At 53.3% G+C, this 52,668-nt stretch carries 50 protein-coding genes, 2 tRNA genes and 1 riboswitch; of the genes, 24 read left to right on the forward strand and 28 right to left on the reverse strand.

The features are described 5' to 3' along the window. The coding region (locus ABF287_RS00340; RefSeq protein WP_347183036.1) for a hypothetical protein at positions 1 to 327 on the forward strand (327 nt) is incomplete at its 5' end. Between the two features lie 177 nt (positions 328 to 504). On the opposite strand, the gene ABF287_RS00345 is transcribed toward ABF287_RS00340, so the two are convergent. Further along, positions 505 to 580 (reverse strand) — tRNA-Lys (locus tag ABF287_RS00345). A 103-nt stretch (positions 581 to 683) separates the two neighbouring features. On the opposite strand from ABF287_RS00345, the gene dapF reads away from it, so the two are divergent. Genes dapF through ABF287_RS00360 form a run of 3 tightly spaced genes read left to right on the forward strand, consistent with a single transcriptional unit; the run spans position 684 to position 3,453 of the window. After that, positions 684 to 1,532 (forward strand): diaminopimelate epimerase, encoded by an 849-nt coding sequence (dapF, locus tag ABF287_RS00350; protein ID WP_347183037.1) that lies wholly within the window; start codon positions 684 to 686, stop codon positions 1,530 to 1,532. Then, complete coding sequence (gene mtaB / locus ABF287_RS00355; protein WP_347183038.1) at positions 1,532 to 2,794, forward strand: tRNA (N(6)-L-threonylcarbamoyladenosine(37)-C(2))-methylthiotransferase MtaB; 1,263 nt, start codon at positions 1,532 to 1,534, stop codon at positions 2,792 to 2,794. Before dapF ends, mtaB begins: the two co-directional genes overlap by 1 nt. Further along, entirely contained in the window at positions 2,791 to 3,453 is a 663-nt protein-coding gene (locus ABF287_RS00360) for a glutathione S-transferase (protein WP_347183039.1), read from the forward strand. Before mtaB ends, ABF287_RS00360 begins: the two co-directional genes overlap by 4 nt. On the opposite strand, the gene ABF287_RS00365 is transcribed toward ABF287_RS00360, so the two are convergent. Further along, entirely contained in the window at positions 3,450 to 4,115 is a 666-nt protein-coding gene (locus ABF287_RS00365; RefSeq protein WP_347183040.1) for an outer membrane beta-barrel protein, read from the reverse strand. The two genes, ABF287_RS00360 and ABF287_RS00365, sit on opposite strands and share 4 nt — an antisense overlap. 255 nt (positions 4,116 to 4,370) lie before the next feature. On the opposite strand from ABF287_RS00365, the gene petA reads away from it, so the two are divergent. The 3 genes from petA to ABF287_RS00380 are packed head-to-tail and all read left to right on the forward strand — an operon-like array spanning position 4,371 to position 7,080. Then, positions 4,371 to 4,934, forward strand: a complete 564-nt coding sequence (petA, locus tag ABF287_RS00370; RefSeq protein WP_347183041.1) for a ubiquinol-cytochrome c reductase iron-sulfur subunit — start codon at positions 4,371 to 4,373, stop codon at positions 4,932 to 4,934. Positions 4,935 to 4,945: 11 nt separating this feature from the next. Continuing rightward, positions 4,946 to 6,271 (forward strand): cytochrome b, encoded by a 1,326-nt coding sequence (gene petB / locus ABF287_RS00375; RefSeq protein WP_347183042.1) that lies wholly within the window; start codon positions 4,946 to 4,948, stop codon positions 6,269 to 6,271. 17 nt (positions 6,272 to 6,288) lie between these two features. Then, positions 6,289 to 7,080 carry a cytochrome c1 gene (locus tag ABF287_RS00380; RefSeq protein ID WP_347183043.1) on the forward strand — a complete coding sequence of 264 codons (792 nt, stop codon included), beginning with the start codon at positions 6,289 to 6,291 and terminating at the stop codon, positions 7,078 to 7,080. Positions 7,081 to 7,133: 53 nt separating this feature from the next. Here ABF287_RS00380 and ABF287_RS00385 read toward each other — a convergent pair whose 3' ends face one another. The 3 genes from ABF287_RS00385 to thiB are packed head-to-tail and all read right to left on the reverse strand — an operon-like array spanning position 7,134 to position 10,316. Beyond that, positions 7,134 to 7,829 (reverse strand): ATP-binding cassette domain-containing protein, encoded by a 696-nt coding sequence (locus ABF287_RS00385; RefSeq protein ID WP_347183044.1) that lies wholly within the window; start codon positions 7,827 to 7,829, stop codon positions 7,134 to 7,136. Then, positions 7,816 to 9,366, reverse strand: a complete 1,551-nt coding sequence (locus ABF287_RS00390) for a thiamine/thiamine pyrophosphate ABC transporter permease ThiP (RefSeq protein WP_347183045.1) — start codon at positions 9,364 to 9,366, stop codon at positions 7,816 to 7,818. The genes ABF287_RS00385 and ABF287_RS00390 overlap by 14 nt, the downstream gene beginning before the upstream one ends. After that, positions 9,342 to 10,316: a thiamine ABC transporter substrate binding subunit gene (gene thiB / locus ABF287_RS00395; protein WP_347183046.1), complete on the reverse strand. Its 975-nt coding sequence runs from the start codon at positions 10,314 to 10,316 to the stop codon at positions 9,342 to 9,344. The genes ABF287_RS00390 and thiB overlap by 25 nt, the downstream gene beginning before the upstream one ends. A gap of 41 nt (positions 10,317 to 10,357) precedes the next feature. Then, positions 10,358 to 10,460, reverse strand: a riboswitch (TPP riboswitch). Positions 10,461 to 10,561: 101 nt separating this feature from the next. On the opposite strand from thiB, the gene aroC reads away from it, so the two are divergent. Next, the gene (aroC, locus tag ABF287_RS00400; RefSeq protein ID WP_347183047.1) at positions 10,562 to 11,665 is read left to right on the forward strand and encodes a chorismate synthase; all 1,104 of its coding nucleotides are present in this window, start codon (positions 10,562 to 10,564) and stop codon (positions 11,663 to 11,665) included. 2 nt (positions 11,666 to 11,667) lie between these two features. On the opposite strand, the gene ABF287_RS00405 is transcribed toward aroC, so the two are convergent. The 3 genes from ABF287_RS00405 to ABF287_RS00415 form a co-directional block, all read right to left on the reverse strand. After that, positions 11,668 to 12,528 carry a DMT family transporter gene (locus tag ABF287_RS00405; RefSeq protein WP_347183048.1) on the reverse strand — a complete coding sequence of 287 codons (861 nt, stop codon included), beginning with the start codon at positions 12,526 to 12,528 and terminating at the stop codon, positions 11,668 to 11,670. A 75-nt stretch (positions 12,529 to 12,603) separates the two neighbouring features. After that, positions 12,604 to 12,891, reverse strand: a complete 288-nt coding sequence (locus ABF287_RS00410; RefSeq protein ID WP_085850233.1) for an HU family DNA-binding protein — start codon at positions 12,889 to 12,891, stop codon at positions 12,604 to 12,606. A gap of 130 nt (positions 12,892 to 13,021) precedes the next feature. Next, the gene (locus ABF287_RS00415) at positions 13,022 to 14,500 is read right to left on the reverse strand and encodes an AMP nucleosidase (RefSeq protein ID WP_347183049.1); all 1,479 of its coding nucleotides are present in this window, start codon (positions 14,498 to 14,500) and stop codon (positions 13,022 to 13,024) included. A gap of 138 nt (positions 14,501 to 14,638) precedes the next feature. Between ABF287_RS00415 and ABF287_RS00420 the strand changes: the two genes are divergently transcribed. Further along, entirely contained in the window at positions 14,639 to 15,499 is an 861-nt protein-coding gene (locus tag ABF287_RS00420; protein WP_347183050.1) for an SDR family oxidoreductase, read from the forward strand. Between the two features lies 1 nt (position 15,500). Here the strand turns inward: ABF287_RS00420 and dxs are convergent, their stop codons facing one another. From dxs to ABF287_RS00445, 5 genes are all read right to left on the reverse strand, one after another. Next, positions 15,501 to 17,429 (reverse strand): 1-deoxy-D-xylulose-5-phosphate synthase, encoded by a 1,929-nt coding sequence (gene dxs / locus ABF287_RS00425; RefSeq protein ID WP_347183051.1) that lies wholly within the window; start codon positions 17,427 to 17,429, stop codon positions 15,501 to 15,503. Positions 17,430 to 17,444: 15 nt separating this feature from the next. Then, complete coding sequence (locus ABF287_RS00430) at positions 17,445 to 18,311, reverse strand: polyprenyl synthetase family protein (protein WP_347183052.1); 867 nt, start codon at positions 18,309 to 18,311, stop codon at positions 17,445 to 17,447. Next, on the reverse strand, positions 18,311 to 18,553 hold the full coding sequence (locus ABF287_RS00435; RefSeq protein ID WP_347183053.1) for an exodeoxyribonuclease VII small subunit: 243 nt from the start codon (positions 18,551 to 18,553) through the stop codon (positions 18,311 to 18,313). Before ABF287_RS00435 ends, ABF287_RS00430 begins: the two co-directional genes overlap by 1 nt. Before the next feature lie 87 nt (positions 18,554 to 18,640). Next, positions 18,641 to 19,336, reverse strand: coding sequence for a response regulator transcription factor (locus ABF287_RS00440; RefSeq protein ID WP_347183054.1), 696 nt, complete (start codon positions 19,334 to 19,336; stop codon positions 18,641 to 18,643). Further along, complete coding sequence (locus ABF287_RS00445; RefSeq protein WP_347183055.1) at positions 19,333 to 19,839, reverse strand: MarR family transcriptional regulator; 507 nt, start codon at positions 19,837 to 19,839, stop codon at positions 19,333 to 19,335. The genes ABF287_RS00440 and ABF287_RS00445 overlap by 4 nt, the downstream gene beginning before the upstream one ends. A 165-nt stretch (positions 19,840 to 20,004) precedes the next feature. On the opposite strand from ABF287_RS00445, the gene ABF287_RS00450 reads away from it, so the two are divergent. Next, a complete protein-coding gene (locus tag ABF287_RS00450; RefSeq protein ID WP_347183056.1) occupies positions 20,005 to 20,874 on the forward strand; it encodes a branched-chain amino acid aminotransferase in 870 nt (289 codons plus the stop codon). Between the two features lie 64 nt (positions 20,875 to 20,938). Next, positions 20,939 to 21,382 (forward strand): hypothetical protein, encoded by a 444-nt coding sequence (locus tag ABF287_RS00455; protein ID WP_347183057.1) that lies wholly within the window; start codon positions 20,939 to 20,941, stop codon positions 21,380 to 21,382. Positions 21,383 to 21,395: 13 nt separating this feature from the next. Here the strand turns inward: ABF287_RS00455 and queG are convergent, their stop codons facing one another. The 5 genes from queG to ABF287_RS00480 all read right to left on the reverse strand — a co-directional run bounded on the left by queG (position 21,396) and on the right by ABF287_RS00480 (position 30,221). After that, complete coding sequence (gene queG / locus ABF287_RS00460; protein WP_347183058.1) at positions 21,396 to 22,430, reverse strand: tRNA epoxyqueuosine(34) reductase QueG; 1,035 nt, start codon at positions 22,428 to 22,430, stop codon at positions 21,396 to 21,398. Between the two features lie 30 nt (positions 22,431 to 22,460). Continuing rightward, positions 22,461 to 23,126, reverse strand: coding sequence for a glutathione S-transferase family protein (locus tag ABF287_RS00465; RefSeq protein WP_347183059.1), 666 nt, complete (start codon positions 23,124 to 23,126; stop codon positions 22,461 to 22,463). 51 nt (positions 23,127 to 23,177) lie between these two features. Next, positions 23,178 to 23,960, reverse strand: a complete 783-nt coding sequence (gene mtgA / locus ABF287_RS00470) for a monofunctional biosynthetic peptidoglycan transglycosylase (protein WP_347183060.1) — start codon at positions 23,958 to 23,960, stop codon at positions 23,178 to 23,180. 121 nt (positions 23,961 to 24,081) lie between these two features. Then, complete coding sequence (gene gltB / locus ABF287_RS00475) at positions 24,082 to 28,617, reverse strand: glutamate synthase large subunit (protein WP_347183061.1); 4,536 nt, start codon at positions 28,615 to 28,617, stop codon at positions 24,082 to 24,084. Positions 28,618 to 28,787: 170 nt separating this feature from the next. Next, positions 28,788 to 30,221, reverse strand: a complete 1,434-nt coding sequence (locus ABF287_RS00480; RefSeq protein WP_347183062.1) for an NAD(P)-dependent oxidoreductase — start codon at positions 30,219 to 30,221, stop codon at positions 28,788 to 28,790. Positions 30,222 to 30,448: 227 nt separating this feature from the next. Here ABF287_RS00480 and ABF287_RS00485 point away from each other — a divergent pair, with 227 nt between their 5' ends. Continuing rightward, positions 30,449 to 31,255, forward strand: a complete 807-nt coding sequence (locus tag ABF287_RS00485; protein ID WP_347183063.1) for an undecaprenyl-diphosphate phosphatase — start codon at positions 30,449 to 30,451, stop codon at positions 31,253 to 31,255. 59 nt (positions 31,256 to 31,314) lie between these two features. Here ABF287_RS00485 and ABF287_RS00490 read toward each other — a convergent pair whose 3' ends face one another. Next, positions 31,315 to 32,301, reverse strand: coding sequence for a complex I NDUFA9 subunit family protein (locus ABF287_RS00490; protein ID WP_347183064.1), 987 nt, complete (start codon positions 32,299 to 32,301; stop codon positions 31,315 to 31,317). 141 nt (positions 32,302 to 32,442) lie between these two features. Here ABF287_RS00490 and ABF287_RS00495 point away from each other — a divergent pair. The 8 genes from ABF287_RS00495 to ABF287_RS00530 all read left to right on the forward strand — a co-directional run bounded on the left by ABF287_RS00495 (position 32,443) and on the right by ABF287_RS00530 (position 37,611). Next, positions 32,443 to 32,529, forward strand: a tRNA-Leu gene (locus ABF287_RS00495). Positions 32,530 to 32,785: 256 nt separating this feature from the next. Continuing rightward, entirely contained in the window at positions 32,786 to 33,397 is a 612-nt protein-coding gene (locus ABF287_RS00500) for a ribonuclease H-like domain-containing protein (RefSeq protein ID WP_347183065.1), read from the forward strand. Between the two features lie 42 nt (positions 33,398 to 33,439). After that, positions 33,440 to 34,402 carry a KpsF/GutQ family sugar-phosphate isomerase gene (locus ABF287_RS00505; RefSeq protein ID WP_347183066.1) on the forward strand — a complete coding sequence of 321 codons (963 nt, stop codon included), beginning with the start codon at positions 33,440 to 33,442 and terminating at the stop codon, positions 34,400 to 34,402. A gap of 9 nt (positions 34,403 to 34,411) precedes the next feature. Then, positions 34,412 to 35,011 carry a hypothetical protein gene (locus ABF287_RS00510; protein WP_347183067.1) on the forward strand — a complete coding sequence of 200 codons (600 nt, stop codon included), beginning with the start codon at positions 34,412 to 34,414 and terminating at the stop codon, positions 35,009 to 35,011. A 28-nt stretch (positions 35,012 to 35,039) separates the two neighbouring features. After that, on the forward strand, positions 35,040 to 35,534 hold the full coding sequence (lptA, locus tag ABF287_RS00515; protein WP_347183084.1) for a lipopolysaccharide transport periplasmic protein LptA: 495 nt from the start codon (positions 35,040 to 35,042) through the stop codon (positions 35,532 to 35,534). Further along, positions 35,534 to 36,271, forward strand: coding sequence for an LPS export ABC transporter ATP-binding protein (gene lptB, locus ABF287_RS00520; protein ID WP_347183068.1), 738 nt, complete (start codon positions 35,534 to 35,536; stop codon positions 36,269 to 36,271). The genes lptA and lptB overlap by 1 nt, the downstream gene beginning before the upstream one ends. 251 nt (positions 36,272 to 36,522) lie before the next feature. Next, on the forward strand, positions 36,523 to 37,098 hold the full coding sequence (raiA, locus tag ABF287_RS00525; protein WP_347183069.1) for a ribosome-associated translation inhibitor RaiA: 576 nt from the start codon (positions 36,523 to 36,525) through the stop codon (positions 37,096 to 37,098). A 48-nt stretch (positions 37,099 to 37,146) separates the two neighbouring features. Continuing rightward, complete coding sequence (locus tag ABF287_RS00530; protein ID WP_347183070.1) at positions 37,147 to 37,611, forward strand: PTS sugar transporter subunit IIA; 465 nt, start codon at positions 37,147 to 37,149, stop codon at positions 37,609 to 37,611. Positions 37,612 to 37,620: 9 nt separating this feature from the next. Here ABF287_RS00530 and ABF287_RS00535 read toward each other — a convergent pair whose 3' ends face one another. From ABF287_RS00535 to cysQ, 8 genes are all read right to left on the reverse strand, one after another. Further along, positions 37,621 to 39,030 (reverse strand): nodulation protein NodH, encoded by a 1,410-nt coding sequence (locus ABF287_RS00535; protein ID WP_347183071.1) that lies wholly within the window; start codon positions 39,028 to 39,030, stop codon positions 37,621 to 37,623. A gap of 1 nt (position 39,031) precedes the next feature. Continuing rightward, complete coding sequence (locus ABF287_RS00540) at positions 39,032 to 40,729, reverse strand: beta-1,6-N-acetylglucosaminyltransferase (RefSeq protein ID WP_347183072.1); 1,698 nt, start codon at positions 40,727 to 40,729, stop codon at positions 39,032 to 39,034. Next, positions 40,726 to 41,736 (reverse strand): glycosyltransferase family 2 protein, encoded by a 1,011-nt coding sequence (locus ABF287_RS00545; RefSeq protein ID WP_347183073.1) that lies wholly within the window; start codon positions 41,734 to 41,736, stop codon positions 40,726 to 40,728. Before ABF287_RS00545 ends, ABF287_RS00540 begins: the two co-directional genes overlap by 4 nt. A gap of 158 nt (positions 41,737 to 41,894) precedes the next feature. Then, on the reverse strand, positions 41,895 to 42,929 hold the full coding sequence (locus ABF287_RS00550) for a glycosyltransferase family 2 protein (RefSeq protein ID WP_347183074.1): 1,035 nt from the start codon (positions 42,927 to 42,929) through the stop codon (positions 41,895 to 41,897). Continuing rightward, a complete protein-coding gene (gene galE / locus ABF287_RS00555; RefSeq protein ID WP_347183075.1) occupies positions 42,926 to 43,912 on the reverse strand; it encodes a UDP-glucose 4-epimerase GalE in 987 nt (328 codons plus the stop codon). The genes ABF287_RS00550 and galE overlap by 4 nt, the downstream gene beginning before the upstream one ends. A 9-nt stretch (positions 43,913 to 43,921) precedes the next feature. Then, positions 43,922 to 44,818 carry a UTP--glucose-1-phosphate uridylyltransferase gene (locus ABF287_RS00560; RefSeq protein WP_347183076.1) on the reverse strand — a complete coding sequence of 299 codons (897 nt, stop codon included), beginning with the start codon at positions 44,816 to 44,818 and terminating at the stop codon, positions 43,922 to 43,924. A gap of 175 nt (positions 44,819 to 44,993) precedes the next feature. Continuing rightward, entirely contained in the window at positions 44,994 to 45,794 is an 801-nt protein-coding gene (locus ABF287_RS00565; protein ID WP_347183077.1) for a manno-octulosonate cytidylyltransferase, read from the reverse strand. Then, positions 45,794 to 46,591, reverse strand: a complete 798-nt coding sequence (gene cysQ / locus ABF287_RS00570) for a 3'(2'),5'-bisphosphate nucleotidase CysQ (protein ID WP_347183078.1) — start codon at positions 46,589 to 46,591, stop codon at positions 45,794 to 45,796. The genes ABF287_RS00565 and cysQ overlap by 1 nt, the downstream gene beginning before the upstream one ends. A 144-nt stretch (positions 46,592 to 46,735) precedes the next feature. On the opposite strand from cysQ, the gene ABF287_RS00575 reads away from it, so the two are divergent. From ABF287_RS00575 to radC, 4 genes are all read left to right on the forward strand, one after another. After that, positions 46,736 to 47,557, forward strand: coding sequence for an ABC transporter permease (locus ABF287_RS00575; protein ID WP_347183079.1), 822 nt, complete (start codon positions 46,736 to 46,738; stop codon positions 47,555 to 47,557). A 294-nt stretch (positions 47,558 to 47,851) separates the two neighbouring features. Then, positions 47,852 to 49,774: a molecular chaperone DnaK gene (gene dnaK / locus ABF287_RS00580; protein WP_347183080.1), complete on the forward strand. Its 1,923-nt coding sequence runs from the start codon at positions 47,852 to 47,854 to the stop codon at positions 49,772 to 49,774. A gap of 72 nt (positions 49,775 to 49,846) precedes the next feature. After that, positions 49,847 to 50,998 (forward strand): molecular chaperone DnaJ, encoded by a 1,152-nt coding sequence (gene dnaJ, locus ABF287_RS00585; protein WP_347183081.1) that lies wholly within the window; start codon positions 49,847 to 49,849, stop codon positions 50,996 to 50,998. An 86-nt stretch (positions 50,999 to 51,084) separates the two neighbouring features. After that, on the forward strand, positions 51,085 to 51,852 hold the full coding sequence (gene radC / locus ABF287_RS00590) for a DNA repair protein RadC (protein ID WP_347183082.1): 768 nt from the start codon (positions 51,085 to 51,087) through the stop codon (positions 51,850 to 51,852). Positions 51,853 to 51,937: 85 nt separating this feature from the next. Here radC and ABF287_RS00595 read toward each other — a convergent pair. Then, positions 51,938 to 52,668, reverse strand: a 731-nt coding sequence (locus ABF287_RS00595; RefSeq protein ID WP_347183083.1) for an SEC-C metal-binding domain-containing protein, incomplete at its 5' end; no start/stop codon positions are given.

The following is a 52,668-nucleotide window of genomic DNA, read 5'->3' on the forward strand; positions in this document are numbered from 1 at the left end:
GCGTTGGCGTATCTCGTGGGCCTTGAAACGCAAGACGCCGTTGAAATGCGGGCTGACCTTTATTTGAAAATGGATATGCCAGAAATGGCCGCGAAAGAGTTCAAGGCCGCGCAACAACCCGATCAGGCAAACACGGCCAATTTCATCGCCGAAAATTGGGCGGATATCGCGAAGGCTGATCCAAACGAATTCACAAATGCAGCTGGTGTGTTGACGCAAGACTCCGACGACTTTGCATCGGATGAAGCCTCTCTATCGACGGCCCAAGCGCTATTGGATCATAGCGCATCCGCGCGGGAAGCCTTCAGCGCATTGCTTACAAACTAAGTTCGATCAAGCCGCTATGTCTTGTGGCGTATTTTTGAGACGCAGGTGTCATGACCGAAGCTTTAACCCAAACAAACTTTGGGCATCCGTTTCATTTTATAAAAGTGAAAATGGCATGTGGGTGTTTCGAACCAGCACCATTTCTTTCGTAACAACAAAGACTGTCGAGAGAAGAAATGGTGAGCCCTGATGGGTTCGAACCATCGACCTACTGATTAAAAGTCAGTTGCTCTACCGGCTGAGCTAAGGGCCCACTTCTTAGTGGTGGGGCGGATTTACAGTCGCACACGGGGAGCGTCAAGCACAAAACTGAGAATATCTTTTAAAAGATGTCATCAAGGTTTATATGCCCTTTTATGAACAGTGATCAAAACACCCTCCGCCCCCATGAAACCAAGGTTTCTTTCCTTAAAATGCATGGGCTTGGCAATGATTTCGTCATTATCGACTCGCGCGGGCGCGAAGCGCAGATCACGCCTGCCTTAGCGAAAGCGATTGGCGATCGTCACCGCGGCGTTGGATTTGATCAACTTGCAGAGATTCGTGATTCAGAGTCTGCCGACATTGATTTGGATTTTTGGAACAGTGACGGGTCGCGCGCGGGCGCGTGTGGCAATGCCACGCGCTGTGTCGGGCGCTTGCTGATTGATGAAACTGGCAAAGATGCTGTCACGATCCGCACGGAGCGTGGCGTTTTGCAGGCCGTGCGCGCCGGCGATGAGGTGTCTGTAAACATGGGGCACCCCATTTTGGACTGGGCAGAGGTTCCGCTCGCACAGAACGTCGACGTTGAACACCTGCCTTTGGCGGGTGATCCGGTGGCTGTGGGTATGGGCAATCCGCATGCGGTGTTTTTTGTGGATGACATAACGTCGGTGGATCTGCCGGTGCAGGGCAAGGCGGTTGAATATGACCCTTTGTTCCCAGAACGCACAAACGTTGAGTTTGCCCAAGTACGCAGCCGCGACGAAATTCGCATGCGGGTTTGGGAACGCGGGGCGGGCATCACGCTTGCTTGTGGTTCGGGTGCTTGTGCGACTTTGGTCGCGGCCTCTTTGCGCGGGCTGACGGATAAGAAAGCGCGTATGGAAGTAGACGGTGGATGGCTGACGCTGGAATGGCGCGACGATGGTGTTTGGATGACTGGGCCGACGTCTTTGGTATTTTCTGCTGAGTTTGATGCATCCTTTTTGGAGCAAATCTAATGGCAGCTAAGGCACCCGTCTTTGCGACCTTGGGCTGTCGCTTGAACGCCTATGAAACCGAAGCGATGAAAGAGCTTGCGGCCAGTGCGGGGGTGCAGGATGCGGTTGTCGTCAACACTTGTGCGGTGACGGCCGAAGCTGTGCGCAAAGCACGCCAAGAGATTCGCAAGTTGCGGCGCGAAAATCCTGAGGCGAAGATCATTGTCACGGGCTGTGCGGCGCAAACCGAACCCGCGACATTTTCTGGCATGGATGAGGTCGATGTGGTGATCGGCAACACCGAAAAAATGCAAGCCGACACTTGGAACGCGATGGGGCCGAATTTCATTGGCGACACTGAACGCGTGCAAGTGGACGACATTATGTCGGTTACCGAAACTGCTGGGCATTTGATTGACGGGTTTGGCACGCGGTCGCGCGCCTATGTGCAGGTGCAAAACGGCTGTGATCATCGCTGTACGTTTTGCATTATTCCTTATGGTCGCGGCAATTCGCGGTCTGTGCCTGCGGGCGTGGTGGTCGATCAGATCAAACGCTTGGTGGACAAGGGCTATAATGAGGTCGTGTTGACGGGTGTCGATCTGACGTCTTGGGGCGCTGATTTGCCCGCTGAGCCGCGTTTGGGCGATTTGGTCATGCGGATTTTGAAGCTGGTGCCGGATTTGCCGCGTTTGCGGATTTCGTCGATTGATTCGATTGAGGCGGATGATGCGCTGATGGAAGCGATCGCGACAGAGATGCGGTTGATGCCGCATTTGCATTTGTCGTTGCAGCACGGGGATGATCTGATTCTCAAACGCATGGCACGCCGCCATTTGCGCGATGATGCGATTAAGTTTTGTGAGGACGCGAAAAAGCTGCGGCCTGACATGACGTATGGCGCAGATATTATTGCAGGGTTTCCGACCGAAACGGATGCGCATTTCGAGAACTCGCTGAAACTTGTGACCGATTGCGATCTGACGTGGTTGCATGTGTTCCCCTATTCCAAGCGCGAGGGCACACCTGCCGCGAAGATTCCGACGCAGGTGAATGGCAACATCATCAAAGAGCGCGCGGCACGTTTGCGCGCGGCGGGGGATGCGCAGGTGCAAAACCATTTGCAGGCGCAAGTCGGACGCACGCATCATATTTTGATGGAAAACGAACACATGGGTCGCACGGAACAATTCACCGAAGTGCATTTCGATGCGCCGCAGGTTGAGGGCAAATTGATCACGGCGAAGATTTTGGGCCTCAAGGGCACGCAGTTGATCGCATGACCGAAGCGTTAGACACACCGATTCTGTATAATTTTCGCCGGTGCCCCTATGCCATGCGCGCTCGTTTGGCGCTTGTGAGTGCGGGATTAACGGTGGAGGTGCGCGAGATTATTTTGCGCGACAAGCCAGATCACATGCTTGAGATTTCCCCCAAAGGCACAGTGCCTGTTTTGTGGTTGGGCGATCGCGTCATTGATGAAAGTCGCGACATCATGGATTGGGCTTTGGCGCAGAACGACCCTGCGGGGTGGTTGGACATGCCTACTGCGGGGAACGATTGGATCGCGCAGATTGAAGGTCCGTTTAAGTCGGCGCTGGATCGCTACAAATATGCGACGCGTTATGACGATGTTGATGCCACCGAAGAACGTGACACTGCGCGCGATATTTTGATGACTGTGGATGCTCAGCTTTGCCATCATGATTGGTTGTTTGGTGACACACCCTGTTTGGCGGATATGGCGACCATCACCTTTGTGCGCCAATACGCGAACGTCGACCGCGCATGGTTCGATGCGCAGCCGTGGTCAGGCGTAAAATCTTGGTTGGAGCGTTTTTTGGCGTCAGATCAGTTTGCCAATATTATGCAAAAGTATCCGCGTTGGCAGGTCGGCGATCCGAGTATCTATTTTCCAGATGCGAATCGCAGTGAGACCTAGAACGAATAGCTGATGCCGACGTTCAACGCGTTGGTAATCACATTGGTCTCGATAGAGCCGCCGTTTTCAAGATCGACCTTATTCATAGAATATGTGCCCTGATACTCGGTAAACGTTGCCCATCTGTCATTCACCTCATAGCGCACACCGGCAAGGGCACGCACCGCAGGACCGGTGACTTGGTACCCAAAGGTATGCGCGCCTTCAGCTGCCTGAATGTCGACATGCGGCATGGCAAAGCCAATCCCAGCACCAACGTAAGGCGTAAATTTATCGCCCCATTTGCCTGGCCAGCGACGCATGGCGTTGACTGTTATGATATTCAAGCCATCGGTAAACTCGAAGCGATCATACCCGTTGTCGATCAGTGTTGTGTCATCGGCATAGACTTTGGCGTGGGTGAACTCACCGCCCCACCCCCAGTTGTCTGAACGCCAGCGAGTCGCGCGAAGCCCATAATATGGTGGCATCGCAGTGCTTTTGCCTTCCCAAGCCGCTGTGAATTCGCCTGACCACGTCGCCTCTGGATCATTGCCCGAGACCACCGAATGCGGCGCTGTTTGATAGCCGCCGTAAAATGACACCTCTGTATCAGCCTGAGCCAAGATTGGGGAAAACGCGAGAGCGGCTGCCAAGAAGGGCGCAGGAAGCAATTTGGGCATGGAATCATCCAATTTATAACAAATGGTTTGAGAATTTAACGAAGAGGATACCGTATTTGGCATCATATTGGCAATTCACCTTTGCATTACAAGGGCGCAAACTGTGCCCCCGCGACAACGCGCCCCACTTGCGACGTAATGCACGCTGGACGCGGCGCTTGTCCGCCGCTAAAAGCGCCTCAGCAGGGCAGCGGGAAACCGTCGCCTTCTTATGCATTGGCCGGATGACCGGCTTGAGACAATGGAGAATTGCTCGTGTCCCACGCAGACGAACACGAAGGCAACCGCCGCGATTTCTTGTACTACGCCACAGCTGGCGCTGGTGCAGTTGCGACCGGTGCCGCAGTATGGCCGCTGGTCAACCAAATGAACCCTTCAGCGGATGTGAAAGCGCTTGCTTCTATCCGCGTCGACATCAGTGACGTTGCCGTTGGCACGCAGCTGACTGTCAAATGGCGCGGCAAGCCCGTGTTTATTCGTCGCCGCACGCAAGACGAAATCGACGCCGCACGCGGCGTGGAAATGTCCGCGTTGATTGATGCAGGCGCAGAGAACGACAACCTTGCTGCTGGCGCAGACGCATCTGATGCGAACCGCGCGCTGGACGAAAACGGCGAATGGTTGGTGATGATTGGCGTATGTACGCACCTTGGCTGTGTGCCACTCGGCGACGGCGCTGGCGACTTTGGCGGCTGGTTCTGCCCATGTCACGGATCTCACTACGATACAGCTGGCCGTATCCGCAAAGGCCCAGCTCCACGCAACCTGCCTGTTCCAGTAGCTGCCTTCGATGGCGACACTGAAATCGTCTTGGGCTGAGGGAGAAACTGATGTCTGGTATTCCGCACGACCACTACGAACCAAAAACTGGTATCGAAAAGTGGGTCAATGGCCGCCTTCCTATTATCGGCCTTGTTCATTCGACGCTCACTGCGCCGACACCTAAAAACCTCAACTGGATGTGGATCTGGGGTATTGTCCTCGCGTTCTGTCTGGTTTTGCAAATTGTCACCGGTATTGTTCTGGTGATGCACTACACGCCGCATGTCGACTTGGCCTTTGCCTCTGTTGAACACATTATGCGCGACGTGAACGGCGGCCATATGCTGCGTTACTTGCACGCAAACGGCGCGTCATTGTTCTTTATCGCTGTGTATCTGCACATTTTCCGCGGTCTCTACTATGGCTCATATAAAGCCCCACGCGAGATCACATGGATCATCGGCATGCTCATCTACCTTTTGATGATGGCAACTGGTTTCTTGGGCTACGTTTTGCCTTGGGGTCAAATGTCCTTCTGGGGTGCGACCGTGATCACCGGCCTGTTCGGCGCGATCCCATTCGTTGGTGAAGCCTTGCAAACATGGCTTTTGGGCGGACCTGCTGTGGACAACGCCACGCTGAACCGCTTCTTCTCATTGCACTACTTGCTGCCATTCGTGATTGCTGGCCTTGTGATTGTTCACATCTGGGCTTTCCACCACACAGGCAACAACAACCCAACTGGTGTTGAAGTACGTCGCGGCTCTGTCAAAGAAGCTAAGAAAGACACATTGCCGTTCTGGCCATACTTCGTGATCAAAGATCTCTTTGCTCTCGGTGTTGTGCTTGTTGTCTTCTTTGCTGTTGTTGGCTTTATGCCAAACTACCTTGGCCACCCTGACAACTACATCCCTGCGAACCCTCTCGCGACACCTGCGCACATTGTTCCTGAATGGTACTACTTGCCGTTCTACGCGATCTTGCGTGCCTTCACGGCTGATGTTTGGGCGGTTCAGTTCGTTTCCTTCATCACCGCGGGCATCGTGGACGCGAAGTTCTTTGGTGTTCTGGCGATGTTTGGTGCGATCTTTGTTATGGCCCTCGCGCCTTGGCTCGACACATCCTCTGTACGTTCCGGCAAATACCGCCCGATGTTCAAATGGTGGTTCTTGCTACTCTGCGTAGACTTCATCGTTTTGATGTGGGTTGGCGCGCGTGACACTGAGTTCCCACATGACTGGATCTCTTTGATCGGCGCGACATACTGGTTCGCCTACTTCTTGGTAATCTTGCCACTGCTTGGCGTATTCGAGAAACCACTCCCAACACCGGCGACCATCGAAGACGACTTCGTTGCTCACTATCCTGGCGCTGCCAAAGACTCGGCAGAGTGAGAAAGGACTTAGGAACTATGTTTAAGAAACTTACTCTCTCCGCAGTGACAGCATTGGCGCTTGGCGCCGGTGCAGCCATGGCAGCCGGTGGCGCTGGCCACGTGCATGATGTCGACTTTTCGTTCGAAGGTCCTTTTGGCAAATTCGATGAAAACCAACTTCAGCGCGGCCTTCAGATCTACACCGAAGTGTGTTCTGCCTGTCACGGCCTCAAGCACGTGCCTTTGCGCACCTTGGCTGACGAAGGTGGTCCACACCTGCCTGAAGACCAAGTGCGTGCATACTCCGCTCAACTTGACATCTTTGACGCAGAGTTGGACGACGACCGTCCTCGCAAACCGTCTGATCACTTCCCTGAGTCGTCCCTGTCAAACGCGCCTGACTTGTCTTTGATGGCAAAAGCGCGTGCAGGGTTCCATGGTCCTATGGGCACTGGCCTTAGCCAACTGTTCAACGGCATTGGTGGCCCTGAGTACATCGCCTCTATCCTCACTGGATACACTGGCGAGGAAAAGGAACAGGCTGGCGTAACATTCTACGAAAACACTGCCTTCCCTGGTGGCTGGATCGCTATGGCGCCCCCGCTTTACGGTGAAGACGTTGAATTCGCAGACGGTCACTCAAATGAGTTGCACCACGAAGCCGAAGATCTTGCGGCATTCTTGATGTGGACAGCTGAGCCAAAAATGATGGCCCGCAAACAAGCTGGCTTCGTTGCGGTGACATTGCTCTTCTTGATGACTGTATTGCTGTACCTCACAAACAAGAAATTGTGGGCACCGCACAAAGGCAAAAAATTCGACCTGTAAATTCAGATCGACACCAAAAGAAAAGGCGCTCCAATGGGGCGCCTTTTTTGCATCTACTCTCCAACGTATGCGGTGAACCCCGCAGGCGGATCGCTTAAAAACACATCCAACGCCTTGGGCGCATGACACATGCCGGCTTGCACCCAGACAACCTCATCCGCAAACCGCTCAACATCTTTGATGTCATGGCTCACCATGATCAGCGTCGCCCCAAGGCGTGTGCCCACATCCCGTGTCAGATCCACCATCTCCATCCGCATCGCAGGCCCAAGCGCCGAAAACGGCTCATCCAGCAGCACCAAAGGCTTTTGCTGCACCAGCAGACGCGCAAGCGCCACACGGCTTTGCTGCCCGCCTGAAAGCGCGGCAGGTAAGCGGTCGCCAAGCCCGTCCAAACCAACAGTGGCCAGCGCAGTTGCGACCTGCTCTTGCTCAGCCGCAGACAGGCGAAGGCTGGGCTTCAGCCCCAGACCCACGTTCTGCGCGGCGGTCATATGCGTGAACAGATTGTTGTCTTGAAACACGTTGGAAATCGGGCGCTGGCTTGGCAACAGGGCCTCGATCGCTGCCCCATCCCACTGAATGGCACCGCGCGACAGCGCAATATACCCACCAAGCGCGGCCAAAAGCGTGCTTTTGCCAGCCCCCGAAGGCCCTAAAACTGCGACCCGCTTGCCTGCTTCAATAGAAAAGTCAGCGCGCAACGTAAAGTCGTCATAGGTGATCTCAACGCGTTCAAAGCTTAACATTTCCACGCCCTCCTCTGTCGAACAGATAAAACAATCCAAGACTGACCAACAAAAGCAACAGGGCCGCGCCCATCGCTTGGTCCATCCGATAAGCGCCCATCAATCGGTAGATTTGCAACGGCAACGTCGCACCATCTGGGCGCGCAAACAACGTCACGACGCCCAAATCCCCCATGGACAGCGCGGCCGCCAAGCCCGCCGAAAACCCAAGCGGTGCGCGAATACGCGGCAGAATCATCAAGTTGAACCGCGCCCATCCCGTCATGCCAAGACTGTCAGACAGGGGGCCAAATCGGCGCTCGCTTGCGCGCACCGCAGGCGCGATCGAGCGCAACACAAACGGCAAAGACATCACGGCATTGACCAAAGCCGTCACAAGCAATGCGATCGTCGCAGGGTCCACAAAGGGAAACACCATGATGAACAAGCCCGTGCCCATCACCAAAGGCGATGCAGCGACGCTCATCATGCCGACGCCCTCCAACCACCGCCACCGCAGGGCAGCAAGCGCTAAGGACACAGCGAACACAACTGACAGACCCGCCGACCCAAGAGCCGTGATCAAAGACCGCAGCGCAGACATCCACACCGATTGCGGCAAGGACATCAGGCTTGGCGCGCCTTGCATGAAAATCGCAACCAGCGGCACGATCAAAAACAATGCCGCAACGCTAATCCACAGCGTATCCAGACATTTCGACGCGATGCCACGGGTGTCAAATCGGTGCACCACGCGGTCTTGCCCGCCCGTCACCGCTTGTGGAAGCGTGAACCAAAGCGAACCCAAAGCGGCCACGCCGCAGATGGCAAATTGAACCCCCGCCAAAAGCGCGGCTTTGCCCACATTAAAGTCAAACTTAAACGCCTGATAAATGGCCAATTCCACAGTCGTCGCATCTGGTCCGCCACCAAAGGTCAGCGCCACCGCGAAACTCGTGGTGCAAATCAAAAAGATGATCGCAAGAATACCGGGAACAAGACTGCGCAGCATCGGCCATTCGATGTGCCAAAACACGTCACGCGGCGCGAAATCCAGCGCGGAGGCCAGTCGAAACTGCTCCGCCGGTACAGATCCCCACCCATGCAACAGCAACCGCGTCGCCAAAGGCAGGTTGAAAAAAACATGCGCCAAGAGCACGCCGTGAAAACCGTAGATGGAAATAGGCTCTAATCCGGCCAAGCTTAGGCCGTAAGCCACAATGCCAGAGCGCCCGAACACCGCCGTGAGCCCCAAAATGGCGACGATTACGGGCAAAATAAATGGCGCGCCCAGCAGCGTGACAAGCGCGCGTCGCCCCCAAAAAGACCGCCGCGCCAAGGCGCGCGCAACGGGAACAGCGAGACCGACAGACAACACGGCGGACCATATCGCTTGCACAATGGTAAAGCGCACAGCGGCAAGGTCGAACCGATCAAGCGCGCCGAAAGACTCGGCGCGCAAGGCGACAGCAACCAAAGTGCCGAGGCTGAAAAACGCCACCAAAGCGGCGACGATCAGCCCCGGCCATGGGCTTACTGCGAGAAACCGGCGCGCCATTCAGCGATTGCCTCATCCCGAAGCGCCGCTGCTTCATCTTCATTCAAAAAGATGGCCTTTTCAGGGTAGTTCAACTGCGAAAACTCAGCTGGCCACTGATCCACTGGCAAGGCCGCAGGGTATGACCAGTTGGCAGTTGGGATCAGCTTTTGGAATTTTTCATCCATGATGAACGCCATGAACTGATCCGCCAATTCAGGCTGATCTGTTGTTTTCAACTTAGCGGCCAATTCGACCATAAAGTAGTGACCTTCATCAAACAAAGCAGCCGACTTGGTCTGATCTTCTTCGGCAATGATGTGGTACGCGGGCGAGGTTGTGTAAGACAAAACCATGTCCACTTCGCCGTCTGTAAACATGCCATATGCTTCGGACCAGCCTTTGGTGACCGTGGTCACTTTTGGCGCGAACTTGCCCCATGCCGCTTCTGCGTCATCGCCAAACACTTGTTTGCCCCAAAGCACCAACGCAAGACCGGAAATGGACGTGCGAGGATCTTGGATTGCGATCTTCAGGTCCGCATCGCTGTTGACCAATTCGGCAAAGCTCTTAGGCGGATTGGCGATTTTGGTATTGTCGTACACAAAGGCGGTGTAGCCCCAGTTGAACGGCAAGAAGGTGTCATCGTTCCAATCAAGCGGCAACGTCAGCGGCGAGGTGTCGACGTTGTGCGGCACGAACAAGCCAGATTCGCGCGCCTTTTTGGTGACATCCGAGTTAAAACCAATCGCAACGTCAGCGTTCGTGCGTTCGCCTTCCAACAAAAGGCGTGGCAGCAAATCACCCGTTACATATTCGATTTCACAATCGCATGTTTCTTCAAACGCAGCTTTGATCGCTGGGCCTGGACCCCATTCGGATCCAAAGTAATCAGGTGCGTAAATCGTCAAAGGATCAGCAAAAGCTGACGTTGCCAAAAGTGAGGCTGCAAGTGTGAGGCTATATTTCATAGCTCGCTCCATTCAAAAATGGGCGAAGAAAAAGGTCGCATTGTAAAAGCGAATACCTTCCCTCCGCCGGTGTTAGCCGGTTCAGGTTCTACGGGTCCGCATTACGCATCTCAGCCACATGTGGTGGCACCCCGAGGTAGGGCGCAATTTAGCGTCAAATGCACAAAGCACAAGCCCAAGACGCACAGCCCCCTTTTCGTTGGGGCAAACACCCGTTAAACCAACAGACGATCTAGGAGCACAGCATGAGCATCAACACATTCGGCCACCTTTTCCGTTTCACCACTTGGGGCGAAAGCCACGGACCCGCGCTTGGCGCGACTGTTGACGGGTGCCCACCCGGTGTCGAGTTGACCGAAGAGATGCTGCAAGTGTGGCTGGATAAGCGCAAACCGGGCACGTCTAAGTACACCACTCAGCGCCGCGAACCCGATCAGGTCGAAATCCTGTCCGGTGTGTTTGAAGGCAAAACCACAGGCACGCCCATTCAGTTGATGATTCGCAATACGGATCAGCGCTCCAAAGACTACGGCGATATCGCCGAAAAGTTCCGCCCTGGACATGCAGACATCACCTATTTCCAAAAATACGGCATTCGCGACTATCGCGGTGGCGGACGGTCTTCTGCACGCGAAACGGCGGCCCGCGTGGCTGCTGGTGGTATTGCCCGCGCAGCTCTTGCCAAACTTGCACCTGGTCTTGAGATCAAAGGCTACATGACCCAAATCGGGCCAAACGGTATTATCGGCGAACGCGATATGGCCGAGATCGACAACAACCCATTTTGGGTGCCCAGCGCCATCACAGCCAAAAACTGGGCTGCTTACTTGGACGACATCCGCAAATCCGGCTCTTCGGTTGGTGCGGTGGTCGAAGTTGTGGCCTCTGGTGCGCCTGCAGGGCTTGGCGCGCCGATCTATGCCAAGATTGATACGGATCTGGCCGCTGCCATGATGTCTATCAACGCCGTTAAAGGCGTCGAAATTGGCGAAGGCATGAACGCCGCAAAACTTACCGGCGAAGAAAATGCCGACGAGATTCGGATGGGCAATGATGGCCCGCGCTACATGTCCAACCACGCAGGTGGCATCCTTGGTGGCATTTCAACGGGTCAAGATTTGGTCGTGCGCTTTGCGGTCAAACCGACAAGCTCGATCCTTACATCACGCCAGACCATCACCAAATCCGGCCAAGACACCGATTTGATCACCAAAGGGCGTCACGATCCATGTGTTGGCATTCGTGCTGTTCCGGTCGGCGAAGCCATGATGGCCTGCGTGATTTTGGACCACATCTTGTTGCATCGTGGCCAAAACGGCGAAGCGCCTTTGGGTGTTTTCGGCGACTAAGCTCACGCCTTCGACAACTGAACCGCTAAGATACCGATCATAATCGTCGCCACGCCGACGATGTCCCAGCCGTTCGCGTGTTCGCCAAGCATCAAGGCCGCAATGGCCACACCAAAAAACGGGTTCAAAAAGTGAAACGCGGCGCCTTTGATGGTGCCAATGCGTTCCACCAACTTGAACCAAATCCATGTCGCAAGAAGCCCAGGCACAAACGTCGTGTACAGCATGGCAAAAACGAGGTTTTTCGACAGGTTCAGCGTGTAGGTATCAACCAGCGGTGACAGCAGCGCCAACACAGCGCTGCCGATCAAACTTTGCAGGCCGACCACCATCAACACGTTGGCCCCTGCCCCAACAGAACGCACAGCAAGCGTGGCAACTGCAAGCGCGACCGTCCCGACGACACACATGAAGACACCGACAAGATCGCTTCCAGAGGACAGGCGCGTGCCCATGATCAACAACACGCCAAGGAACCCGATCACCAGTCCAAGCACCGCGACGGGACGCGGCAATTCTCGCAAAAATATGGTCGACAGCAAGGCGACAACCAAGGGCATGGATGAGGCCAGAACCGAGGCCAAGGACGCCTCCACCGAACGCATAGCCAGAAAATACAATCCAAGGTAGGCCACGTTTTGGCACAAGCCGAAAATCACGATCGCGCGCCACTGTCTGCCTGTGAAAACCCACGACTGCCCAAGTGCGCGCGCCAAGCCAACGCCCACAATCCCTGACAGCAAAAAGCGCACGGACAAGGCGGCCAGGGCCGGCGCATCCGCAACGATGATCCGCGCCGATGTAAAGGCTGATGACCACATGACCACAAAGGCCACGCCCATCACGATTGCTTTGATATCCACAGCCCAGACCCCTTTGGCCAAAACTAAAAAGGGCCGCGCAATTGCACGACCCTTTCAATATTAAGTGCGTCGAGCTTACTCGTTCACGCTGTCTTTAAGCGCTTTTGCAATTGTCATTTTGACAACTTTGTCCGCGTCTTTTGGCATTTGCTCGCCAGTCTGTGGGTTGCGAACCATGCGTGCAGGACGTTCGCGGCAGTAGATTTTGCCAACGCCTGGAAGGGTCACAGCGCCGCCAGCCGAAACTTCGCGTGTGATGATTGCTGTTACGGCTTCAAGAGCTGCGCCAGCTGTTTTTTTGTCTGCGCCCAGTTCTTCTGCCAAAGCAGCAACAAGCTGGGTTTTTGTCATTGGTTTCGACATTGTCTGTATCTCCTCGTTTCCCCCTTGGATTAGGGGGTATTGGCCATTTCTATGCGAATATAGTGGTGTCACACAACGGTTAGTGTGTGAAACCGTGCATTTTTAGCAGGTTTTGTGGCGAAATTCCGCTTTATAGGAAGGCAGTTTCCTCAAATGAGCGTAATTTGCGACTGTGAATCCGTTCAATCGGCATTTCTCGCAACGTCTCCATCGCGCGAATACCGATCAACAAATGCCGCGCAACTTGGCTTTTATAGAAGTCAGACGCCATGCCCGGCAGCTTTAATTCGCCGTGCAGAGGCTTGTCTGAGACACACAAAAGCGTCCCGTAAGGCACCCGAAACCGGAACCCGTTTGCCGCGATTGTGGCGCTTTCCATATCAAGCCCAATGGCGCGCGACTGTGACAAACGTTGTACGGGACCGGATTGATCCCGCAGTTCCCAGTTGCGATTGTCGATCGTCGCGACCGTGCCCGTGCGCATGATCCGTTTAAGCTCATAGCCTTCAAGCTGTGTGACTTGGGCAACGGCGGTTTCGAGCGATGTTTGAATTTCAGCCAGCGCAGGAATCGGTACCCAAACGGGCAAGTCTGCGTCCAAGACATGATCTTCGCGCAGATAAGCATGCGCCAAAACAAAGTCCCCCAAACGCTGAGAATTGCGCAGCCCCGCACAATGCCCGACCATAACCCACGCATGTGGACGCAGCACCGCAATGTGGTCCGTGGCGGTCTTAGCATTCGATGGCCCCACGCCGATATTGACCAAAGTCACACCAGAGCCATCAGCGCGTTTCAAGTGATAGGTCGGCATTTGCGGCATCTTGTTCACGGGATCAATCGGCGTCTCGGCGTCCGTGATTTCGACGTTCCCAGTGCTCACAAAACTTGTGTAGCCGCTCGAAGGATCCGCCAGTTGTTCACGCGCATAGGCTTCGAATTCGGCGACATAGAATTGGTAGTTTGTGAACAGCACGTGATTTTGGAAATGATCCGCATCGGTGGCAGTATAATGCGCCAATCGCGCCAACGAATAATCGACGCGCTGCGCCGTAAAGGGGGCAAGTGGTTCTGACCCGTCTTCATAGGTCATCGCAATGCCATTCACGATATTGTCGTGTGTCGTCGCCAAGTCCGGCACGTCAAAAACGTCGCGCAGCGGATAGTCCATCACGCCTTCTTGCGGCACAGTCACACTGTCATCGCTGGCCACGGCAAAGTGCACGGGCAGCGGCGTGCTTGAAGGGCCGATTTCCACTTTGATATCGTGGTTTTCAATCAACTGCTGGATCTGAAAGGTCAGGTAATTGCGAAACAAATCAGGGCGGGTCACAGTGGTCGAATACACACCGGGTTTTGACACGTGCCCAAACGACAAACGACTGTCCGTTGCAGCATGCGACCGCACAGTGATACGAATTTCGGGGTAGAACGCCCGATACCGAGATTTGGGTTTGCTGCCGCCTGCGACCAATGAAAAATGCTCGGTCAAAAACTGCGTCGCTTCGGTGTAAAGTTCTTCAAGCCTTTGCACAGCCGCCGCAGCATCGGAAAACAACTCTGGCGCCTGTGCTGGCGGTGTTTCAATTTCTAGCCCTGTATCAGACATCACCACTGCAACTCCGTTTCAATATTAGATTCATCAAATTGGTCTTGTATCTTGACCTTTGCTTTCGCAATTGTCACCAACTCATCGGGCGACGCAAGCCCAGCGCGTATTGTTATCCTTTTAAATGGACGCCCCATCATGTCAGGTCATCTTTTTTCTTACGGACACGGATATTCCGCTGCGGCACTTGCTGATTTGCTCAGACCTTTGGGCTGGGACATGACGGGCACCACGCGCAACGCAGAAAAAGCGGACGCCTTGCGCCAATTGGGGATGACCGCGCGCGTCACGCCGCAAGACAGCTTGTCAGCTGACTTGGCCACAGCGACGCATTTGTTGGTATCTGCAGCCCCAAACGAAACGGGCGATCCGTTTTTGCACGCACATTTGCCAGATTTGGAAGCGGCTCAAAATCTGGAGTGGGTCGGCTATTTGTCGACGACGGGCGTCTATGGCGACCACGGTGGCGGTTGGGTTGATGAAACATCGCCACTCACGCCAGCCACAGCGCGCGGCAAGGCCCGCGTTGCAGCCGAAGCCCAATGGCGTGACGTTGCAGAAAAATTGGGGCTTAACCTGAAGATATTCCGACTGGCGGGCATTTACGGTCCAGGTCGCGGCCCATTCGCCAAGGTCCGCAATGGCACTGCGCGTCGCATCATCAAAGCAAACCAAGTCTTTTCGCGCATTCATGTCGAAGACATCGCGCGGGTGCTTTTGGCCTCGATCAACCAGCCGCAATCAAGCCAAATCTTTAACGTGTGCGACAACGCTGCGGCCCCACCCGAGGATGTGATCGCCTATGCAGCCGAATTGCTTGGGATGCCGCTGCCGCCAGAGCAAGACTTCGAGACCGCGCAAATGACACCCATGGCGCGCAGCTTTTATGCCGAAAGCAAAAAGGTTGCGAATGACCGGATTAAGTCAGAATTGAACGTCGAATTGGCCTACCCCGATTACAAATCGGGGCTAAAAGCCCTTTTGGCCGCTGAAAGCTAAATCAGGCGCGGTGCGCTGCGATTGTTTCGACACCTAAAACATGAAGAACTTTGGCTTCGATGTCAGCGGCGTTCAGACCTGCTGTGGCGTACATATCTTCAGGGCTGGACTGATCAATAAACGTGTCAGGCAGCACCATCGATCTGAACTTAAGGCCCGTATCAAAAACGCCTTCGTTCGCAAGGAAATCGGCAACATGTGACCCGAACCCGCCGATGGCACCTTCTTCAATGGTGATCAAGGCTTCGTGGTTCGCCGCCAGTTCGCGAATGAGATCATGGTCCAAAGGCTTGGCAAAACGCGCATCTGCGATGGTCGGCTTGATGCCCTTTTGCGCCAGACTTTCACAAGCCGTTTTAACCGCATCAAGGCGCGTCCCAAAGGACAAGATCGCAACACGTGCACCGTTTTGAACAATGCGCCCTTTGCCAATTTCAAGGGGCGTGCCGCGTTCAGGAAGCTCCACGCCAACGCCTTCGCCGCGTGGGTATCTAAAGGCAATCGGGCCTTCATCATGCGCTGCCGCTGTGGCAACCATATGCATCAGCTCCGCCTCATCAGCCGCGGCCATGACCACAAACCCTGGCAAGTTTGCCAAAAAGGCTGTGTCAAAAGACCCCGCATGCGTTGCGCCATCCGCGCCGACCAAACCGGCGCGATCAATGGCAAAACGAACCGGCAAGCGCTGGATCGCAACATCGTGCACCACTTGGTCATAGCCGCGCTGCAAGAAGGTTGAATACATCGCGCAAAACGGCTTCATCCCGCCTGCAGCCAGACCAGCAGAAAATGTCACGCCGTGTTGTTCGGCAATGCCAACATCAAAGCAGCGTGATCCGTAGCGTTCTGCAAAGAGATTAAGTCCCGTGCCGTCTGGCATCGCAGCTGTCACAGCACAAATTTTGTCGTCTGCGGCGGCCTCAGCCAGCAAGGCTTTGGCAAAAACAGAAGTGTAAGACGGTGCGTTTGGGGTGGCTTTTTGCTGTTTGCCCGTCAGGACATCAAACTTCCCAGTCGCGTGCCCTTTGTCGATAGCGCGTTCCGCAGGCGCGTAGCCTTTGCCCTTTTTCGTGATCGCGTGGATCAAAACGGGGCCAGTGGCGCGGGTTTTAACCGTGCGCAAAACAGACAGCAATTGATCCATGTCGTGGCCATCAATCGGGCCAACATAGGAAAAGCCGAGCTCTTCGAACATCGTGCCGCCAACAGTCATACCCTTGAGCATTTCTTTGGCCCGCTTCGCGCCCTCTTGGAACGGCGGCGGCAACAAAGACACCGCACCTTTTGCCGCGGCTTTGAGTTCTTGGAACGGCTCACCCGCGTAAAGGCGCGACAAATAGCTGGACAGCGCGCCAACTGGTTCCGCAATCGACATCTCATTGTCGTTCAAAATCACAAACAGACGCTTGCCCAAATGACCCGCGTTGTTCATCGCCTCAAAGGCCATGCCCGCAGACATCGATCCATCGCCGATGACAGCAATGCCATCACCCAACGCAGGATCAGGCGCACCGCCAAGATCGCGCGCGACAGAAAAGCCAAGCGCGGCTGAAATCGAGGTGGAACTGTGCGCAGCTCCAAAGGGGTCGTAAGGGCTTTCAGAGCGTTTGGTGAACCCAGACAAGCCGTCCTTTTGGCGCAAGGTGCGAATACGATCACGACGGCCCGTTAGAATTTTATGCGGGTAGCATTGGTGCGACACATCCCAGATCAAACGATCTTTAGGGGTGTCAAACACCGCGTGCAGCGCCACGGTCAACTCAACAACGCCAAGCCCCGCGCCCAAGTGCCCGCCCGTCTCAGACACAGCCGAAATGGTTTCAGCGCGCAACTCACCTGCCAAGCGTTTCAGCTCCGTGTCGGACAAGACTTTGAGATCCGCAGGGGTCGAAATGCGATCAAGCGTTGGCGTGTCAGGAAGATCGGACATGGCGCGTTATCTTTCTTAGGTTTCGCGGGAAATAACGAAACGTGCGATATCACGCAAGGTTTCTGCTCGATTTCCGTAAGGGCTTATTGCCTCACATGCCTCATTCACCAAGTCTTCGGCACGCTTTTGCGCGGCCTCTAAACCCAGCAAAGACACGAAAGTCGCCTTGCCCGCATCGCGATCTTTGCCCACCGCTTTGCCGGTTTTGTCAGCATCGCCAATCACGTCCAAAACGTCATCGTGAATTTGAAATGCAAGGCCCAGCGCGCGGGCATATTGCGTCAAAGGCAGCGGGTCAGCTTTGCCCAAAACAGCACCAGCCGCCGCAGACCATTCAATTAGCGCGCCAGTTTTGTTGGCTTGAAGCTCTGTGATTTCATTCAAATCAAGTGGGGTTTCAGCCGTTTCGGCCGCAATGTCTTGCGCTTGACCCAACACCATTCCACGGGCACCAGAGGCGCGCGCCAAGGAGCTGATCAAATCAATTCTAATCTGGCTTGAAGGTGCAGCCTCAACCCGTGACAACAGCTCGAACGACAAGGTTTGAAGCGCGTCGCCAACAAGCACCGCCGTGGCTTCATCCCATTTCTTGTGAACCGTAGGCTGGCCACGCCGCAAATCGTCGTCGTCCATGCATGGCAGGTCATCATGCACCAAACTGTAGGCATGCATCGCTTCAATCGCCGCTGCGGACCATACAGATTGCTTGGGATCAATGCCGTGCAGCGCCGCACTTTCGACAACAAGCAAAGCACGCAGACGTTTGCCACCGTTCAATGCATAGCGCATGCCCAATTCAACGGGCGACTGCCCTTGCGACGACAAAACACCATCGAAACAAGTTTGTACCAGCGTGCGACACCGGTCGATTTCAGTTTGCATTAGAGGCCTTCAACAGGTTGCGCGCCAGCAGGTTTCCCATCTGAACCAACAGATATTTTTTCAACTTTTTCAGTCGCTTCTTTGAGCTTGGCTTCGCAATGCGCCTTCAGCTCAGCACCGCGTTGATACAAATTAATGCTGTCTTCCAATGGCACTTCGCCACGTTCAAGCTTTGCAACAACTTGATCAAGCTCAGCCATCGCAGCCTCAAAGCTCATTTCAGATACAGTCGTTTGCGTCATGTCGACATCTCCAGAAAGGTTGATCACCGTATATAGGTGATCCTTACCTGTTGGCCAGTTCCGTATCGGCCTTCAAGCTATAGTTTTTTACTCAGGGCTCAGCATATAGCCAGCGCCGCGTACCGTCTGCAAAAACCGCGGTTGGCGGGGGTCAGCTTCAAACTTGCGTCTCAGGCGTGTGATTTGCACATCGACAGCGCGCTCTTGGGCTTGTCCGCCATCACGCCCCAAACGCGACACCAATTCACCACGAGACACAGACACGCTTGGCGTGGCCGAAAAAATGCGCATGAGCTGTGCTTCGGTCTGTGTGAGGCGCACGATCTGATCGCCCTCCCACAACTCGCCGCGCTCGATATCATAGCGGAACCGCCCCAAGTGCAGGTATTTGGGCAGCGCTGCGACCTCTTCCACCTGTGGAACACGGCGCAAAATTGCATTGATCCGCAGCAACAATTCTTTGGGCTCAAAAGGCTTCGCCAAATAGTCATCTGCCCCCGCCTCAAGGCCAGAAATCCGGTCGTCGGTTTCACCTTTGGCGGTCAGCAACAAAATGGGCGTGCTCAAGGTTTGACGCAAACTGCGCGTGAATGTGACGCCATCTTCGTCTGGCATCATCACGTCCATCACGATCAAATCGAACTCAAGACCCGCCAGCAACCTGCGCGCATGCGCGGCATCCCGTGCTGCCGTGACGCAAAACCCGCTTCGAATCAAAAACTTCTGCAGAAGCTGGCGAATACGTTCATCGTCATCAACAATGAGAAGGTGTATGTCGCTCACAAATTCTGCTCCTCTAAAGCATTAAAATAGGCCTGCTGGTCAGCATCCATCATTGCTTCTAACACTTCTTTAAAGCCTGCAACAGCGTCAGGTCCAGCTTTGCTAAACGCGCTGCGCATACGAACCCGCTGTGCCTCAGACAATTCCGCCTCAAGTACCTTGCCTTTGGGCGTCAAATACAGGTGCCGTTCACGCTTGTCTTTCAGACCCACGCGACTTTCCACCAGCTCATCTTCGATTAAGGCACGCAACACCCGATTAAGCGACTGCTTGGTCACGCCAAGCACACCAAGCAAAGCGTTCACGGTCGTGCCGGGCGCGCGATTGATAAAGTGCACCGCGCGATGATGCGCCCGCCCGTAGCCATGCTTTTCCAAAATACGGTCAGGGTCAGCCGTGAAGCCGCGGTAGGCAAAAAACATCGCTTCAATGCCCTTGCGCAGCTGTTCATCTGTCAAAAACAAAAGGCTTTCGCCGCGACGTGTGCTCGTGCCTTCAGCCATGATGATCCCATTCACAATTTATGTAATCTCAATGCATTTTAAGTCAGCCACATTGACATTCCAAGCGTCAATTGTTAGCGCATTTCAGGTTTTGCGTACGATAATGTCATAGGCACGCTGTCCATGCGCAACATTTGCAAATTGTTCAACGATAGGGAATAGAAAATGGCCGGTTCATTCGAAGATCGCGACGGTAAAATTTGGATGGATGGCGCTCTTGTCGATTGGCGCGATGCACAGGTCCACATCCTCACACACGCAATGCACTACGCCTCTTCCGTGTTTGAAGGCGAGCGCTGCTACAACGGCAAAATTTTCAAATCAGTTGAGCACTCCGAACGCCTGATCAAATCTGGCGAACTTCTGGACATGCCTATCCCATACACTGTCGAAGAAATCGAAGCCGCGAAATACGCCGTGCTCGAAGCCAACGGCTGGACCGATGCCTACATTCGCGTCGTCGCGTGGCGCGGCGCAGGCGAAGATATGGGTGTTGCGTCCAACAAAAACCCCGTGCGCATGGCCGTCGCTGCTTGGGAATGGGGCGCCTACTACGGTGACGCCAAAATGCAGGGCGCGAAATTGGATATCGCAAAATGGAAACGCCCATCCCCTGAGACCATTCCAACAGCTGCCAAAGCCGCTGGCCTGTACATGATTTGCACCATGTCAAAACACGCAGCCGAAGCCAAAGGCTGCTCTGACGCATTGTTCATGGACTACCGCGGTTATGTGGCCGAAGCGACTGGCGCAAACATCTTTTTCGTCAAAAACGGCGAAGTGCACACGCCAATTCCAGACGCAATCTTGAACGGCATCACCCGCCAAACCATCATTCAAATGCTGAAAGACAAAGGCATCACCGTGCATGAGCGCGTGATCATGCCAGAAGAACTCGACGGCTTTGAACAGTGCTGGCTGACCGGTACCGCCGCCGAAGTAACGCCAGTTGGTCAGATCGGTGATTTCACATTTGAAGTGGGCGAATTGACCCGCGACATCGCTGAATCATACGAACAGCTCGTGCGTCGCTAAATATTAAGAAAAGCGAAAGTGTCTCCTGCTAGGTCTCATACGTGAGACAGAGCGGAGAGACACAATGGCACGCGAAGATACCATTATCGTTGGTTCGGTTGTCGGCCTGATTGTGCTGCCTGCCGTGATTGCCTTGGCAGCCTATTACATTACCAAAAACCCGCATTTTCGGCCCCTTGGCATCACCACTGAAAAGTTGATCAATGCCGACTTGGAAAGCCAATCCGGCACCGTAATTGCCGAGGTCACAATCGGTGCAGGTGCGTCCCCTCAATCTTCACAGCGCGACTATTCCGAGGCGTTGAAAACAACGTTTGACCGCCTCGGCACCGATTTGCGCGTCGATTTTTTGTCAAAGCCAAACAGTTCTGACATCACGGTGACGTATATTGTTGGGGCAAGCCGCATTGGGCCTTACCCAATTGCAAACGCTGCAGCAGGTGTCAAAGCGGCCGTGCGCGCTCAGCGCATGGCACAGTCGCACAACGCCAGCGACGCAGACAATTAGGCTGCGCGGCCGTTCACGATAAACGCGCCATAGCCCAATGTGCCGCCTCTGCGACTGTTTCATCCGCATCCGTCAGCAGCGGTGACACAGATTCACGCAACGCCACGTCTCCAGAATTTCCGATTGCATACAACACGTTACGCACAAATCGATTGCGCCCAATCCGCTTTATGGGCGAACCGGAAAATCGACTGCGAAAGGCCGCATCGTCCAAGGCTGCGAGTTCTGCCAACGGTGGCGACACCAAATCAGCCCGCGCATGATACCGAATGTCCGCCGCTTCCACCGCGAATTTATTCCACGGACAAGCGGCAAGACAGTCGTCACAGCCATAGATGCGATTCCCCAAAAGAGGGCGCAATGCGACATCAACAGGGCCGTGGTGCTCAATCGTCAGATACGAAATGCACTTGCGCGCGTCGATCTGATAGGGCGCGGGGAAAGCATCCGTGGGACATGCCGTCAAACAGGACGTGCAGGACCCGCAGTGATCCACTTCGGCCGCATCAGGTTCAAAATCAAGCGTCGTAAAGATCGCCCCCAAAAAGAACCAACTGCCCAAATTGCGACCCACAAGATTGGTGTGCTTGCCCTGCCACCCCAGTCCTGCCTTGGCCCCCAAAGGCTTTTCCATCACCGGCGCAGTGTCCACAAAGACCTTGATCTCCGTGTCAGAGCCGGCCTGTTCAATCATCCAACGCCCAACCCGTTTCAGGCGCTTTTTAACGATGTCATGATAATCACGATTGCGCGCATAGACCGAAATCGCACCAGTTTCGGTGCGCGCCACGGCCTCCATCGGGTCGTCGTCCGGCGTATAGCTTTCGGCCAACATGATCACGGATTTCGCCTCAGGCCATAACGCAGTTGGATCACCACGCCACGCCATGCGCTCCGCCATCCACGACATTTGCCCGTGGCGTTCCATGTCGACAAACTGCTGCAAGCGCGCCATCGCGTCCGGAAGATCAGGACGGGCAAACCCAACCTGAGAAAACCCTTCGGACAGGGCGTGCTCGCGCAGTATTTCTTTGCTCAATCCGGCCAACTGATGGCCCCCTTTTCGGGTTTGTCGCGCTTAAAAATCCAGATCGGAATAATGTGCCGCAGGGATAAACCCAGAGACATTATCGGCCAGAAGCGACCGAAATGCTGGGCGCGATTTGATTTTGGCGTACCAGTCTTTGACAACGGCCGACCTATTCCAATCCACATCCGAAATATAATCAAGCGATGACAAATGGGCCGCCGCCGCAAAGTCTGCCAAGGTCATCACATCGCCAGCCAACCAACGGCGTCGGTCCAACAGCCACGTCATGTAATCGAGGTGGTATTTGATCGCCTTAGCGCCCGCTTTCACATTCTTGGAATCAGGATACCCCGTTTTCGTCAGCTTGCGGTTCACCCGTTCGTACAACAGATTCGATGTTACTTCGTGGTGAAATTTGTCGTCGAACCATGACACCAAACGACGAACTTCAAACCGCCCTTCTGGATCGCGCGGCATCAAAGACGGGGTCGGGTATTTTTCTTCGATGTATTCGCAAATCGCAGCACTTTCGGACAAAATCATGTCGTCGATGCGCAAAATGGGCACTTTGCCAGCAGGGTTGCGGCGCAAAAAGTCCGGATCACGTTCCCAGTAGCGTTCTTCAACGAGCTCAACCTCAAGTTTCTTTTCCGCAAGGCTCAAACGGACTTTGCGGCAGAACGGGGACAGGGGGACATGGAAAAGTCGGATCATATTTCACTACTCTTTAATTTTGGTTCTAAGTGCCGCGAAAGCACCGCCAGTTCAATCCTCGAAACAGTCTGAGCGCCCATCCGCTCGAATTGTCGCTGCGCCATCCATAATTTGGGCGGCACGACGGCGCACGAAAGCACTTGGGTTGCCAGCATCACGCAGTTTAGGTGACGGCAAAACAGCGGCCAGTTGCGCGGCTTGCAACGCTGTCAGATCCTCAGGACCAACGCCAAAATAGCGGTAAGCCGCCGCCTCTGCGCCAAACACACCTTCGTCAAATTCGGCAATATTGAGATAAACCTCAACAATTCTGCGCTTGCTCCACGTCAGTTCAACAACGGGTGTCACCAATGCTTCCAGCGCCTTGCGTGGCCACGAATGGCCATGCCACAGAAACGTGTTCTTAACCACCTGCTGTGAAATGGTGGAGGCACCGCGTCCAGCCCCTTCGTTGATCGCGGCCTTGATCGCCACCAGATCAAACCCCCAATGTTCGCAAAAATTCGCATCCTCAGCGGCCACCACGGATCGCGCCAAAACCGGAGCCACATCTTCGAGCGCCACCCATTGGTAATCAACGCCACCGGTCTTGCGGCCTTCGGCAATCATATAGGGCGTCGTGAAGACGGGAACGACGGAATAGGCCAAAATCCAAGCCACGCTGAGGGCAACCACAGCCAACAAGACCTTAAAAAAACGCCGACGCTGGCGCGCAAAGAAACTTTCCTGAGGCACCTCAGCAGTCGCCTTTGGCATAGCCGCTGGTTTTGTGGTTTTTTTCGCCTTGGACGGGGTGCGCTTGGTGGCTTTGGATTTGGTGGGTGCTTTGGCCATACTGCAGTGATTCATGGTCTGACGGGTCAGGTCAAGACGTCGCGCAAAAAACGAGCCGGTTTAGACATAGAAAAAGCCCCCAATTTCTTGGAGGCTTTTGGAGTTCAGGGGTCTTTGAGGCTTATTCCGCTGGAATAGCGCCTTTTTCCAAAGACAGAGGTGCTTTGATGTGGACCAGCATTTCTTTCGGGCAGACTTGCAAGAAGTTCGCTTTTTCTGCCTCCCAGTTGGAAAGAATCTCTGCGCCTTTCACAGACCCTGTCTCGCGCACGTGGCGCTCGATCAGTGACTTGAGCTCGTTTTCCCAATGATCAACTGTGACAGGGCACGTCACCAGTGTTTCGTGGTTCATAAGCTGGAACGCGGAGCCTTCTGGGTCGTAGAGGTACGCCATGCCACCGGTCATACCGGCACCGAAGTTTGCGCCGATTGAGCCGAGGATCACCGCGATACCACCGGTCATGTATTCACACCCGCTGGAGCCACAGCCTTCAATCACGACTTTCGCGCCAGAGTTACGCACTGCGAAACGTTCGCCTGCGCGGCCTGCTGCGAAGAGGTAGCCATCTGTCGCACCGTACAAGACAGTGTTGCCGATGATGGTGTTCTCGGACGCTTTCAGCGGTGAATGCATCGGAGGACGCACCACAACAGTACCGCCAGACAGACCCTTACCAACATAGTCGTTGGCATCGCCGGACACTTCGATCTTCAAACCAGGGGCTGCGAAGGCACCCAAAGATTGACCCGCGGAGCCTGTGAGTTTCACAGTCAGGTGGTCATCTTGCAGGTCGTTGCGCATCCCAAAGTTTTGCACGATGTGGCTCGATGTGCGCGTGCCAATGGTGCGGTGCGTGTTCTGCACAGCGTATGACAGTTGCATTTTCTCGCCGTCTTTCAAGAAGCGTGCAGCGTCGGAAACGATCTGCGCGTCCAGAGTGTCAGGCACAGCATTGCGTGGCTTAGAGCGATCGTAAACGATGCGTTCTGCGCCATCGACAGTGATCAAAAGCGGGTTGAGATCAAGGTCGTCCAAGTGTGCGGAGCCACGTGACACCTGCGTCAAAAGATCAGCACGGCCAATGATTTCGTCCAAAGAACGCGCGCCGATAGACGCGAGGATTTCACGCACTTCTTGCGCATAGAAGGTGATCAAGTTGACCACTTTATCCGCATTGCCTGTGAACTTTTCGCGTAGATCTTCGTCTTGCGTACACACGCCAACAGGGCATGTGTTGGACTGACATTGACGGACCATGATACAGCCCATCGCGATCAAAGCAGCAGTACCGATACCGTATTCTTCGGCACCGAGCATCGCAGCCATCACAATGTCACGACCTGTACGCAGACCACCATCGGTACGCAAAGTCACACGTTCGCGCAGGTTGTTCATAGACAGAACCTGATGCGCTTCAGTGAGACCCATTTCCCATGGCAGACCCGCGAATTTGATCGAGGTTGCAGGGGACGCACCTGTGCCGCCGTTGTGGCCAGAGATCAAAATGATATCCGCTTTCGCTTTGGCAACACCCGCAGCAATCGTACCCACACCGGAAGAAGCCACGAGCTTAACAGTGACTTTACAACGCGGGTTGATCTGCTTGAGATCGTAGATCAACTGCGCGAGGTCTTCGATGGAATAGATATCGTGGTGCGGCGGTGGCGAAATCAATGTCACGCCTTTGGTTGAGTGACGCAGCTTGGCGATCAGGTCTGTAACCTTCATGCCGGGCAGCTGGCCGCCTTCACCTGGTTTCGCGCCCTGCGCCACTTTGATCTCAAGCTCTTCACAAGCCAAAAGATACTCAGCGGTCACACCAAACCGGCCAGATGCGACCTGCTTGATTTTCGCAGAAGCGTTATCGCCGTTTGGTTCTGGCGTAAAGTCATCAGGGCTTTCGCCGCCTTCACCAGAGTCAGATTTCGCACCAATGCGGTTCATCGCGATGGACAGCGTGCGGTGTGATTCAGGAGACAAAGCCCCCAAAGACATGCCCGGTGTCACAAAGCGTTTGCGGATCGCTGTGATGGATTCAACTTCTTCGATTGGCACAGCTTTGCCCAAAGATTTGACGTCCAAAAGATCGCGCAAGTGAATGGGCGGGTTGGACTGCATCTTGGCTGAATACTGTTTCCACATCTCGTAAGACGCGCGATCACAGGCCGATTGCAACATGTGCATCGACTGCGCTTCCCACGCGTGGGTTTCGCCAGATTTACGTGCTTTGTAGAAGCCACCGATTGGCAAAGTATTGCCGCCAAGGAAGCCTTGCGCGTGCACTTCGACAAGTTTCTTTTGAATGCCGCCGACACCGATACCGGAGATGCGTGACTGCATGCCTGGGAAGAATTCGGCACACATCGCGCGCGACAGACCCACAGCTTCAAAGTTGAGACCACCACGGTAAGACGAGATCACAGAGATACCCATCTTGGCCATGATTTTCAGCAAGCCAGCATCCACAGCAGAGCGATAACGCGCAACAGCTTCTGTCAGCGTACAGTTCAACAGGCCGCGTTCAATACGGTCTGCAAGTGAATCTTCAGCCAAGTATGCGTTTACGATGGTCGCACCACAGCCGATCAAAACGGCAAAGTAGTGTGGGTCAATACACTCAGCAGAGCGCACACCCAAAGAACAGAACGTCCGCAAACCTTTGCGTGTCAGCCAGCTGTGAACAGCGGATGTCGCCAAAATCATTGGCATCGCAACGCGGTCAGGGCCTTGGCCTTGGTCGGTCAAAACGATGTGACCACCACCGGAACGCACAGCCTCTTCAGCTTCTGCACGCACACGATCAAGGTTTTCACGCAATGCTGTATCGCCACCATCCACAGGGAAGGTACAGTCGATTTCAGTCATCGGTGAATTGAAGCTTTCTTTCAAAGCTTCAAATTGCGCATTGCCAACAAAGGGGCTGTCGAGCACCAAAATCGCTGTTTGCGAGCTGCTTTCGTCCAACACATTTTTCAAGTTACCAAAACGCGTTTTCAACGACATCACGCGGTATTCGCGCAAGGAATCGATGGGCGGGTTTGTCACCTGAGAGAAGTTCTGACGGAAGAAGTGGCTGAGCGGACGGTACTTTTTAGACAAAACAGCCGATGGTGTATCATCGCCCATTGAGGCCAAAGTTTCTTTGCCATCTTCCGCCATAGGCGCAAGAATTTGCTCAAGCTCTTCGATTGAATAGCCCGCTGCAATCTGGCGCTGCTTCAGTTCAGCGCCAGAGAAGATTGCGTTTTCTTCGATGCCAGAAAGCGTGTCTTCAAGATCATTGATCTTGCCAACCCATTCGCCAAACGGCTGCGCCGCAGACAGGCGATCTTTCATTTCAGTGTCGTGGTACAGTTTGCCGTCTTTCATATCGACAGCCAACATTTGACCCGGACCAAGCGCGCCTTTTTCAACGACTGTCGCTTCATCTGTCGGCACCATGCCCACTTCAGAACCCGCAATCACAAGACCGTCGCCAGTGACGACATAACGCATAGGGCGCAAGCCGTTGCGGTCAAGACCCGCACACACCCAACGACCATCGGTCATCGCCAAAGCAGCAGGACCATCCCATGGCTCCATGACAGAGTTCACATAGGAATACATGTCACGCCAAGATTGTGGCAGTTCAACCGCTTGTTGCGACCATGCTTCTGGAACAAGCATTGTTTTCGCCATAGGCGCAGAGCGCCCAGCGCGAACCAAAACCTCAAACACAGCATCCAAAGCCGCAGAGTCAGATGCGCCTTGTGGGATGATCGGTTTGATGTCTTCAGATGTGTCACCAAATGTACCAGACGCCATCCGAATCTCGTGGGACTTCATCCAGTTCATGTTGCCTTTAAAGGTGTTGATTTCACCGTTGTGGGCCAACATGCGGAATGGCTGTGCAAGCCACCACTGTGGGAAGGTGTTGGTGGAGTAGCGCTGGTGGTAAATCGCAAATGCAGATTCAAAACGCTCGTCCATCAAGTCAGGGTAGAATTCGGCAACCTGCTCGGCCAGCATCATACCTTTGTAGATGATAGACCGGCATGACAGCGAACAAATGTACAAAGACTGCGCGCCGGCAGCCAAAGCGGCTTTTTCGATGCGGCGGCGGATCACATAGAGTTCACGCTCGAATGTTTCTTCGTCCACGCCTTTGGAGTTTGAGATCAAGATTTGCTCGATCTCAGGGCGTGTCGCGTTGGCTTTTTCACCCAAGCACTCAACACTTACTGGCACATGGCGCCAGCCGTAGATGTAGTAGCCCATGCGCAAAACTTCGGATTCGATGATTGTGCGGCATGTTTCTTGTGCACCGAAATCTGTGCGCGGCAAGAACACTTGGCCTACAGCAATCATTTCGTCGTGGCGTGGGTTGTGGCCCGTGCGCTTCACCTGATCATAGAAAAACGGAACAGGGATTTGCACGTGGATGCCGGCGCCGTCGCCAGTTTTGCCATCCGCATCAACAGCACCACGGTGCCAGATCGCTTTCAGCGCAGCGATGCCGTTTTCGACAACTTTGCGGGATTTATTGCCATCCACAGAAACAACAAGACCAACCCCACAAGAGGAGTGCTCATCTTCTTCGCGGAAGAGAGAGTTTTGTGCCATCCATTCGCGTTTTGCTTCTTCGCGCGCGGCCCAGCTTTCATCATATTTTGTCATATCGGAACCCTTTCAAATGAGTGGCCCTTGGACCTATAGGTCAGAGCTATCGCTCATTTAGATTTCGGAGTGGATCGCGGGGGTGGCACATGGCCTGACGCGGTTCTGACATCAAGCGTCGAAGACCGGCGCTGTGTAGACTGCTGTATTCCCCTGCGATCCGTTAAGATTTACTCGGCTGCAACGCTTGCGGCGGCGTTCACCTGTTCGACGATCGCGTCAGCCGCTTCACGGCCATCACGGATTGCCCAAACAACCAAAGACGCACCACGCTGAATATCGCCGCAGGCATAGACGCCCGGAAGCTTTGTTTCATGCGTTTTGAAATCAGCCAAAACAGTGCCCCAACGTGTGACTTCCAAGCCGTCTGCGTTCCAAAGTTTTGGAAGCTCTTCAGGCTCAAAGCCAAGCGCCTTGATCACAAGATCCGCTTCCTCAACGTAGTCAGCACCTTCGATCACTTCAGGGGACTGACGGCCAGAGGCATCAGGCGCACCCAAGCGCATCTTTTGCACCATAACGCCGGTGACAGGATCGCCAGCAAAGCCTTTAGGGGCTGCAAGCCAAACAAATTCCACACCTTCTTCTTCGGCGTTTTGTGTTTCGCGCTGTGAGCCAGGCATGTTGGCACGGTCACGACGGTAGAGACATTTAACAGATGTGGCACCTTGACGGATCGCTGTGCGCACACAGTCCATCGCCGTATCACCACCACCGATGACAACGACTTTTTTGCCAGTCGCGTTCAGCTCACCACTGTCAAATTCCGCAACCGTGTCACCGAAAGAGACTTTGTTAGAAGCTGTCAGGTAGTCCAGCGCAGCAACGATACCATCAGAACCAGCACCCGGACCTTGCAGATCGCGAGACTTGTAAACACCTGTGGCAATCAAAACGGCGTCATGTTTTTCACGCAAGGCGTCAAAGGTAATATCTTCGCCAACATTGCAATTCAAAACGAACTCAACACCTGAGTCTTTAAGTTGATCGATACGGCGCATGACCACATCTTTTTCAAGTTTAAAGCTTGGGATGCCGTAGGTCAGCAAACCGCCAGCGCGATCGGAGCGTTCATATACGGTGACCTGCAAGCCAGCGCGACGCAGACGATCGGCAGCAGCGACGCCACCCGGGCCAGAGCCGATGATACCAACAGATTCAGTACGCTCGGTATGCGGCTTGATGGTTTCAACCCAACCATTTTCCCAAGCGGTGTCTGTTATGTATTTTTCAACAGCACCAATGGTCACTGTGCCGTGACCAGACTGTTCGATCACACAGTTGCCTTCACACAGACGATCCTGCGGGCAAATGCGACCACAGATTTCTGGGAATGCGTTTGTGGCTTGTGAAACCTCATAGGCTTCCTTCAAACGCCCGCTGGCAGTCAAGCGCAGCCAGTCAGGGATGTTGTTATGAAGGGGGCAATGGGACTGACAATAAGGAACGCCACACTGTGAGCAGCGTGACGCTTGCTCTTCGGCTTTGTCCGCGATGAAATCACCGTAGATTTCCAAAAAGTCGCCCTTACGGTCGCCTGCGTCACGTTTTTCGGGCATATCCCGAGCAACGTTCACAAATTTGAGCATAGGCTCTTTCGCCATGACACAATATCTCCGTGGGTTTGAGTATGATTTGATAGGTGTTTACAAAGAACCCCGCAAAAAGAAAAGTCATAAGTACTGTCCTATATGTGAAAACATTGCCGAAAAGTGTCCAATTTGGCGTTTTTCACACAAATTAAAGGTCATAACTGCTGACTATTAATCCGTCTTCTTATTGAGAATAAAAGGGTTTATCAATTCTGTGAAAATTCCATCTGGATGTGCACATGAGTCTGTTTTACTTGCTTCTCGTCGCCTTAATACAAGGCCTTACCGAATTTTTACCCGTGTCATCGTCCGGACACCTGATTCTATTGCCATATTTCACGGGAATCTCGGATCAAGGGCAAGCAATCGACGTCGCCGTTCACGTCGGCACCTTGGGCGCCGTCATCGCGTATTTCTGGAAAGACATCAAAGTCGGCCTGCTTGGCACCCCTAGAATGCTCACCGGTAAAATCGACACGCCCGGATCAAAGCTGGCGTTTCTTTTGCTCATCGCGACCATTCCAGTCATCATCTTGGGCCTTTTCCTAAGCGTCTCTGGCCTGTCTGATGCCTTGCGCTCCATCCGCGTCATCGGCTGGACGATGCTTGTGTTTGGCTTGGTGCTCTACTGGTTCGACCAAAAAGGCCCCACGCATAAAACCTCAGACGACTGGTCCATGAAAGACGCCGTCATTTTAGGGCTTTGGCAGGCTGTCGCATTAATCCCCGGCACATCCCGCTCAGGCATCACCATCACGGGCGCGCGGGCGCTGGGGTACTCGCGCGCAGATGGCGCGAAGATTGCCATGCTGATGTCCATCCCAACAATCTTGGCCTCTGGCATCTTGCTGGGCGCAGAAGTCGCCGGCGATGCAAACTGGGAACTGATGAAATACGCAGGCATCGGCGCGATTTTTGCGTTCGTCTCTGCCCTTGGTGCGCTCACGCTTATGATGCGCCTTTTGCGCTCCGCCAGCTTTACACCCTACGTGATTTACCGCGTCATTCTTGGCGCCGTCCTGTTGATCATTTCCTACAGCGCATAAACAAAAAAGGGCGCGCCTGAGATCTCAGTGCGCGCCCATTTCTTTTGACCTATAGACCCTTATGCGTTGGGCAGGTTTTTCGCGCTGTCGCGGATAGAAGCATATTGACCAGAATCGCGGTAAACCCACAGATACTCTGGCAAAATCGCATCCATTGCTGTCGGCGTAATGCCCAAATCCGCAAAGCCTTTCGCGTCCGACCCAACGATCGTGTCATTCGCCAAGGACTTGACTTGATCGCGTGTCAGAATGCTGTTGTGGAACAAGCCTAGCGTCATTGCCTGCGCAAGACCAAATCCGCGGGCCATCAAGTCACCCGCAAAACTCGGCAAGTTCACAACAAGACGACGGCGCTGAATGAGACCAAGCATCTTGTTAACCAAACCTTTGAGCGTCTCCACTTCAGGACCACCCAATTCGTAAACGCCAGCAGGCACATCACCGACCACAGCTTTCGCAGCGGCCTGCGCCACATCATCGACATAAACGGGCTGGAACTTTGACTCGCCACCAACGATTGGCAACACAGGGCCAAATTTCGTCATCTCGGCAAAGCGGTTGAAGAAATCATCTTCCACACCAAAGATCACCGATGGGCGCAAAATCACTGCACTTGGGAAAGACGCCAAAATCGCCTCTTCGCCCTGCGCTTTGGTTTGTGCGTATTCACTTTCAGACGCCAAATCAGCCCCAATGGCTGACAGGTGAACCAAGGTGTCCACACCCTGCTCTGCTGCGATGCGTGCAATGCGCGCAGCACCTTCGGACTGAACCGCCGCAAAGGAATTTTTGCCTTTTTCCGTCAAGACGCCAACACAGTTCACAACCGCATCAGCCCCCTGCATCGCAGCAAGCACAGACGCGTCATCGCGAATGTTGCACAGGACAGGTTCAACCTGACCAACCGCGCCATAAGGTTTTACATGTAGGGATTCGTTCGGGCGGCGCACAGCCACACGCACGCGCCATCCCTCTTTCGCCATACGACGTGCGATATACCGACCCACAAAGCCAGCGCCGCCATAGATGGTGACCAATTTCGTCATCTGCATCTCCAATGCCATTGTCTAAGTTTTTCTTAGCTTTTCACGACCAAATGAACAAGACGCTATAAACGCATTCCAAAACTATCGAATCTACGTTGACAGCCCCTTTCGTCCTGTTTACATCGCGGGTCTACGACACCTGCCCAGGTGGCGGAATTGGTAGACGCGCTAGCTTCAGGTGCTAGTATTGGCAACGATGTGGAGGTTCGAGTCCTCTCCTGGGCACCAAATACCCCCTACATTATTGATCAAGCCCCTTAAAAATTGGGCTCTGTGTGTCGCTCACCCGCGCGCCTCAGCACGCCCCTGCGCACAAGCTGGCGCCGCCAAATGTTGGCATGAGTTCAAAGTATTTGGACCTTCGCGATAGAACCATCAAACAAATCCGTGCGGCAATCTCGTCAATACCCCCTGACAACCTTGCCCGCCCCCCGACAAATGCTTATGTCATTGTGCAAACACTGGTGTGCATTAAGGGGCGACTGTGGCTAATTTTCTGTACCAAAACGATCTGCCCGATGATCTTGATCTTGGCTCTATGGTGGCCATCGATTGCGAAACCATGGGTCTCAATCCGCATAGGGATCGGTTGTGCTTGGTGCAGCTTTCTAGCGGTGACGGAAACGCGCATTTGGTGCAAATCGCACGTGGTCAAACCGAGGCCCCCAATCTTTGCAAGCTTCTGGCAGACCCTGATGTGTTGAAACTGTTCCACTATGGGCGCTTTGACATCGCGGCGATGTACCACGCCTTTGGCACCGTGGCTCAGCCCGTTTATTGCACCAAAATCGCGTCAAAACTCGTGCGGACTTACACGGACAGGCATGGATTGAAAAATCTGCTGGTTCAGTTGTTGAAAGTCGACATCTCAAAATACCAACAAATGAGCGACTGGGGCGCGCGTGACCTCAGCAAAGCGCAACTCGATTATGCGGCCTCGGATGTGCTGTATCTGCACAAATTGCGTGACCGATTGAATGAAATGTTGGTGCGCGAAGATCGGATGGAGATCGCCCAGTCTTGTTTTGATTTCTTGCCGACACGTGCCATTTTGGATCTCAACGGTTGGCCTGACGTCGACATTTTTTCACACTAGTTACACCCATACGGTCGCCAGAGCCCGCGAAAGACAATAACTATGACACAATCCCAAACGTTCCTAAGTATCGGACAGCGCGTTATCCGCCGAGAAGCCGATGCGCTCGTGACCTTGGCCGACACGCTCGGAAGCAATTTCGTCGAAGCAACGTCTTTGATCTTAGAGGCCAAGGGCCGCACGATTGTCACCGGCATGGGAAAATCAGGCCACATCGCGCGCAAGATCGCCGCGACACTGGCATCGACAGGAACGCCCGCGCATTTTGTGCACCCTGCAGAAGCCAGTCACGGCGATTTGGGCATGATTGGTAAAGACGACGTCGTTTTGATCTTGTCCAACTCAGGTGAAACGCCGGAATTGGCAGATATGATTGCCTTTACACGCCGTTTTCAAATTCCAATGATCGGCGTTGCGTCCAACCCTGACAGCTCGCTGATGCGCGCCTGCGATGTGGCGCTGATTTTGCCGAAAGCCGAAGAGGCATGCGATCAAGGCATCGTTCCGACAACATCAACCACAATGACGCTGGCACTCGGCGATGCAATCGCAATTGCGCTGATGGATCACCGCAGCTTTACCGCAGACAACTTTCGCATGTTGCATCCAGGCGGGAAACTCGGTGCACGCCTGACGAAAGCGAGCGACCTGATGAACACGGACATGCCGTTGGTTCACGCAGACACATCCATGCGCGAGACACTGGATGTCATTTCCGCAAAAGGCTTTGGCGTGGCGGGCGTTCTGGGCGCAGATGGTCAGCTCACAGGCATCATCACCGACGGCGACTTGCGGCGTAATATCGACGGGCTTTTGACAAAGACTGCTGGCGATGTCATGACCGTTGACCCAATGACCATTGCGGCCGATGCCCTTGCCGAAAAGGCGTTGGCACGCATGGATGAACGGTCGATCACCTGCCTGTTTGTGCGAAATTCCGCCGAAGATGGCCGACCTTGTGGCGTTTTAAAGATTCAAGACTGCCTTCGCGCTGGCATCGTGTAAGACGGCCATATGGCACGCTTTGACAATCCCCATTCTCGCATCGTTGCGCAGGCAAAAGTTATTTTGCCGCTCGCCAGCCTTGCGCTTTTGGCGACGCTGTTTTTGTTTGCCCGAAAGACGGACACCACAACGGAAATTCCCTATGCGCAGGTCGAGCTCGAATCCTTAGCGCGCGAGCAACGCCTTGATGGCCCGACATTTGCCACGGTGACAAACGACGGTGCAGAGCTTGAGATTTCGGCTGAAACTGTGCGGCCCGATTTGTTTAGCAAAGACGTGGTGAATTCGCGACAGTTTCGCGCGAACCTCAAACTGCCGGATGACAGCGCCATTTCAATGCTTGCCAATGATGCCATCATTGATGGGCCAAGTCATATCGCGGAATTGTCGGGGGGTGTTCATGTGGAAACCACCACGGGATACATGTTTGAGACAGACAGAATTGCGGCAAAATTGAACTTTTCAAAAATTGAAAGCCCCGGCACAGTGACGGGCACCGCCCCAGCGGGTGACCTTTCCGCAGGATCCATGGAAATTGCACAGGACCCTGAGACGGGCGACTACCTTCTTGTTTTCAAAAACCGCGTTAAACTGATATACCAACCATAGACAATTTCTGAGGGTCAAAGTGCAGCACATCAAATCTATTTCGATCACGGCCTGTTTCGCCATCGCGCTTGCGCTTTCTGGTGTGAGCGCCTCAGCGCAGGGCACTCAAATTGCTTTTGGCGGCCTGAAACACGACAGCTCGCTGCCTGTTGAAATCACCTCAGACCAGCTCAATGTGGATCAAGCCACGGGCAAAGCCACGTTCAGCGGCGACGTGTTGATTGGGCAAGGCGCCATGCGCTTGTCCGCGCAAACCGTAGACGTTTTGTACGGCAAAGACTCTAGCGAAATTTCGCAACTTATCGCATCCGGCGGTGTCACCTTTGCCAATGGCAGTGAGGCGATCGAGGCCGCGAACGCCGTCTACGACATTGGTTCCGCGTCTATCACATTGACAGGCAACGTTATTTTGACCCAAGGGCAAAACGCATTATCCGGCGAACGCATGGTGGTCGATTTGACCACAGGCACGGGCCAAATCGACGGACGCGTCAAAACGATCCTTCAACCTGGATCGCAATAATGTCTGACACACCGGAACTGGGTCTTCGCGTTCGAAATCTGCGCAAAGGGTATCGCAAACGCATTGTGATCCGAGACGTGTCTCTCGATCTCAATCGCGGAGAAGTCGTGGCGCTGCTCGGACCCAATGGTTCAGGCAAAACCACCTGCTTTTACTCGATCGCTGGCTTGGTCACGCCTGAGGCGGGCGAAGTGATTGTGGACGGGCGCAACATCGCATCTCTGCCCATGTACCGACGCGCCAAGCTTGGCATTGGCTACCTTCCGCAAGAGGCGTCAATCTTTCGCGGCCTGTGTGTTGAAGACAATATCACCGCAATTCTGGAAATTGCCGAGAGTGATCCGTTGATTCGGCGTGAACGCTTGGAAGAGTTGTTGAACGAATTTTCGATCTCTCACCTGCGCCGCGCGCCCTCTGTGGCGCTGTCTGGCGGCGAACGACGTCGCGTCGAAATCGCGCGCTGTCTCGCAGCAAATCCTTACTATGTCTTGCTGGATGAGCCCTTTGCTGGGGTTGATCCTATTGCCGTAGGAGAGATTCGCGGTCTTGTTTCGGACCTTAAAAACCGTGGCATCGGTGTGCTGATCACAGACCATAACGTACAGGAAACATTGGGAATTATTGATCGTGCTTACATTTTGCACGACGGCCAAGTTTTGATGTCCGGCACCACACGCGAGATCGTCGAAGACGAAACTGTCCGTCGCGTTTACTTGGGCGAAAACTTTCGTTTTTGATAACTCTCTTCACAGCTTGTGGTTGACAATACCCCCTGTTGTGGAGCCAAATACCTGTGATGCATAACCGTCGTTTCAAAGATTGTGGTTCAGCTGAATTCGGCTTTCACCACACTGACGTCGCCCCAAACGAAAGATTGGGACACATGAAACTGATGTGCATCCAACACCCGCAATCCACACAATCCAAAAGAGTGATGACACTGCGCGCCTGTGCAGTGCATGGCTCTAAATAAACAAAAGGAGATATTATGCGGTACCAAATTAGCGGCAAACAGATCGATATTGGTGAGGCTCTCCAAACCCATGTCAAAACTGAGCTGGGCGTCGTCATCGAAAAATATGCGGAGCGCCCCACCAGCGCGACCGTGATTTTTTCGAAAAGCGGAGCAGAATTTAACTGCGAAACCGTCGTACATCTGTCGACGGGCCTCACGGCGCAAGCCAACGCTCATACGCACGATATTTACACCGCGTTCGACCTTTGCGCCGAGAAAATGGAAAAACAGCTGCGCCGCTATAAGCGCCGCCTGAAGGACCATCACTCCCATCGCGCCGAACCGGTTGAACTTGTGGGCGCTTCGTCGTATATCCTCGCGGCAACAGACCATGCAGAGGATCAAGAACCTGATTCTTTGCAGCCAATGATTATTGCAGAAATGGAATCTCAAATTCCGACATTGTCGGTGGGTGAGGCTGTTATGCAAATGGAACTTGCTGGTGCACCTGTCGTGGTGTTTCACAAAGAGGGAAAGACCGGAGTGAATGTCGTCTATCGCCGCCCTGATGGGAATTTCGGCTGGATCGACCCTAATAACGCGAATTGAGGATCTTGGCCCGCCTCGTGCAACGGCCGAGGCGGGTAAAATAAACACATGGAACTTTCTGAGCTATTGCACCCTGAAGCCGTAAAGGTTTTGGGGAAATTGACTAGCAAAAAGCGTCTTTTCCAAGATCTTGGAGAAGTCGCTGCCGAATGCTATGGAATCGACTTAGGTGCTGCAATCGATGGCCTGCAAGAACGCGAAGCCCTTGGACCAACTGGCGTTGGACATGGCGTTGCCTTGCCACATGCACGCATTGATGGCCTGGACCGCGTTGTCGGGGTCTTTTTGCGTATCGATACCGCACTAGACTTTGGCGCTGCGGACAGGCAGCCTGTTGATCTTGTATTTGCGCTGTTTGCGCCTGCGGAATCTGGCGTTGACCACCTCAAGGCGCTCGCCTTGGTGTCTCGGACAATGCGCAATCCTGATACATGCACCAAGCTGCGGTCAAACGCCGACGCGTCAACTTTGCACGCGATTTTGACCTCTGCACCCTCTATCAAGGCCGCCTAACAGCGGCCTCTAGCGCCAGCTTTTATACCCGAACATCATATAATCGCGTTGATAAGCGCCGCGCACGGCCTGCTCGACCTCTTCATCGTAGATGTCCGACAGCGCAAAAGGCGCGTCGGGCACGTCTTCAAAGACAGCTTTCGCGCCATTGGCACCGGGCAATTGAGGCAAGGCGTCAGCCAACTCTTCTTCGCGGAAAATATGGTCAGGCAACATAAAGCCCGAAAAGCCGTTGATGACTTCCGATTGCGACGCCCAGCTTTCATCAACGCGAATAGAGGTTTGTCCGCCAAGGTTTCCCTTTACGAACTGCGCAAACTTGATGAAGGCCTCACGGTGCTGAGACAAGGTTGCGGTTTTCCCGTTGATAGGCAGCGGCACCTTATAAGTCGTGCGCAGTTGTTCGCGAATTTCGCCAAACGCATGCGCGCCCGCAGTTGCAAAATATTGACAGAACGTCCGATGCAGACGCACCACAGGATGAGAAACGACAGTGAAGCTCCGGTGGTTTTTGTGATTGCGCTTCCATTGTCGCAACGTCTTTTGATTGAAGCCATCAAGAAGCCCAAGGTCACCACTGCCCTGTACTGCAAGCCAGTTTTTGACGGCCTCGTCCGGCCCGCCCAGCACGGGTAAATACAAAAGCGATGCGCTTTTTGCGGCAACAATGTTGGGGACAGCTGGCCCGCGACGCGGTTCAAAATTCGGTGTGTTCGACAGGTTGAAGTGGTCGATCGACGACAGCGCCTTTTCCATTTCGGCGTAGTTAAGAACCTTATCTTCAAGACCCGCAGGGTTTTGCACCTTGGTTTTGCGCACGATGTTTGAACGCGTCTCGGACGCCCCCAAGAACTTTGCTAGGCCATTTATGACGTCGATGTCCTGAACGTCTTCATAGGCAACATAGAACGCACTTTGCCCCGTTGTTTGCAGACCCCGTAGGATTTTCATCTGAAAGGCTTTGACAGCGTTCAGCATGATCTCGAATTCGACTTTATCGAACTCAATTTGCGCGCTGCGCGCATCCTTTAAGTCTCCAAGACGCCATTGCCCAGTTGCCCCAGCAATCTTGCGCGACACATAGCTTTCCAACGGGTTACGCGTCAAAATGACTTTCGCGCATCGTGGATCATCAATGAACGTCTTAAACATCCGTGGCTCGTGATCATGGAAGTACCGAAACCCATTCAATCCACCAAGTTTGTTTTTGACCCGCTCCAACACTTTCATAGGATCCGCTTCACGATCAGCCAAAGTAATCCCGTCAAAATCTTTATTGCGTGGCTTGCCGACAAAGTGAGGATTGTAAATTTCCCCCCAGCTCATGAGATCAGGGTAGGAGTTAATGTTTTCTTCCAAAAAATTGGAGCCAGTGCGCATCTCAGCGAAGATTACAAAGTAGTCAAATCGGTTGGACATATCATTTCACCAAATAGGTTTTTTTGCGCTCAGACAGCAGGTTTTCAACGTCGGGTTCGCTGGGAAAATCACCCATAAGGTGCGGATTCATGCCTTGGTTTTTCAAAGTTTGAAGAAACTGACTGAACCCCGTCAAGTCGTGCATTTGGGGGGCCTGCGTTAACCTGCGGACATTGACTGAGCCGATATCATCGACAATCGCCTGCAAGGGCTCCAAGGGGTTTTGGACAAAATCGGCCATCGTCCAAATGCGAACACGTGCTTTTACATTGTGGGCCCGCAATTGCTTGATGTGTTCCGCCTCAATTCTTTGCAAGCGCGCAGCTTCTCGCCGCAAGTTGGAGAAATCATCAGCAGACCGAAACAGCGTAACAGCCCAAGCCCCCGATATGACGGAAATCTGCGCATTGGGATCCGAAGAGATCAACTTGCCAATCTTTTGATTGTCACGCGGCCCATGCATAAAGCATTGGCGCACACCTCGCGTGTTCCAAATAAGATTGGTTAAAAAGCCATTTGGATCGTAGTCGCGTAAGGCTGCGTGACTTGAAAGCCCCCCAGCAACAACATCCTGACCGTCAGCAAACTCGGCGCGATCTGGCGCATACAGATGGCCGTGGATTCGTGCGTCTATGAGCTGCGACAGCCATCCATCAAAATCTTGAAACAGATCAGAAAAGCCTTCGAAAACGGAATATGGCGCGCTTGTTTTGCCCTTACCCTTGCCCTGCGCAGGAAAACGGCTTTGCATATATAGACCGTCTCGCCCATCAGCGCGCAGATCAGTGGCCTTTGAAAAGATGCGATCAATCTTTCCTGGGTTTGGTTCTGCCGTTTTAGATGTCTCAGATCGATCGCTCAAAAATTCGTCGTACAACTGGTCTGCGTTGCGCCAAATCTTGCGGGCCACAAAACAGTCTGAGCGCCGCAATAACTGCAAATGATCGTCATAAAAGGTGTGTGGCTTGCCATGATAGTCGAACTTGGAAAGCGTCAAAGATCGACTTTCAACGTTGGTCGAATGCTTGCGCACCAAGCTCTGAAAGTAACCCTCGTCGGGAATCCAAACTCTCTTAAAATATGCGTCATAGGTCCGGCGGCTCGGGTCCTCAAGAATCGCTGACAACGTTTTGCGCGTCAAACACCACCACTGCGACCCTAAATGAGGCACAATGCCGCTTGGAATTTTGCGTTTGAATTTCACGCGTCGCTGCAACGAAACGTAGCGGTCAAACAGCCTGCGCTGCCGCTTCCACGAAAACGGAAACCGCAACGTGAAGCGTTCTGTATCGAGCCCACCAACGGTCCATGCTGCATCTTCAGTGGTGACACTTTCGATAAAGTCTGTCGTTGGTCGTTGATCCAGATAGTGAACAAGATCTTCAATCGGGCGCAAAGGCAAGCACGTCCCCGACGACAAATAGACATGGCGCACATCCGCAAAGCTGTCCAACATCAGCGCGCTCGCGTCTTGCGTCGCGGCAACCAAAGACCACTTGCCCCACTCACATCTGTGCCGTTTGGAAAATTTGATATTCTCCAGATCTGCAAGCCCGTCGACAAATGGTTGATACGCCTCATTGGGAACCCGCTTGTCCACATGGATGACAACGGGGCAGCCATGACTGGCGAGATGCCGTGCGACTTGTGCGGTCCGAAGAAATCCTTCGTGCACCAACATGACAAAGCCAACGCTCACACCCAGTTCCCCTTAGAAATTAGGCCCAACAACTCCAACTGTCGCCAGTTTATGTATTTCTCAGAGGCACTGCACCAAAGGTCCGGATCATCGTTTAGCTTCTCGTGATAGGCGACATACTCTCGACCGTCAGAATAATGCTGCCGACGATCTGCTTCCTCTTTCGCCTTTTGAACAAACGTATCAAGGAATTTGGTGTGCAAAAGTGCCCCTGAAATTTGCTCGCCACCGTTTCGCTCATACACTCGATTGAGACGTTTCGGCAAAAGCATGTGGGTCGATTCAACATAGGCAAAGGCCTTGTCCCATTTCACCAATGGAATTTTGTTCAGGGACGGTGCGCTTTCGGGGTCGTTTTCGAAAAAAGCACGTGCGCGTGGGCCACCTTGAATCCAAAGGTTGTCCAAGCCGTAGTTCTGCTTGATCGTATAGTTTCCGCTGTCAAACCACTGGGTGATTTCCATCGGATCTTGCCCTTCGTGATATGACCGCGCGCCAATTTGGCCCTTGGGATACATATCAATCAGCATCGCAGAAAATGATCGAATTTCTGACGAGTCAAGCCAATCTGTGAGCGCAGAAAGCGGGCGTGTATCGCAAAATGGATACGTGAAAAACTCATCGACATCGACAGTTAACGTCCAGCGATCATGGCAATATTTGCGCGCGAGCCAGTTCATCCAGTGCACACCGTACAGCGCTTCGCGATAGCTCGCTGTCGTGTGCCAAATCGAAATATCATCTTCGCCGGTCAAGTACTCGCGCGAGCCATCGTCGCTATCATTGTCCACGAAAAGAAAGTGCTTCACACCAAGGTCGCGGTAGTACTTTAGAAAATATGGCAGCCGAATGCGCTCATTGCGCAAGGTACAAATCAGCACAATATCTTCTTTGCCAATTTGATGCGTATTGTCTTGGATGCTGCGCAGTTTGCGACGTTGCGCAAACGCTTGAACAAGCCGCCTTTTGCGACGAAGTCTTAAACGATATTGCTTCAATCGACGCACTTCAGTCCAATTCCATATATAGCGACAATGTTCCCGCCCGAGATCGCCGACCAGCAGCCGCAGCGCTGCGCCGCAGGTGTCAGCGGCCTACAGCTATTTCCCAATACAAATAATGGCTTATTCAATCTCGGAAAACAATGCTTTGAATGGTGGCGAGCCTAATCCCAATCGCCGCGGGTCATCAGGCCCTCTTGTTCCAGACGCGCCCAGCCCTGATAGGAATGCGAAGTGCTGTCCCACAATATTGGATTGGACCGCACCGCATCATAATACTCGTTGTAAAATTCAGGATGGGTAAAATGCTCTTTGCGAATAGGTTCAGAAACAGACTGCCGCAACGCTTCATCCAAAAATTTAGCGTGAAGTAAAACACCTGTCGGCAAACGATGTCGGGCGTCAAATCCTCGATTTAGACGCGCTGGCAAAGCAATATGGGTGGAGCTGACATACGCATATCGCCAACGCCACTTAATCAACGGCGTTTTGTGCATATGCGGCGCGAGATCAGGTTTTTTCGAAAAGAAGACCCGTTTGCGCACGCCACCTCGTATTGAAATGTTGCGGTATTTGGGTTGCTGCTCCCAGTCGTATCCATAGGCATCGTAAAACCCAAGCGCATCCGTAAATGGCGCGCCGGTGGTATATTTTGCCTCATCAAGACGGGTCTTAGGGTACAAATCCAACATCAGCGCAGGAAAAACCTCAGCGCGTTTGCGGTCCAAAAAGGCCGTCAAATCCTTCAGGTCACGCGCATCATGATGCGGAATAACCATGGCTTCATCTGCGTCCAACGTCAGACACCAGTGACCGCGCCCGTAGCGCATTTGCAGCCACGTTATCCAATCCATCCCGAACCGCGCACTTCGGTAGCTCGTCGACGTGCTCCATACAGAAACGTCGGGTTGATCTTCCAAATACGCACGCGTGCCGTCATCGCTTGCATTGTCAACGATGAGGAACTGCGAAACACCTAAGGCTCTGTGATGTTTTAGGAAATACGGAAGCCGCACGCGTTCGTTGCGCACAGTTGCAAAGCAAAGAATGTCATTTTTCTGAATTGTTGCCGTGCGATTTACGACAGTGCTGAGTTCACCAGACTTACGTATCGCACGAAACAAAAGCCAACGACGTTTGAGGCGCAACTTATAGTCCGCCAAATTTCGTTTGAGTAAGTCAGCGATCGCCTTGATCACTTGTCGTAATGGCCGTTTTGGTGCCAATTCCAGGCATCTTTGATCATGGTTTTCATATCAGACCGCTCAGGTGTCCAGCCAAGTTCTGTCACAGCGCGTTCCGATCCGGATACAAGCTTGGTGCAATCCCCTGGACGACGTTCACCTTCAACATGCGGAACCTCCTTGTTGGTCACAGACCGCGATTCATCGAGCACTTCGCGAACAGAAAACCCTTTGCCAGTGCCCAAATTGAAAAGACGGCTGCCTTTTTCATCTTGAAGCCACTTTAACCCCAAAACATGCGCATCCACCAAATCACAAACATGTACATAGTCGCGAATGCATGTGCCGTCCGGTGTATCATAATCAGTTCCAAATATCGTCAACGCATCTCGTTTCCCCGCGATCGCGTCCAACATCAAAGGAATAAGGTGTGTTTCAGGTTGATGGAACTCGCCAACTTCGCCTTCAGGGTCACAGCCCGCAACATTGAAGTAGCGGAAAATGACGCTTTTCAATCCATGGGACTGTTCAAAATTCGCGAGAATATCTTCAATGGCGCGCTTCGACGCCCCGTATGAGTTGATCGGAAGTTGAACAGATCCTTCGTTCAACACCACGTTGTCTTGGTCCCCGAACGTCGCGCAAGTGGACGAAAAGACAAAGTCCAAACACCCAGCGTCCACCGCCGCCTCAATCAATTGCAACGAGCCGAAGACGTTGTTGCGCCAATATTTTCCAGGATCAGTCATGCTTTCGCCAACCTGACTAAAGGCAGCAAAATGCATCACAGCGATTGGTTGGTATTTGGCGAAAACCGCGTCCAAGCGGGCGCGATCCATTAGATCGCCCTGCTCAAACGGTCCAAATTTAACCGCGTCTTCCCAACCGGTCGAAAGATTGTCAAAAGTGACGGGCACATAGCCCGCCGCACGCAATGCTTTACACGCGTGCGACCCAATGTAACCGGCACCGCCAGTGACAAGAACATTGTGCGTCACTATTAACTCCTACTGCGCCGCAGCGCGCGCGCTCGACAGTTCGTCAATGAATTCTTGAAGTTCATCACGGAACTCTGGACGTGACAAGCCAAACGAAATCGATGCCTGCAAGTAACCCGCTTTTGAACCGCAATCAAATCGCTGACCAGAAAAACGGTAGCCATATACGTCACGGCCTGCCGTGATTTCATCGGCAATCGCATCGGTCAACTGAATTTCGCCGCCCGCACCTTGCTTCATTTGATGCAAGTTTTTCATAACGTCAGGAGACAGAATGTAGCGACCGATAACTGCCAAATTTGAAGGCTCAGTTCCAGGTGCCGGTTTTTCGACCATGCCGTTTACAGAAACGGCGGCGCCCAGTTCTTCTTTGACATCCAGCACACCATAAGAGCTCACCTTGTTCGCAGGCACCTCCATCGCGGCCACCATTGAGCCGCCAAGTTCTTGATGTGCCTCAACCATTTGCTGCAAACACGGTTTATCAGCTGCGATAACATCATCTGGCAGGATCACTGCAAAGGACTCGTCTGGGCTCAACAGGCGGCGCGCACACCAAACAGCGTGACCAAGTCCAAGCGCCTTGTGTTGACGAATGTATGCGATCGCACCGCTGTCCATGTTCGTGTTATTCAGCATGTCGAGCATTTCGGTTTTGCCCTTTTTGCGAAGCTCTTGCTCAAGCACAGGCGAATGATCGAAATAGTCTTCCAAAGCGCCCTTGCCACGAGATGTCACAAAAATGAACTCTGTAATTCCAGCAGCGCGCGCTTCGTCGATCGCGTATTGGATCAGCGGGCGATCCACGAGCGTCATGATTTCTTTAGGAATCGACTTTGTTGCAGGCAGGAAGCGTGTCCCGAGCCCGGCCACTGGGAAAATAGCTTTTGTTACCTTGCGCGTCATCTCAACTCCTTTGCTCTTTACCTATAAAGAGCGGCTATTAAATTTGTGTGTCTTACAAGGTACCGATAATTCCCATGCCCTGTAGTGGGAAAAGTTCCAGCGTCGCGACACTGCCAAGTTCTGACCTGATATAGGGTATATATTTAATACATTGATTAAAAGATGGGCGCATCGCCTAATCGAAATGCATTTCCTTCATCATCAACTCGAGACGCGGCACATCTTCGGGGTTGTTTAATTCCCAGAATTGGCGATCTCGTGCGTCCACTTCTACGCACAGCACGGGACGCTCACGCTCCAAAAAGCGCAATTGCTCCAAGCCCTCGAGCGTCTCCAAAGGACCCGCTGGCCATTTAGGGTATGCCCCAAGCGCAGAGGGCCGGTACGCGTAAACGCCGACATGATGGAATACTGGTGTTTCATCCGCATCAGCAAAAGTTTTCGACGTAAACGGCACCACTTCCTTGGAAAAGTAGAGGGCCTTTTTATCAGCGCCAAACACAGCCGTCGTTCCGCCAACACGCCCTTCGCGTCGATCCGCCAAGAACCCGTTCAAAGCGCGCCCATCGCAGCGCAAAACCGGCGTCGCAACTTCGGCTGTTGGATGTGCTCTAAGGCCGGCAACCAAATCTTCAACAAACCAAGATGGTGTCAAAGGCGCGTCGCCCTGCAAGTTCACGACAATATCATAGGCACCGCCAAGCTTTTCGAGCGCTTCAGCGCACCGTTCCGTGCCATTGCCGCAGGATTCGGATGTCATCACCACTTCCGCCCCAAAAGCTTCGGAGGCCTCACGAATGCGGTCATCGTCCGTGGCGACCACAACTTTATCTACGCCAGACACTGACATGGCGGCATCCCAACTGCGGCGAATAAGAGATTTCTTTTCCCCACTCGCTCCAGTCAATTCGACAAGAGGCTTTCCAGGATATCTGGTGGAGGCAAATCGTGCGGGGATGACAAGAAGAACGGACATTAAGCTTCCTTCAAATCTACGCCTGGCGCATAGGCAATAAAGAAGGGGTTGGCGTAGTCCTCTTTGCCGTATGTCAGTGGCGCGTGATTATCGAAACGCACAACGTGACCACCTGCACCAGACAAAACAGCGTGACCCGCGGCTGTGTCCCACTCCATTGTGCGGCCAACGCGTGGGTAAAGATCAGCTTCGCCCGTCGCAACCAAACAGAACTTAAGAGAAGAGCCCGCAGACTTACTGTCTTTGACATTATACTTGTTGATGTAGTCTTCAGTCGCCTGATCGCGGTGCGATTTCGACGCAACGATCAAAAGGCCGTCATTGTCAGGCTTTGACACCGAGATCTTGTTGAGAGTCCCGATGGTGTCTTTCGCGAAAGGTCCAACTTCTTCGTAAGACTGCCCATCTGCACCCGTGATAAACAAACGGTCTTTCGCTGGCGCATACACAACACCGCGCGTCGGAACGCCGTTTTCGACATAGGCGATGTTCACAGTAAAATCACCGCGGCGGTTGATGAACTCTTTGGTGCCATCAAGCGGATCAACGATCAAAAACGTTTCAGCTTTAAGGCTATGTGACCCAGCCTGTTCTTCAGTGATCAAGGTCACATCTGGAAAGCTTTCTCGCAGGCCAGCAGAAATCATCGCATCTGCGGCCTCGTCTGCAATCGTGACAGGGCTATCATCTGATTTGGATTTCACTTCAAAATCATCGGAGTTGTAAATCTCCATGATCTTATCGCCAGCCTCCAATGCCAATTTGCGCATAATCGGGGTAAGTTTTTCGAAATCCAAGATCTGGCTCCTAAGGGTTTACTTTGCGCACACTGAAAACGCAGTCACATTGATTAGTCTAATTTTGCACTTTATGCTACGGCGCTAAAGGAACAGCAAGATTTCAATGCTATTCCAATGTGAAACTGTCACAGGATTTTGCAAATGTTCCATTACCACAGGCGACAAACCGGATTTGCCGTCGGGTTTTCAATTCTAAAATTGATCTTTAACTGCACCGTCCGAAAGGTCAGGCAGTCTCATGGAAGTCCGATCATTGGGCTTTTGCTTGCGATGTCGCAAACGCTAATGCTTGTCGTTTTTTTCTCGTTCATGATCAACGTTCTGGCGATGCGTAGCACGGCAATTCGTGGCGACTTTGTCCTGTATATCATGTCCGGAATTTTTCTTTTTATTACGCACAATGCCGCCATTAAGTCGGTTTCTAGGGCGGAAAGCGCTGACTCACCCATGATGCAGCACGCCCCAATGAACACAGCCATTGCTATCAGCGCGGCAGCCCTCAGCTCCCTTTATATTCAAACACTCTCAGTCATTGTCATTTTGTCGGTCTATTTTTTGGGATGGGGCGTGGCGCCCGTTCAATATCTGCCTGGTGCAATCTCTATGTATTTTCTCTCCTGGCTTTCAGGGGTTTCAATCGGGTTGATCTTTTGGTCCTTACGCCCTTGGTTTCCACAGTTCACGCAGATCACGAGCACCATTTATACCCGTGCTAATATGATCACTTCCGGCAAAATGTTTCTCGCAAACACGCTACCTGGGTCTCTCCTTGTCTTGTTTTCGTGGAATCCTCTTTTCCACTGTATCGATCAAGCGCGCGGCTTCGTCTTTGTGAACTATACGCCCCACAACAGCTCAATAACCTACCCGATCGTCATTACTGCCATACTCCTCACCATCGGCCTTTTGGCACAATTTTTTACCCGCACGCGCGTTTCCGCAAGCTGGGGTGCTGGTAGATAGAACAATCAAGCCGCGGCGGCGCTGAATCGGCACCGCCGTCTAAGGCCCAAAATTACGACAGCATCTGGGGCCACATGCCTAATCCGACAAATTTTTCACACTAAAACGCAACTTACCCCCTTCAAACGTCAATTTTCCTGCTCTTGAAGGCCACGACAACTTGCAGGGGTCAAAGCGCCTCCCTATATACGCCGAGAAGCATTGATCGGGCTTACCCGATTTAAACCATGGGATTAACGAAGGGTGCCGCAGTGGGCCCGACGTTACAACATCGCCTAGAAGAGGATTTTGAGCATGGCCAAAGTCATTGGTATCGATCTCGGGACAACCAACTCCTGTGTCGCAATCATGGATGGTTCGCAGCCGCGTGTCATCGAAAACGCTGAAGGTGCACGGACAACCCCGTCCATCGTTGGCTTCACTGATTCTGAACGTCTCGTCGGCCAAGCCGCGAAACGCCAAGCAGTGACAAACCCAGACAACACCATTTTCGCAGTGAAGCGCCTGATCGGCCGTCGCGACGATGACAAGCATCTGGCAAAAGACAAAAAGAACCTCCCTTACGCAGTTGTCGATGGCGGCAATGGTGACGCATGGGTTGAGGTTCGCGGTGAGAAATACTCCCCGTCCCAAATTTCTGCCTTCATCCTTGGCAAAATGAAAGAAACAGCTGAGTCATACCTCGGCGAAGAAGTGACACAGGCGGTTATCACCGTACCTGCGTACTTCAACGACGCTCAGCGTCAGGCGACAAAAGACGCCGGCAAAATCGCTGGCCTTGAAGTGCTGCGTATCCTCAACGAGCCGACAGCGGCAGCGTTGGCATACGGTCTTGATAAGCAAGACACAAAAACCATCGCGGTCTACGACCTCGGCGGCGGTACTTTCGACGTCACCATCCTCGAACTTGGCGACGGCGTATTCGAAGTTCAGTCCACCAACGGCGACACATTCCTTGGCGGTGAAGACTTTGACATGCGTATCGTGAGCTACCTCGCGGACGAATTCAAAAAAGAAAATGGTGTTGATCTCACCAAAGACAAAATGGCCCTCCAGCGTCTTAAAGAAGCTGCTGAGAAAGCCAAAATCGAGCTGTCTTCCAGCCAGCAAACTGAGATCAACCAACCGTTTATCTCCATGGATCCAAACGGCGGTCAGCCCCTTCACCTCGTGATGAAACTGACACGTGCGAAACTGGAAAGCCTCGTTTCTGATTTGATCAAGAACTCGATCAAACCTTGCCAAGCTGCGCTTAAAGATGCTGGCCTGTCCACATCTGACATCGACGAGATCGTTCTTGTTGGTGGTATGACACGTATGCCGAAAGTTATCGAAGAAGTGACGAAGTTCTTCGGTAAAGAGCCAAACAAAGGCGTGAACCCTGATGAAGTTGTTGCCATGGGCGCAGCTATTCAGGCTGGCGTTTTGCAAGGCGACGTCAAAGACGTTCTTTTGCTCGACGTGACACCACTTTCCATCGGTATCGAGACACTCGGCGGCGTGTTCACACGCCTCATCGATCGCAACACCACGATCCCAACCAAGAAATCACAGGTCTTCTCAACTGCCGAAGACAACCAATCTGCTGTGACCTTGCGTGTGTTCCAAGGTGAGCGTGAAATGGCTGCCGACAACAAAATCCTCGGCCAATTCAACCTCGAAGGCATCCCACCTGCACCACGCGGCATGCCACAAATCGAAGTTACATTTGACATCAACGCCGACGGTATCGTCGAAGTTGGCGCCAAAGACAAAGGCACCGGCAAAGAGCAGCGGATCACAATCCAAGCTTCTGGCGGCCTGTCCGATGATGACATCGAGAAAATGGTAAAAGACGCTGAAGAGAACGCTGAAGCGGATAAAGAGCGCAAGGATCTTGTCGAAGCCAAGAACCAAGCGGAAAGCCTTATCCACTCCACCGAGAAATCTTTGCAAGAGCACGGCGATAAAGTTGATCCGACCACTGTCGAAGCCATCGAATTGGCCATCGCAGCGCTCAACGATCAACTCGAAACTGAAAACCCAGAGAAAATTCGCTCTGGCATTCAGAACGTGACCGAGTCTGCAATGAAACTTGGTGAAGCGATCTACAAAGCGTCCCAAGCTGAAGCGGAAGCTGCAGCGCCAGAAGGCATGGACGAAGCTGACGAAGGCCCTTCCAGCGTAGACGATGATATCGTTGATGCTGACTTCGAGGACCTCGATAAGCGCTCGTAAACCGCATTGAAATTCGGTTGGCCGACGCAGATTTATTTGTGTCGGCCGCCGCATTTCTGGAGGATATAATCCATGGCAAAACGCGATTTTTATGAAGTACTTGGTGTCTCCAAAGGCTCTGACGCGAGTGAACTGAAAAAAGCCTATCGCAAAAAGGCGATGGAATTTCACCCAGATCGCAACGCAGACAATCCTGAAGCAGAAGCCAAGTTCAAAGAAGCGAACGAAGCCTACGACACCCTGAAAGACCCTGACAAAAAAGCCGCCTACGACCGCTATGGTCACGCTGCATTTGAACAAGGTGGCATGGGTGGCGGTCGCCCAGGTGGCGGACATGGCCAAGGCGACTTCGGTTCAGCTTTCTCAGACGTGTTTGACGACTTGTTTGGCGACTTTATGGGTGGCCAACAACGTGGCGGTGGACGCTCACGCGCACAACGCGGATCAGACCTGCGCTACAACATGCGCATCACCCTTGAAGACGCTTACGCTGGCATTCAAAAAACCATCTCCGTTCCAACCGCTGTAGGCTGTGACGGATGTAATGGCACAGGAGCTGCAAACGGCGCCGAACCACAAACCTGCCCCTCTTGTGCGGGCATGGGTAAGGTACGCGCGCAGCAAGGCTTCTTTACAGTTGAACGCGCTTGTCCTGCCTGTGGTGGCATCGGCCAGATGATCAAAGACCCTTGTGGCAAATGTGCGGGCGCAGGCCGCGTTGAAAAAGAACGCTCCCTCTCCGTCAACATTCCTGCTGGCGTCGAAACCGGTACACGCATTCGTCTTGCTGGCGAAGGTGAAGCGGGTTTGCGCGGTGGACCGACGGGCGATCTGTACATCTTTATTGAGGTGCGTCAGCACGCATTGTTCGAACGCGATGGCATTCATTTGCACTGCGCCGTTCCTGTTTCCATGTCGTCTGCGGCCCTTGGTGGTGACATCGAAGTGCCGACCATCGACGGTGGGCGGTCACGTGTGAAAATTCCTGCGGGAAGCCAATCAGGTCGCCAAATGCGCCTCCGCAACAAGGGCATGCCAGCCCTTCGCGGCGCAGGCCAAGGTGACATGTTTATTGAGCTTGCGGTGGAAACACCGGTCAATTTGACGTCCAAGCAAAAAGAACTCCTGCGTGAGTTTGAAAACTTGGGTGAAGACAAGAACAACCCTGAAAGCTCTACTTTCTTCAAGAAAGTCAAAAGCTTCTGGGATGGCATGAAAAGCTGATTTCATATCCTAACCCGCGCTGAACTGTGGCGGGTTAGGAAAAATTAACCAAATTTTCAGCGAATCGACGGAACACTTGTCGCATTATGACGACGGATCCGCGCTCAACAGAATTTCGAGAAATGCCGCAATGGCTGTTTGATCTAGATGACGCTAGACCCATTGCCTTGCCGTCTCGACCGCCAAGCTATCTGCGCAATCACAAGAAAAACTTGCAAGACCGCTTTGCTGAGGGCGGCGCGCAGGCAATGCCTGACTATGAACTGTTGGAACTCATTCTCTATCGTTCTCTCCCGCGTATCGATGTCAAACCCATCGCGCAGGCTCTCATTGATGCGTTTGGGGACTACAACCGCGTCCTGTCCGCGCCGATTATGCGGCTAATGGAAATCGATGGCGTCGATGGCGCGGTCGCCAGAGACCTCAAAATCATCGAGGCCTCCGCACATAGGCTCGCACGTGCAAAGGTCATGCAGCGCCCTGTCATCTCCAGCTGGGACGCTGTCTTGGACTACTGCCACACCACCATGGCGCACCGAGAAACCGAACAGTTTCGCGTTCTGTATCTTGATCGGAAAAACATTTTGATTGCGGATGAGGAACAGGCAAAAGGCACCGTTGACCATGTTCCGGTGTATCCCCGTGAAGTGGTCAAACGCGCGCTGGAACTCAACGCCTCAGCGCTTATTTTGGTCCACAATCACCCGTCTGGTGACCCCACACCATCGGATGCGGATATCACCATGACCGGACAAATTCGCGACGCTGCTGAGGCGTTGGACATACATCTCCATGATCACTTGATCATTGGCAAATCAACGGAGCTCAGCTTCCGATCTGGGGGCTACCTCTAGCCGCCCAATTAACTGATAACCGCAAACGAAAAATGCCGCCGAAACCGGCGGCATTTATATTTTAAGCAACTCGCCTAATGAGACGTTAAACAGCGCCGTGGCAGTGCTTGAACTTCTTGCCAGACCCGCAAGGGCAGGCATCGTTGCGCGCAGGGTTGCCCCAACTTGCAGGGTTGTTTTCGTCAAAGTCGCGCGCACCGTCTTGGATGTCTTCGGCCAATTGTGACGCGTCGGCAGCTTGCGATGCAGCGGCGGATGCAGCGGCCTGTTGCGCAACCATCTGCTGAATCATTTTGCTGCGCTCTTCTTCAGTCATCGGGCGAACGCGTGACAACTTGGAAGTGACTTCGATACGCAATGAATCAAGCATTGTTTCGAAAAGCTGGAAGCTTTCGTTCTTGTATTCATTCAACGGATCGCGTTGCGCATACCCGCGGAACCCAACAACGGACCGCAAGTGTTCAAGCGTCAAAAGGTGCTCGCGCCATTTTCCATCAACGGTTTGCAGCAAGAATTGCTTTTCAATTTGGTGCATCTGAGTTTCACCAAACGCTTCCGTTTTTTCCGCCATCAACGCGTCGGATGCAGCAACGAGACGCTCAACGATCGCCTCGTCATCAACGCCTTCTTCGTCGGCCCACTCCTTAACAGGCACATCAATGCCGATGTTTTCAAGCACAGACACATAGAGCTTATCGACATCCCACTGATCAGGATAAGATTTCGGCGGAATGGCGGCATCAACGAGATCTTCGATCACTTCGTGGCGCATATCCGTCACGATTTCATTGATGTCATCGGCTTCCATGATCTCAC

This window comes from Pacificibacter sp., from assembly GCF_039769035.1.
Classification (GTDB): domain Bacteria; phylum Pseudomonadota; class Alphaproteobacteria; order Rhodobacterales; family Rhodobacteraceae; genus Celeribacter.

Bases quoted from the DNA above. Each gene is read 5' to 3' on its own strand.
- dapF (WP_347183037.1), top strand. From the start codon at position 684: ATGAACAGTGATCAAAACACCCTCCGCCCCCATGAAACCAAGGTTTCT.
- mtaB (WP_347183038.1), top strand. From the start codon at position 1,532: ATGGCAGCTAAGGCACCCGTCTTTGCGACCTTGGGCTGTCGCTTGAAC.
- ABF287_RS00360 (WP_347183039.1), top strand. From the start codon at position 2,791: ATGACCGAAGCGTTAGACACACCGATTCTGTATAATTTTCGCCGGTGC.
- ABF287_RS00365 (WP_347183040.1), bottom strand. From the start codon at position 4,115: ATGCCCAAATTGCTTCCTGCGCCCTTCTTGGCAGCCGCTCTCGCGTTT.
- petB (WP_347183042.1), top strand. From the start codon at position 4,946: ATGTCTGGTATTCCGCACGACCACTACGAACCAAAAACTGGTATCGAA.
- ABF287_RS00380 (WP_347183043.1), top strand. From the start codon at position 6,289: ATGTTTAAGAAACTTACTCTCTCCGCAGTGACAGCATTGGCGCTTGGC.
- ABF287_RS00385 (WP_347183044.1), bottom strand. From the start codon at position 7,829: ATGTTAAGCTTTGAACGCGTTGAGATCACCTATGACGACTTTACGTTG.
- ABF287_RS00390 (WP_347183045.1), bottom strand. From the start codon at position 9,366: ATGGCGCGCCGGTTTCTCGCAGTAAGCCCATGGCCGGGGCTGATCGTC.
- thiB (WP_347183046.1), bottom strand. From the start codon at position 10,316: ATGAAATATAGCCTCACACTTGCAGCCTCACTTTTGGCAACGTCAGCT.
- aroC (WP_347183047.1), top strand. From the start codon at position 10,562: ATGAGCATCAACACATTCGGCCACCTTTTCCGTTTCACCACTTGGGGC.
- ABF287_RS00410 (WP_085850233.1), bottom strand. From the start codon at position 12,891: ATGTCGAAACCAATGACAAAAACCCAGCTTGTTGCTGCTTTGGCAGAA.
- ABF287_RS00415 (WP_347183049.1), bottom strand. From the start codon at position 14,500: ATGTCTGATACAGGGCTAGAAATTGAAACACCGCCAGCACAGGCGCCA.
- ABF287_RS00420 (WP_347183050.1), top strand. From the start codon at position 14,639: ATGTCAGGTCATCTTTTTTCTTACGGACACGGATATTCCGCTGCGGCA.
- dxs (WP_347183051.1), bottom strand. From the start codon at position 17,429: ATGTCCGATCTTCCTGACACGCCAACGCTTGATCGCATTTCGACCCCT.
- ABF287_RS00430 (WP_347183052.1), bottom strand. From the start codon at position 18,311: ATGCAAACTGAAATCGACCGGTGTCGCACGCTGGTACAAACTTGTTTC.
- ABF287_RS00435 (WP_347183053.1), bottom strand. From the start codon at position 18,553: ATGACGCAAACGACTGTATCTGAAATGAGCTTTGAGGCTGCGATGGCT.
- ABF287_RS00445 (WP_347183055.1), bottom strand. From the start codon at position 19,839: ATGGCTGAAGGCACGAGCACACGTCGCGGCGAAAGCCTTTTGTTTTTG.
- ABF287_RS00450 (WP_347183056.1), top strand. From the start codon at position 20,005: ATGGCCGGTTCATTCGAAGATCGCGACGGTAAAATTTGGATGGATGGC.
- ABF287_RS00455 (WP_347183057.1), top strand. From the start codon at position 20,939: ATGGCACGCGAAGATACCATTATCGTTGGTTCGGTTGTCGGCCTGATT.
- ABF287_RS00465 (WP_347183059.1), bottom strand. From the start codon at position 23,126: ATGATCCGACTTTTCCATGTCCCCCTGTCCCCGTTCTGCCGCAAAGTC.
- mtgA (WP_347183060.1), bottom strand. From the start codon at position 23,960: ATGGCCAAAGCACCCACCAAATCCAAAGCCACCAAGCGCACCCCGTCC.
- gltB (WP_347183061.1), bottom strand. From the start codon at position 28,617: ATGACAAAATATGATGAAAGCTGGGCCGCGCGCGAAGAAGCAAAACGC.
- ABF287_RS00480 (WP_347183062.1), bottom strand. From the start codon at position 30,221: ATGGCGAAAGAGCCTATGCTCAAATTTGTGAACGTTGCTCGGGATATG.
- ABF287_RS00485 (WP_347183063.1), top strand. From the start codon at position 30,449: ATGAGTCTGTTTTACTTGCTTCTCGTCGCCTTAATACAAGGCCTTACC.
- ABF287_RS00490 (WP_347183064.1), bottom strand. From the start codon at position 32,301: ATGACGAAATTGGTCACCATCTATGGCGGCGCTGGCTTTGTGGGTCGG.
- ABF287_RS00505 (WP_347183066.1), top strand. From the start codon at position 33,440: ATGACACAATCCCAAACGTTCCTAAGTATCGGACAGCGCGTTATCCGC.
- ABF287_RS00510 (WP_347183067.1), top strand. From the start codon at position 34,412: ATGGCACGCTTTGACAATCCCCATTCTCGCATCGTTGCGCAGGCAAAA.
- lptB (WP_347183068.1), top strand. From the start codon at position 35,534: ATGTCTGACACACCGGAACTGGGTCTTCGCGTTCGAAATCTGCGCAAA.
- raiA (WP_347183069.1), top strand. From the start codon at position 36,523: ATGCGGTACCAAATTAGCGGCAAACAGATCGATATTGGTGAGGCTCTC.
- ABF287_RS00530 (WP_347183070.1), top strand. From the start codon at position 37,147: ATGGAACTTTCTGAGCTATTGCACCCTGAAGCCGTAAAGGTTTTGGGG.
- ABF287_RS00535 (WP_347183071.1), bottom strand. From the start codon at position 39,030: ATGTCCAACCGATTTGACTACTTTGTAATCTTCGCTGAGATGCGCACT.
- ABF287_RS00560 (WP_347183076.1), bottom strand. From the start codon at position 44,818: ATGACGCGCAAGGTAACAAAAGCTATTTTCCCAGTGGCCGGGCTCGGG.
- ABF287_RS00565 (WP_347183077.1), bottom strand. From the start codon at position 45,794: ATGTCCGTTCTTCTTGTCATCCCCGCACGATTTGCCTCCACCAGATAT.
- ABF287_RS00575 (WP_347183079.1), top strand. From the start codon at position 46,736: ATGTTCCATTACCACAGGCGACAAACCGGATTTGCCGTCGGGTTTTCA.
- dnaK (WP_347183080.1), top strand. From the start codon at position 47,852: ATGGCCAAAGTCATTGGTATCGATCTCGGGACAACCAACTCCTGTGTC.
- dnaJ (WP_347183081.1), top strand. From the start codon at position 49,847: ATGGCAAAACGCGATTTTTATGAAGTACTTGGTGTCTCCAAAGGCTCT.
- radC (WP_347183082.1), top strand. From the start codon at position 51,085: ATGACGACGGATCCGCGCTCAACAGAATTTCGAGAAATGCCGCAATGG.